The organism is Pseudomonas sp. LH1G9, from assembly GCF_002949975.1.
Classification (GTDB): domain Bacteria; phylum Pseudomonadota; class Gammaproteobacteria; order Pseudomonadales; family Pseudomonadaceae; genus Aquipseudomonas; species Aquipseudomonas veronii.
This window is the reverse complement of record NZ_CP026880.1, coordinates 5,210,001-5,266,319: the sequence shown is the minus strand read 5'-3', so window position 1 is coordinate 5,266,319 and position 56,319 is coordinate 5,210,001. Positions and strand designations below refer to the sequence as shown.

Here is a 56,319-nt window from a genome sequence, read left to right as displayed (position 1 = left end):
GGGCTTATAGGGGAGGGGCGATGAAATCCAGTATAGCCAGTGCCATCCAGCGCTTTCGCCCCGGTATCGCGCCGACGTTGGTGGTGCTCGTGTTGCTGCCGCTGATGGTGGGCCTGGGGTTCTGGCAACTGTCGCGCGGCCATGAAAAACAGCTGATGGTGGACAGCTACGCCGAGCGCCGCGCCGCTGAGCCGGTGGGCAGTGCGCAACTCGATAGCATGGCTGATCCGGCCTTCCGTCGCGTGCATCTGCGCGGTCAATTCGACGGCGAGCACAGTGTGTTGCTCGACAACCGCATGCGTAATGGCAAGGCCGGCGTCGAGCTGCTGCAACCGTTTCACGACCAGGCCAGCGGCCTGTGGCTGCTGCTCAATCGCGGCTGGTTGCCCTGGCCGGATCGGCGCGCGCCGCCCGTCTTCAGCACGCCGGAACAGCCGGTGAATCTTGACGCCTGGGTGTATGTCGCACCCGGCGAAACCTTCCAGCTGCATGCCGACCCGGCGACCGCGCACTGGCCGCGCCTGCTCACCGCGCTGCATCCTGCCACGTTGTGGGCCGAACTGGGGCGCAGCGGTTTTGCCTACGAACTGCGCGCCGAAGCCGGCCCCGGCACCTACGACACCACCTGGCCCATCGTTGCCATGGGCCCGGAAAAACACCTGGCCTATGCGGTGCAATGGTTCGCCATGACGTTGGCGCTGCTGAGCCTTTACCTCTACCTCGGATGGCACAACGCAAAGGAGAAGCACCATGGGAGCGGCCATGAATCCACTCAACATGTCTGATGCGCCAGCGACGCCCGACCGGCGCAAAGGCCGCTGGCAGCTGATCCTGATCCTGCTGATGGTGATCGGCCCGATGGCGCTCGCCACCTTTATGTACAAACTGCAGTTCTGGGTGCCGGACAGTCGCAGTTACCACGGCGAACTGATCGGCAACGGCCAGACCCGCGCCGATATCGGCGTGCAGGCGGACGAACAGCGCTGGCAGTTGCTCGTCACGGCGCCCAGCGCCTGCGCCGCCGAGTGTCGGCAACTGGTGTACCTGGCGCGGCAGCTGCAGATCGGCCTTGGTCGCGATGCGTCCCGGGCCAGTCATGCCCTGGCCAGTGCGCAGCCGGTCGGCGCCGATTACGAGGCCAGGCTCAGGGCCGAATACCCGCAATTGCAACGCTACCCGCTGGACTTGACGACCTTCGGCAAAGCCGCCGCCGCGCCGGGCGAGGCGCAACTGTGGATCGTCGATCCCCACGGCAACCTGGTGCTGCGCTACGACACGACGGTCAAGGGCAAGGACTTGCTAAACGACCTGCGCCACCTGCTGAAACTGTCGAACATCGGATAAGGGCATCGTCATGGCCAAACCTGGATTTCGCCTCGCGCTGTTTGCCACCTTGCTGGCGCTGATTGTCGTATTGCTCGGCGCCTATACGCGCCTGACCCACGCCGGCCTGGGTTGTCCGGATTGGCCAGGCTGCTACGGTTTTATCAGCGTGCCGCAAAGCGACGCCCAGTTGGCCCATGCCGAGTTGCATTTCCCGGACACGCCGGTGGAGGCCGACAAAGGCTGGAGCGAGATGGTCCATCGTTACTTTGCCGGCACCCTGGGCCTGCTGATCGTGCTGCTGGCGGCGCGCTCGTGGCGGCATCGGCGCGACCCCGGCCAGCCGGTGAAGTTGCCGCTGTTCCTGTTGGTGGTGGTGTTCGCCCAGGCGGCGTTCGGCATGTGGACGGTGACGCTCAAGCTCTGGCCGCAAGTGGTGACCGGGCATCTGTTGGGCGGCTTTGCGACCTTGAGCCTGTTGTTTCTGCTGACCCTGCGCCTGTCCGGCGTGCTGCCCGCGCTGATCGTGCCCAAGCGCCTGCAATATTGGGCCACCGCCGGCCTGGTGCTGGTGATCGGCCAGATCGCACTAGGCGGCTGGGTGAGTTCCAACTACGCGGCGGTGGCCTGTATCGATTTGCCCACCTGCCATGGCCAGTGGTGGCCGGCGGCGGACTTTGCCAATGGCTTCCACCTGACCCAGCACATCGGCCCCAATTACCTCGGCGGCCAGCTCGACAGCGACGCGCGCACGGCCATTCACCTGACCCACCGCATCGGCGCGCTGCTGGTCACCCTGGTATTGCTGGGCCTGGCCTGGCAGCTGCGCGCGGTGGGCATGACCCGGCTCGCGGGCCTGCTGCTGATCGCCCTGGCGGCACAGATCGGCCTGGGCCTGAGCAACGTGTATTTCCACCTGCCGCTGCCGGTGGCGGTCGGTCACAACGCCGGTGGCGCAGCCTTGTTGCTGACCCTGGTACTGGTCAATTACCACGCCCGTACCAGCCTGGTCCGGGTGCGCCGCCAGATGCCGTTCGGCTGGCGCTTCAGCCCGCGTAAACACGTATCGGGCCTTATCACCCTCAAAGGAGAGATGCCATGGCGACCTTGATCGGCGCGCGTCACGGCCAGGCGATCTGGCGTGACTACCTGGAGCTGACCAAGCCGAAAGTGGTGGTGCTGATGCTCATCACCTCGCTGGTGGGCATGTTCCTCGCCACCCGCGCCGGGGTGCCGTGGGCGGTGCTGATCTTCGGCAATCTGGGGATCGCCCTGTGTGCCGGTGGCGCGGCGGTGGTCAACCACGTCGTCGATCGGCGCATCGATACGCTGATGGCGCGCACGCAAAAGCGCCCGATCGCGCAGGGGCGTGTGTCGCCCGGGGCGGCGCTGGCCTTTGCTTTGTTTCTGGCTGTTGCCGGGTTGGCGCTGCTGCTGGCGTTCACCAACCCGCTGGCGGCCTGGCTGACGCTGGCTTCGTTGCTCGGTTATGCGGTGATCTACACCGGCTTTCTCAAGCGCGCGACGCCGCAGAACATCGTCATCGGTGGCCTGGCCGGCGCGGCACCGCCGCTGTTGGGCTGGGTTGCGGTCACCGGGCATGTCAGCGCCGAGCCGCTGCTGCTGGTGCTGATCATCTTCGCCTGGACCCCGCCGCACTTCTGGGCCCTGGCCATTCACCGCAAGGAGGAATACGCCAAGGCCGATATTCCGATGCTGCCGGTCACCCATGGCGAGCACTACACCAAGGTGCATATCCTGCTCTACACCTGCGTCCTGCTGGCGGTGAGCCTGATGCCCTACGTCATCCATATGAGCGGCCTGCTGTACCTCGGATCTGCGCTGGTGTTGGGCGCACGCTTTCTGCAATGGGCCTGGGTGCTGTACCGTGGCGCTCAGCCGCACGCGGCGATCAACACGTTCAAGTACTCTATCTGGTACCTGTTCCTCCTGTTTATCGCCCTGCTCGTAGACCACTACTTATTGTTGAACCTATGACCCGAACTCAAAAAACTGTCTTCATTCTGGTGGCCATTGTCGCGTTGATCATGGGCCTGACCGTCAACAAGGTGCTCTCGGGCAAGGGCCAGGGCGACCCGACCGCCTTGATCGATGCCGGCATCATCCTGCTGCCGCAAAGCCGCCAATTGCCGCCGGTGACCATGACCAACCAGGACGGCCAGCCGGTACTGGTCAACGAGTTGAAGGGCAAGTGGAGCCTGCTGTTCTTCGGCTACACCTTCTGCCCGGACATCTGCCCCACCACCCTCGCCCAACTGCGCCAGATCAAGAGCGAGTTGCCCAAAGAAGCTGTGGATAAGTTGCAGGTGATCCTGGTCAGCGTCGACCCGAACCGCGACACGCCGACTCAGCTCAAGCAATACCTGGGCTATTTCGACCCGCAATTCGAAGGCCTGACCGGCGCGAATGTGGACGATGTGCAGAAGGTGTCGAACGCGGTGAGCATCCCGTTCATTCCGGCGGACACGACCAAGCCGAACTACACGGTCGACCACAGCGGCAACCTCGCGCTGATCGGCCCGGATGGCACCCAGCGTGGGTTCATTCGTGCGCCGCTGAACAACCAGAAGCTGGTGGCGCAGTTGCCAGGGCTGTTGCAGCGCAAATAACAGGCAACACAAAACACAGGTGGGAGGGGGCTTGCTCCCGATGGCGGTGGGTCAGTCAACGTATGCATCGACTGAACTGCCGCTATCGGGGGCAAGCCCCCTCCCACATTGTTTGATCTGCGGTGTGTTGGGGAGCGAGTCGGATCAGAACGCTGGCTTGATCGCGCCTTTGTACTTCTCTTCGATGAACTTCTTCACTTCAGGCGTGTGCAGGGCTGCGACCAGCTTCTTCACGGCGTCCGAGTCTTTGTTGTCTTCGCGGGTCACCAGGATGTTCACGTAAGGCGAGTCGCTGCCTTCGATGACCAGGGCGTCCTTGGACGGGTCCAGTTTGGCTTCCAGCGCGTAGTTGGTGTTGATCAGCGCCAGGTCGACCTGGGTCAGCACGCGCGGCAACGTGGCGGCTTCCAGTTCGCGGAACTTGAGTTTTTTCGGGTTGGCGGTGATGTCCTTGATGGTCGACAGGATGTTGGTCGGGTCCTTCAGGGTGATCAGGTTGTGCTTGGCCAGCAGCAACAGCGCGCGGCCGCCGTTGGTGGCGTCGTTCGGGATCACGACGTTGGCGCCGTCAGGCAGGTCGGCCAGGGTCTTGTACTTGCTGGAGTAAGCGCCCAGAGGCTCGAGGTGGACCGCGCCGACGCTCACCAGGTGCGTGCCCTTGGCTTTGTTGAACTCATCCAGGTACGGCTGGTGCTGGAAGAAGTTGGCGTCCAGGCGCTTTTCGGCCACTTGTACGTTGGGCTGCACGTAGTCGGTGAAGACTTTGACCTGCAAGTCCACGCCCTCTTTGGCGAGTGCCGGCTTCACGAATTCGAGGATTTCCGCGTGGGGCACCGGCGAGGCGGCAACCGTGATGGTCTCGGCGTGGGCCGAAAACGCGGCGACGGCAGCGAAAGCAACCAGTAGTTTTTTCATCCAGCAAGCTCCTTGTTCGGGCATTTATCGGCGTGTAGCCGGCAATAGCCGTTATTTTCGAGAAAAATGCACCACCAGCTTGTCGCCGACGGTTTGCAGAATTTGCACCAGGATCAACAACAGCACCACCGTGACGACCATCACATCAGTCTGGAAGCGCTGGTAGCCGAAACGGATGGCCAGGTCGCCCAGGCCGCCGGCACCGACGACGCCGGCCATGGCGGTGTAGGACACCAGTGTAATCGCCGTCACCGTAATCGCCGCGAAAATGCCGGGGCGGGCCTCAGGCAATAAAGCATGGGTGATGATCTGGCGCGTGCTGGCGCCCATGGACTGGGTGGCTTCGATGATGCCGCGGTCTACTTCACGCAGCGCGGTTTCCACCAGGCGCGCAAAGAACGGCGTTGCGCCCACGACCAGCGGCGGAATCGCACCGGCCACACCCAGCGAAGTGCCGGTGATCAGCACGGTGAACGGGATCATCACGATCAACAGGATGATGAACGGCAGCGAGCGCAGGATGTTCACGCTCAGCGACAGCAACGCGTACAGGCCTTTTTGCTCGAACAACTGGCGCGGGCTGCACAGAAACAGCAGCACGCCCAAGGGCAAGCCGAGCAGCACGGTGAAGAACAGCGAACCGAACAGCATGGTCATGGTGTCGCCGGTGGCGAGCCAGATTTCGGACCAGTCGATATTGGCGAAGAAACTCATCAGGACTTCCATTAGCGCAGCACCTCCATGTGGACGTCGGCGGCGGTGAAGCGGGCAAAGGCCGCTTCCATGTCACCGCCGGTGATGGCGAGGGTCAGTTGCCCGTAGGGGATGTCTTTGATGCGGTCGATGCGCCCGGCGAGGATGCTGTAGTCCACACCCGTTTCGCGGGCGATGTTACCCAGCAGCGGTGCGTAGGTCGCTTCGCCCTGGAACGTCAGGCGCACGATGCGGCCCGGTACATGGGCGAAATCATCGCGCTGCTCGCTTTCGTCGACCTGATCGGCTTCCTGGACAAAGCGCTTGGTGGTCGGGTGCTTGGGGTGCAGGAACACGTCGGCCACCGAGCCTTGCTCGACGATCACGCCGGCATCCATCACGGCCACCTGGTCGCATACGCGGCGGATCACGTCCATTTCGTGGGTGATCAGTACGATGGTGAGCTTCAACTCGCGGTTGATCTCGGCCAGCAGTTGCAACACCGAGGCGGTGGTCTGCGGGTCAAGGGCGCTGGTGGCTTCGTCGCACAGCAGGATTTTCGGCTTGGTCGCCAGGGCGCGGGCAATGCCGACGCGCTGCTTCTGGCCGCCGGACAGTTGCGCCGGGAACTTCTTGGCGTGGTCCGACAGGCCGACGCGCGCCAGCAGTTCGGCGACGCGCTGGTCGATGGCCTTGCGCGACAATTCGCCCGCCAGTGTCAGCGGCAGCGCCACGTTGTCGGCGACGGTCTTGGAGGCCAGCAGGTTGAAGTGCTGGAAAATCATCCCGACCTGCTGACGGAAACGGCGCAGGCCGTTGGCATCCAGGGCCGTGACTTCTTCGCCATCGACGTTGATCTGGCCGCCGCTGGGTTGCTCGAGGCGATTGATCAGGCGCAACAAGGTACTTTTTCCCGCACCGGAGTGGCCAATCAGACCAAACACCTGGCCGTTCTCGACGCGCAGGTTGGTGGGGTGAAGCGCGGGGATTTCCTTACCGGCGACGCGGTAGGTTTTATGGACGTTATGAAACTCGATCACGTAGCGAACCTTGTGGGGCGCATGGAAAAGGGATCAGCGGTTAGCCGGGCGCGCATTTTAGCCTGTCCGTATAGCGGTTCTTAGCATTTATTTCGCATTCAACCAGCGATTTGGCAATAACGCGATCAAAGGTCATAAAAAAGGAACGGTGCAAATTCGTGTCAGTCACTACTTCAGCAACTCGATTTCCCGGGTGCCGTGCCTGGGGTTTTGCTCAAACGAGCCGGGGACCGCTCTGGCCACTTTGAATAAGGAGTTTTGTCTGATGAGTACCAACAAGCCAGCCATCCCGCCGAAGAGTGAACTGGCGGGCACCGATACCCTGGACCGTGGCAACACCAACGCCAAGCTGCAGGCCCTGGAGGCATTCCGTAGCGACGCGACCGGCCAGGCACTGCGTACCAACCAAGGCGTGAAGATTTCCGATAACCAGAACACCTTGAAAGTCGGTGCCCGCGGCCCCTCGCTGCTGGAAGACTTCATCATGCGTGAAAAAATCACGCATTTTGACCATGAACGTATCCCGGAGCGCATCGTGCATGCGCGCGGTACGGGCGCGCATGGCTATTTTCAGACCTATGAGAACCATTCGGCGCTGAGCAAGGCCGGTTTCCTGCGTAACCCCGAGCATAAAACCCCGGTATTCGTGCGTTTTTCCACCGTGCAGGGCCCACGTGGTTCGGGCGATACGGTGCGCGACGTGCGCGGTTTTGCCGTGAAGTTCTTCACCGAGGAAGGCAACTTCGACCTGGTGGGCAACAACATGCCGGTATTTTTCATTCAGGATGCGATCAAGTTTCCTGACTTTGTGCATGCGGTAAAGCCTGAGCCGCACAATGAAATGCCTACCGGTGGCTCGGCTCACGATACGTTCTGGGATTTTGTCTCGCTGCAGCCGGAATCGGCGCACATGGTGATCTGGGCCATGTCTGACCGGGCTATTCCGAAAAGCCTGCGTGCCATGCAGGGGTTCGGTATTCACACCTTTCGCTTGATCAATACCGAAGGTAAATCGAGCTTCGTGAAATTCCACTGGCATCCAACAGTCGGCACCTGCTCCCTGGTGTGGGACGAAGCGCAAAAGCTTGCCGGTAAAGATACCGATTACCACCGTCGCGACCTGCGGGAAGCGATTGAGGGCGGTGACTACCCTGAGTGGGAGTTGGGTGTACAGATCGTTGCGCAAGAAGACGAGCATAAGTTCGACTTCGACCTGCTCGATCCGACCAAGATCATCCCCGAAGAGTTGGTGCCGATTACGCCGCTGGGCAAGATGGTGCTTAACCGCAACCCCGACAACTTCTTTGCCGAAGTCGAGCAAGTCGCCTTTTGCCCTGGCCATATCGTGCCGGGTATCGACTTCACCAACGACCCGCTACTGCAAGGCCGCCTGTTTTCCTACACGGATACCCAGATCAGCCGACTCGGTGGGCCGAACTTTCATGAGCTGCCGATCAATCGGCCTGTAGTGCCTTTCCATAATGGTCAGCGGGATGCCCAGCATCGCACTGTGATCGATAAGGGCCGGGCTGCGTATGAGCCGAATTCGATCGATGGCGGTTGGCCGAAAGAAACGCCGCCCGCGGCTCAGGAGGGTGGTTTCGAAACCTATTACGAGCGCGTCGATGCCAACAAGGTGCGCGAGCGCAGTGAGTCGTTTGGCGATCACTTCTCCCAGGCCACGCTGTTTTTTAACAGCATGAGCCACCATGAGAAAGAGCACATCATTGCGGCCTACAGTTTTGAGTTGGGCAAGGTGGAGCGCGAGGTTATCCGTGCCCGTCAGGTCAATGAGATTCTGGCCAACATCGACCTGGAACTGGCCAGGCGCGTTGCACAGAACCTGGGCCTGCCCGCACCGACCAAAGGCACGGTGCCGCCGCGCAAGGCGTCGGTGAAAGCGTCGCCGGCGTTGAGCCAGGTGAACCTGCTGTCGGGCGATATCAAAACGCGCAAAGTGGCGATTCTGGCGGCCGATGGTGTCGACGGCGCGGCAATTGCCGCATTGAAGAAAGCGCTGCAAGCCGAAGGCGCACATGCCAAGTTGCTCGGGCCGACCTCGGCGCCGGTCACCACGGCCGATGGCAAGCATCTGGCGGTGGATGCGTCGATGGCAGGCCTGCCCTCGATTGCGTTTGATGCGGTGTTCGTGCCCGGCGGTAAGGCGTCGATCAAGGCGTTGAGTGGGGACGGCGTGGCGTTGCACTACCTGCTGGAGGCCTACAAGCACCTGAAGGCGATTGCCGTGGCCAGTGACGCGAAGCCCTTGCTCGACCTGCTCAAGCTCGAGGCGGATGCGGGGTTGATCGTGGGGGCGGATGCCAAGGCGTTCAAGGCGTTCTTTAAAGCGATTGCCCAGCATCGGGTCTGGGATCGTGAGCCGAAGGCCAAGGCGGTTCCGGCTTAAGTCATCTGTTGTTGGTTAGATCGCCATCGGGGGCAAGCCCCCTCCCACACGTTGAATGTATTCACCGTTCAAAATGTGGGAGGGGCGGTGCGACGATTCGACTTGCCCCCGATGGCTTTATTCCGCCTTGCGCGGAATCAGCACAACCTGCGCCGGAATAGTCTTCAGGATCTGCCGGTGAATCGTCAGGTCGTAGCCCGAATCAATGCGCTTGACCCGTTTGCTCAGCAAGGTCGCCAGCCACGGGTAATCCTGGGTGCGCGGTGCCTGGATGGTCACATCGCACTGGTAATTCACCACGTCGGTGGCGATGGCATCCAGCTGATGGCGCAGCTCTTCGATGTCTGTGAGGTTCAGCGCCACGGTGGTGCTCTGCGCGGCCGGGTCGATGACCTTGGCGGCGGGCTTGGTTTCGGCGGCCTTGAGGGCGGCCTCGGCTTTGTCCAGCTCGGCTTTGCGTGCATGGGTGATGGCGCTGTTGACGCCACCGGTCAGCGCCGGAGCCTTGGGCATCAATGCGCGGGCGCGGCTGAGGGCGGTAGCGGCGGCGTTGACGTCACCTTTTTGCAACACGATCTGACTGCGTTGCAGGTAGGCTTCGGCCAGTTGACGCTGGTAAGCCTCGAGCGCCGGATCGTTGGGCGACTGGGCTTGCAGCGCGGCCAGTTGGTCTTCGGCGGTGGCCAGCTCGCTGCTGGCCAGGTTTTGCTCCAGTTGCGCGATGGCGACAGCGCGTGCGTCCGGGGCCTCGGGGCGGCGGGCGGGGTACTTTGACAAGCGCCCAGCAGCAGGGAAAATGCGGCAAGGAGCAGATAACGGGAGGTGAACGGCTTCATTCCTGCGACTCTCTATTTGCGCAAAAAGCGAGCAAGTCTACACCCCTCGACGGGGCAGGACAAAACTCAGCAGAAACAGGGCGGCCGCCGTGACCACAATCGACGGCCCTGCCGGCGTGTCCTTGAACCAGGACAGCGCCAGGCCCCCACACACTGCCAGCATCCCCAGTACGCTGGCGCCGATCGCCATCTGTTCCGGCGAGCGGGCGTGGCGCTGGGCGGCGGCTGCGGGAATGATCAGCAGTGACGTGATCAACAATACGCCGACAATCTTCATCGCGACAGCGATCACCACGGCGATCAACAACATCAAGGTCATGCGCAGCGCGGGCACGGGCAAGCCTTCCACCGTGGCCAGTTCTTCATGCACGGTGATTGCCAGCAGCGGGCGCCACAGCGTCACCAGCAGCACCAGCACGGCTGCGCTGCCGCCGAGAATCCACGCAAGGTCCGTGGGGCTGATCGCCAGCAGGTCGCCGAACAGGTAAGCCATCAGGTCGATGCGTACTTCATGCATGAAGCTCAGCACCACCAGGCCCAGGGACAGGGTGCTGGGCGCCAGGATGCCCAGCAACGTGTCGGAGGCCAGCGGCTGGCGCTGTTGCAGGGTCACCAGCAGCACCGCCAGCAGCAGGCAGCCGACGGTCACGGCGATGGCCGGGCTCACATCCAGCAGAAAGCCCAGGGCCACGCCCAGCAATGCGGCGTGGGACAAGGTGTCGCCGAAATAGGCCATGCGCCGCCAGACCACGAACGAGCCCAGCGGGCCCGCCACCAGCGCCAGAGCCAAGCCTGCCAGCAGGGCGTAGAGCAGAAAATCAGCCATGCTTGCAGCTATCTCCATGAACGTGAGTGTGGGGTGTGGCGGGATCGTCGACCACGGCGCCATGCAGGTCATGGGCGTGGTCGTGATGGTGGTGATAAATCGCCAGGCTCTGCGCGTTCTTGCCGAACAGCTCGACGAACGCCGGATCGCCGCTGACTTGCTCCGGATGGCCGGAGCAGCACACGTGGCGGTTGAGGCACACCACTTGGTCGGTGGTGCTCATCACCAGGTGCAGGTCGTGGGAGACCATCAGCACGCCGCAGCCAAGGCGGTCGCGCAGGCGGGTGATTAAGCTGTACAACTCGGCCTGGCCGGCGACGTCGACGCCCTGCACCGGTTCGTCGAGCACCAGCAGCTCCGGCTCGCGCAACAGGGCGCGGGCCAGTAACACGCGCTGCATTTCACCGCCGGAGATGCTTTGCACCGGGCTGTCGATGACCTGTTCGGCACCGACCTCCTTGAGCGCGGCTTGCGCGCGGGCGCGGTCCACGCCCGGCACCAGGCGCAGGAAGCGCAGCACCGACAAGGGCAGCGTCGGGTCCACGAAGAGTTTTTGCGGCATATAACCGACACGCAGCTTGGGCTTGCGCCACACACTGCCGGTGTCGGGCTTGAGCAGGCCGAGTACGGCGCGCACCAGGGTGGTCTTGCCGGCGCCATTGGGGCCGATCAGCGTGACGATCTGCCCCGGTTCGACGCTCAGCGCGATGTTATCCAGCACGTTTTGCCCAGCGAACGTGACCCCGACCTGCTCCAGGCGGATTAACGCGTTGCTCATCAAGCCCCCTGGCAACCGGCGCAGAGCCCGACGACTTCGACGGTTTGCCCTTCCACCTTGAAGCCGACGTCGGCGGCGCTCTGGATGATGGCGTCGCTGATGCTGCTTTGCTCAAGCTCAATGGCGGCGTGGCACTTGCGACAGATCAGGAACTGACCCTGGTGCGCGTGTTCCGGGTGGTTGCAGCCGACGAAGGCGTTGAGTGACGCGATGCGGTGTACCAGGCCGTTGTCCAGCAGGAAATCCAGCGCGCGGTACACCGTGGGCGGCGCGGCGCGGCGACCGTCCTGCTCGCTGAGCACGCCGAGGATGTCGTAGGCGCCCAGCGGCTTGTGGCTCTGCCAGACCAGTTCCAGCACGCGCCGACGCAGGGCGGTCAGGCGCAGACCCTGCCGTGCGCAGAGGGTGTCGGCCTCCGACAGCGCGGTGTGCACGCAGTGAGAGTGGTCGTGGGGACGGCTGGCAAGCGGTGTTATAGGCATGAGCGGCGACAGATATTTGATAGAGACGTTATTATGTTACCCGTTCCTACGCCATTGAGTGGTCATCGTGTCCCGACTTTTTCCCGTTTTTGTCGTATTTGTCGCCAGTTTGCTCACCGCGGGTGCCGCTCAGGCGGAGGTCAAGGTGCTGACCAGCATCAAGCCGCTGCAGTTGATTGCCGCGGCTGTGCAGGACGGCGTGGCGGTTCCCGAGGTGTTGTTGCCGCCGGGGGCCTCGCCGCATAACTATGCGTTGCGCCCATCCGACGTGCGGCGCGTGCAGTCGGTGGACTTGCTGTATTGGATCGGCCCGGACATGGAAGGCTTCCTGCCCCGCGTCCTCAAGGGGCGCAGCCTGCCGACGGTGGCCGTGCAGGATCTTCCGGGCATGAAACTCCGTCGTTTCGCCGAAGATAGCCATTCCCACGCCGACGATGCCGACGAACATGACCACGATCATCGCCCAGGCACTTTGGACGCACATCTGTGGTTGTCGACGCTCAACGCCCGGGTGATTGCCGCACGCATGGGCGCCGACCTCAGCGCCGCGGACCCGGCCAATGCCGAGCGCTACCAGCTCAACGTGAAGGCGTTCGTGAGCCGACTGGATGCGTTGGACGCGCGCTTGAAAGCGCGGATGGCCGGCATCCACGACAAGCCTTACTTTGTGTTCCACGAAGCCTTTGATTATTTCGAAGAGGCCTACGGCCTCAAGCACGCCGGTGTGTTCAGCGTGGCCGCCGAAGTGCAGCCCGGTGCCCAGCATGTGGCGGCGATGCGTACACGTTTGCAGGAAGTCGGCAAGACCTGCGTGTTCAGTGAGCCGCCGCTGCGTCCGCGCCTGGCGGAAACGCTGGTGGCCGGTTTGCCGGTGAAATTGGCGGAGCTGGATGCGTTGGGCGGGTACACCCCGGCTTCCGCTCAAGGTTACGAACAGGTGCTGGACAAGCTGGGCAATGACTTGGCGGGCTGCCTGGAGTCGCTCTGAAAGCCCAGGCATAACGTCTGTAGGAGGGAGCAAGAAGCTCCCTCCCGCATTTTAGAGCGCGAACGGCAGCTGGATCGCGACCTGCTGGCGCTGCGCCAGCCGATGCTCGAACTCCGCCGGGTCATGAATCAACACATCCTGCCCGGCAAACGACTCCGCCGCGATCAGGCGTGACAACCAGAACCGCACGCACGCCACGCGCAACATCGTCGGCCACAACTCGGCTTCTTTCGCGGTAAACGGGCGCAACCCCGCATAAGCCCCGAGCAGTGCGCGGGCGCGCTGGCCGTCGAGTACGCCGTCGGCGTCCGAGCACCAGTCATTCAGGGCGATCGCCACGTCGTACAGCATCGGGCCCGAGCAGGCGTTGTAAAAGTCGATCAAGCCCGTCAGGTGCGTGCCTTCGAACATCGCGTTGTCGCGAAACAGATCCGCATGAATATTCGCGCGCGGCAGGGCGAGGATCTGCGCCTTGTGGGCCTCGATCTCATCCAGTGCGTCGCGCAGCAGGCGTTGCGGCGCTGCGTCCAGGTGCGAAATCAACTGCGCGCCTTCGCTGAGCATCCAGTCCAGCCCGCGATCGGTCTTGCGCTCCAGTACCTTGTCGCCCTGGGTCGCCAGGTGCAGATGGCCAAGCAGGTCGCCGACCTGGGCGCAGTGCTGGGCATTGGCGTCCTTGATGTGCTTGCCGGCCAGGCGCGGTTGCAGCAGCGCCGGTTTGCCGGCCAATTCGCGCAGGGCCACGCCGTCGGTGGTGCGCAGGGCGTAAGGCACCGGCAAGTCGGCGTCGTGGAGCACGTCGAGCAGTTCGATGAAGAACGGCATTTCCTGCACCGGGCCGCGCTCGACCAGGGTCAGGACGAACTCACCCTGTTCCAGGCTGATGAAGAAATTGGTGTTTTCGCTACCCGCGGCGATCCCCTGGAAATCAAGCAGGCGGCCGAGCCCGTAAGGGGCAAGAAAGGTTTCCAGCTCGGTCCGAGCCAGGGGGGTGAACACAGACATGGTTAAAACTGCCAGTACGGGCGCCGCGGTGTGCGGCGCCAATTGAAGTTAAGAAATCATTTCCATTCGAAGATCTTCCATGACGGGATCAGCATATCCGGTTGGTCAGAGCGGATGAAATTCGCATCGGTTCCGTCCGCGCGCACCAGGAAATACGGTGGGAAGCCTTTCTTCGTTATCTTGATTGCATACAGGAAACCGTTTTGACGGTACTCCTGAATGGTTCTGTCGCCCTCTGTGCGAATGGTAACTTCCGGATCACCCGAAGGCGCACTGTCGGCCGCCATGGCAACCATCGGAGCGAATGCAAACAAGCCGGTCAACAGCAGGCGATTGAATGAGCGCATGATAACCTTGTCCCTTTGTTGTCTGTGGTCCGGCTATTCTAGCGCCTGACCCGCCGAAAAGGTTGATCCTGCTCATGAGCCAAGCCCCCCTCGTCCTGGTGGACGGTTCTTCATATCTGTACCGCGCCTTCCACGCGCTGCCACCGCTGACCACTTCCAAAGGCCTGCCGACCGGTGCGGTCAAGGGCGTGTTGAACATGCTCAAGAGCCTGCGCAAGCAGTACCCGGACAGCCCGTTCGCGGTCGTGTTCGACGCCAAGGGTGGGACCTTTCGCGACGAAATGTACGCCGAATACAAGGCCAACCGCCCAAGCATGCCCGACGACATGCGCCTGCAGATCGAGCCCCTGCACCAGAGCGTGATCGCCCTGGGTTTCCCGCTGTTGTGCGTCGAAGGCGTCGAAGCCGATGACGTGATCGGCACCCTGGCCCGCAGCAGCGCAGCCGCGGACCGCCCGGTGGTGATCTCGACCGGCGACAAAGACATGGCGCAGTTGGTGGACGGGCACATTACCCTGGTCAACACCATGACCGGTAGCGCCATGGATGTGGAGGGCGTAAAGGAGAAATTTGGCGTCGCTCCGGAGCAGATTATCGACTATCTGGCGTTGATGGGCGATTCGTCCGACAACATTCCTGGCGTTCCGGGCATTGGTCCGAAGACCGCTTCCGGCTTGCTGGTGGGCGTCAATGGCGGCCTGAAAGAGCTGTATGAAAATCTGGATATTGTGCCGAGCCTGCCTATCCGTGGGGCCAAGACCCTGCCGGCCAAGCTGCAAGAGCATAAGGACATGGCCTTCCTTTCCTATCAGCTGGCGACGATCAAGATCGACGTGCCGCTGGACGTGGGCCTGGATGATCTGCACCTGATCGAGCCGGATCGCGAAAAACTCCTGGAGCTGTACACCCTCCTGGAGTTCAAAAGCTGGTTCGAGGAAGTGCAGCGCGACGCCAAGCGCACCGGCTTGGAGGTGGCGGCTCCGGTCGCCGAGAATGCGCCGGTCGTCAACACCGAGCTCAAGTACGAGACCATCCTCGATCAGGCGCGTTTCGATGTGTGGCTGAAGAAGCTCGGCGAGGCCAAGCTGTTCGCCTTCGATACCGAGACCACCGGCATCGATGCACAGCAAGCGCAGCTGGTTGGGTTGTCGTTCGCGGTGCAGCCCTACGAAGCGGCCTACATCCCGCTGACCCATTCCTACATGGGCGTGCCGGAGCAGCTGGACCGCGACACGGTGCTGCGCGCGCTCAAGCCGATCCTCGAAGACCCGAGCAAGCTCAAGGTGGGCCAGCACGCCAAGTTCGATATGAATATCCTCGCCAACTGTGCCATCGGTGGCGATCAGAATTGTGGCATCACGGTGCAGGGCATTGCCTACGACACCATGCTCGAATCCTACGTCCTCGACTCCACCGCCACGCGGCATGACATGGACAGCCTGGCTCAGAAATACCTGGGGCACACCACGGTTAGCTTCCAGGATATTGCGGGTAAAGGCGCCAAACAGCTGACCTTTGACCAGATCTCCCTCGAACAGGCCGGCCCTTACGCGGCTGAAGATGCCGACGTCACCCTGCGTCTGCACCAGACCTTGTTCGAAAAACTCCAGGCGATCCCCAGCCTGGTCAGCGTGCTGACCGATATCGAGATGCCGCTGGTGCCGGTACTGGCGCGTATCGAGCGCCAGGGCGCGCTGGTGGATGCCAAGTTGCTCGGCGTGCAGAGTGTTGAGCTCGGCGAGAAGATGGTCGAGCTGGAGCGTGAGGCATTTGCCATCGCCGGTGAGGAATTCAACCTCGGCTCGCCCAAGCAATTGGGCGCGATCCTGTACGAAAAACTCGGCCACCCGGTTCTCAGCAAGACCGCCAAGGGCCAGGCGTCGACCGCCGAAGCGGTGCTTGCCGAACTGGCCGAGCAGGATTTCCCGCTGCCCAAGGTGCTGATGCAGTACCGCTCCATGAGCAAGCTGAAAAGCACCTACACCGACCGCTTGCCTGAGCAGATCAACCCGCGCACCGGGCGCATCCATACCTCGTACCACCAGGCGGTGGCGGCCACCGGGCGTTTGTCGTCGAGTGATCCGAACCTGCAGAACATTCCGATCCGCACCGCTGAAGGCCGGCGGATTCGTCAGGCGTTCGTCGCGCCAAAAGGCTACAAGCTGCTGGCGGCGGACTACTCGCAGATCGAGCTGCGGATCATGGCGCACCTGGCCAAGGACGAAGGCTTGCTGCACGCCTTCCGCAATGACCTGGACGTACACAAGGCCACCGCCGCCGAAGTATTTGGCGTGGAGCTGGGCGCGGTCACCACCGACCAGCGTCGCAGCGCCAAGGCGATCAACTTCGGCCTGATCTACGGCATGAGCGCGTTTGGCCTGGCCAAGCAGATCGGTGTCGATCGTAAACAGTCCCAGGCCTATATCGACCGTTATTTCGCCCGCTACCCGGGCGTGCTGGCCTATATGGAGCGCACCCGCGCCCAGGCGGCCGAGCAGGGTTATGTCGAGACGATCTTCGGTCGCCGCCTGTACCTGCCGGACATCAACGCGAAGAACCCGGCGCTGCGCAAAGGCGCCGAGCGCACGGCGATCAACGCGCCGATGCAGGGCACGGCGGCGGATATCATCAAGAAAGCCATGGTGGCGGTGGATAACTGGCTGACCGCGTCGGGCCTGGATGCCAAAGTCATCCTGCAGGTACACGATGAGCTGGTGCTGGAGGTTCGCGAGGATCTGGTCGATCAAGTGCGTGAAGAGATCCGCCAGCACATGAGCCACGCGGCGACGCTGGATGTGCCGCTGCTGGTGGAAGTGGGCGTGGGTGATAACTGGGACGAAGCGCACTGATAGCGCGGTTCTGCCACCGCCGAGGGTGGTGGCAGAACGCTTTAGACCCGAAAATGCCGTCGCTTATTGCAAATAGTTTTTTGTACGTGCCGGAACTTAACTCATGAAATGCCACTCAGAGTTACTGAATGGGCGGTGAAGCCCTTCAATGCTCCTATGTTGTGTTAAGTGTTGGCAGATATCTGGACCCCGCCCTAGCGGTCCGGAGCTTGAACCCCGAACTTCCCCTCCCCATACGAAGTCCGGGGTTTTTTTTGCCTGCGCAAAAGTCACTCCGCGGTTTCTGCGCCCTTGTCGGCCAATTCCATCCAGTCGGCCAGCACGGTGTAGGCTTCTTCCAGGCCCAGGCGCTTTGGCGCCGAGAACAGCTGGATGGTGATGGTGTCACCCCAACCTTTGCGGATTTCCGCCTGCACCTTCAACAGCGTGTTCTTGGCGGCGCCATAGGTCAGTTTGTCGGCTTTGGTCAGCAGGATATGCATCGGCATGCCGCTGGCGACTGCCCAGTCGAGCATCAGCAGGTCGAAGTCGGTCATTGGATGACGGATGTCCATCATCAGGATCAAACCCTTCAAACTCTCCCGGCCACCCAGGTAAGCCTCGAGGTGACGCTGCCAGTGCAGCTTCAGCGGGATAGGTACTTTTGCATAACCGTAGCCCGGAAGGTCGACCAGACGCCGATCATCGTCTAGCTTGAAGAAGTTGAGCAACTGCGTGCGGCCCGGGGTTTTCGAGGTGCGCGCCAGGCTGGCATGGGTCAAGGTGTTCAGGGCGCTGGATTTGCCCGCGTTGGAACGGCCGGCAAAGGCGACTTCAAAGCCCTCGTCATCGGGGCATTGGTCCACTTTGGCGGCGCTGAGCATGAACGTGGACTGTTGGCACAGGCCGAGGATGGGGTTCTTGAGTTGCATGAGATTTCCGATGTGGGCGGTGCCGAAAAAGGGTGCGGCAAGCGGTGTCGTTTCCGTTTCAGTAGCGCCAGTATATAATGCCGCAGATTTTGTGTGTGCTTTGTCCCAGCGAAGGATGAAGTTCACGGGAGCGATAGACCTTTATTGCGCATTAGAACGCAAAACGCTCCCAAACCCTGAAAAGGTCGATGTATGACCAGATGGTTGCTTGCTGTCGGTGTCTTGATGCCGCTTTACGGCGCTCAGGCTACACAGGAACCGGAAGCGGTGTACAACCGAGTTTGCGTGGCTTGCCATGCCGGCCAACTGCCGAACGCCCCGAAGCGGGGTGACCAGGCAGCCTGGGCGCCCAGACTGGCGCAAGGCATGGACACGCTGGTGCAACACGTGACCCAGGGTTTCAAGGCAATGCCGCCGCGTGGTTTGTGCATGGACTGCAGTACCGAGGATTACCAGGCCATCATTGAGTGGATGGTGAGTAAACCCGGTTAGATAACTCTTAAACCCTTAGCCGTAGTTGGATTAGCTGATGAACAAACTGATCGTGAGTCTGCTGTTGACCTTGGGCATCACCGGTGTTGCCCATGCTGCAGGCGACGCTGCTGCGGGTCAGGCGAAAGCCGCCGTGTGTGGTGCTTGCCATGGACCGGATGGTAATAGCCCGGCGCCGAACTTCCCTAAACTGGCCGGCCAGGGTGAGCGTTACCTGACCAAGCAGATGCACGACATCAAGGACGGCAAGCGCACGGTCCTGGAAATGACCGGCTTGCTGACCAACCTCAGCGATCAGGACCTGGCCGATATCGCGGCCTATTTTTCCAGCCAGAAAGGCAGTGTGGGAGCTGCTGATCCGAAGCAAGTGGCCCGTGGCGAAGAACTGTTCCGTGGCGGCAACCTCGACAAAGGCATGCCTTCCTGCATCGGTTGCCACTCGCCTAACGGCGTGGGCAACGCCGCTGCGGGCTTCCCGCATGTGGGTGGCCAGCATGCGCAGTACGTCGCCAAGCAACTGACGGACTTCCGTGAAGGCAATCGCACCAACGACGGCGATACCAAAATCATGCAGAGCATTGCCGCCAAGCTGAGCAACAAGGACATCGAAGCGGTTTCCCAATACATTCAGGGGCTGCACTGATCGAGGGCTGCGTTAACGCTCGATTAATCCGTTGATGCAAGCATAAAAAGGGTGGCCTAGGCCGCCCTTTTTTGTGGCCGGTGCCGTTACACTAACGAACTCATGCCCGCGCAGACCTGTCACAACAAAGGTCGCGTGAGGCGACTTTATTTGTCCAGGAGTAAAGCATGCGTAATCTGATCCTCAGCGCCGCTCTCGTCACCGCCAGCCTCTTCGGCATGACCGCACAAGCCGCCGACGTGCCGCTTGAAGCCGGTAAAACCTACGTGGAATTGGCCAACCCTGTGCCGGTTTCGGTGCCGGGCAAGATCGAAGTGGTGGAGCTGTTCTGGTACGGCTGCCCGCATTGCTACGCCTTCGAGCCAACCATCAACCCATGGGTTGAGAAGCTGCCCAAGGACGTGAACTTCAAACGCATCCCTGCCATGTTCGGCGGCCCATGGGATGCCCACGGCCAACTGTTCCTGACCCTGGAAGCCATGGGTGTCGAGCACAAGGTTCACAACGCTGTCTTCGAGGCGATCCAGAAACAAGGCAAGCGCCTGACCAAGCCTGAGGACATGGCTGACTTCGTCGCGACCCAAGGTGTCGACAAGGACAAGTTCCTGGCCACCTTCAATTCCTTCGCCATCAAGGGCCAGATCGAAACCGCCAAGAAACTCGCCGTGGCTTATGGCGTGCAAGGCGTTCCGACCATGATCGTCAACGGCAAGTACCGTTTCGACCTGGGCACCACCGGCGGTCCTGAAGCGACCCTCAATGTGGCCGACCAGTTGATCGCCAAAGAACGCGCCGCCAAGTAAGGGGCCTGCCATGCGTCGCTGGGGTACCGAACGCGTTGTCGGTCTGCATGACCCGCAGGTCAACGAAGCTCACCTGGAATCCACGGGCCTGCCGGCGGACAGCCGCCTGCGGCTGCTCAGCTTCAATATCCAGGTGGGTATCAGTACCGAGAAGTACCGGCACTACCTCACCCGTGGCTGGCAGCACTTGCTGCCCCACAACGGGCGGGCCGGCAACCTGCAGAAGATCGGCGACCTGTTGGGCGACTTCGACCTGGTCGCCCTGCAGGAAGCCGACGGCGGCAGCATTCGCTCCGGCTACATCAACCAGGTGGAACACCTGGCCCAGTTGGGTGCATTTCCCTACTGGTATCAGCAACTCAATCGCAACCTCGGGCGTCTGGCGCAGCACAGCAACGGCGTGCTCAGCCGCCTGAAGCCATCGGCCATCGAAGATCACCCATTGCCGGGCCCCAAGGGTCGTGGCGCGATCCTCGTGCGTTTTGGCGAAGGTTCGGAAGCCCTGGTGGTGGTGATGATGCACCTGGCGCTCGGGGGGCGGACCCGCAACCTGCAGTTGGCCTACGTGCGTGAGTTGATTGGCGGCTACAAGCATCAGGTGTTGATGGGGGACATGAACACCCATGCCACCGACCTGCTGCAGAATTCCCCGTTGCGTGACCTTGGGTTGCTGGCGCCGCAAGTCGAAGCCACGTTCCCCAGCTGGCGCCCGCAACGCTGTCTTGACCACATCCTGCTCAGTCCGACCCTCACGCTTGAAAGTGTGCAGGTGCTGGCGCAGCCCATCTCCGATCACCTGCCGGTCGCGGTAGAGATTCGTCTGCCGGGTTCGCTCACGGTGGATGCATTGCCCGCGTTGAGCCCCGGCCCTCGCGGACCCCTTGCATGAGCGACGAAGCCCAGCGCTGGAAAGAGAAATACCTTAAAAGCATCGATCAACAAGACAAACTCGAACGCCGCTGGGCCGCCCGCCTCGACCTGCTGCGCCGAGGCTTGGTGCGCAGTACGTTGGCCGCTGAAGGCACCGACCGTGCGGTCGATCAATGCATGAAGGAAATGCGCGACGTGGTGCGCAGCGACGACATGGATGCCGCCCTCGCCGCATTGCTGCCGCGCCTGGAAAAAGCCGTACTGGATTCGGAGCAGCGTCGCGAAACCCGGATTGACCAGATGAGCAGCGCGCTCACGGCCCTGGTTGCGCAGTTGCAGAAACTGCCGCTGCCCCGCGAGGTGGCCCGCCCGTTGAAAACCTTCGCCAAGCAGCTGGATAGCCGCGTGGGCCAGGCGCGCGAGATCCCGCTGTTGCTCAGTGAGTTGAGCAACCTGCAAGGGCAGGCGTTGAATAACCTGGAACCGGACGGCGAAACCCCACGCCCCGGTCCCGGCCTGCTGCAACGTCTGTTTGGCGCCAAGGAAGTTGTGAGTGAGGCGCCGACCGGCGACCCCGCGCCGCCGCCTTCTGCGCCTTCTGCGCCCGCCGCCGCCAGGCCGGTGCCCGAACCCGTCGCCGAGGCGGCACCGCCACCCCAGTCCGACGAGTTGGCCCAGGCCCTGCGGGCGTTCGCGCCGTTGCCGCAAGGCTCGGCCCCGCCGCCGCCGGAACCGCCGGAACCGGTGGCAGCGGCCAAGGCGGCCACGGCGGCCGAGGTCGTGAGCCCGGTCGTCGCCCCCGAAGCCGCGCCCCAGCCCACGCCGATCGCCCGGCCCGTCGAAGTGGCGACACCCGCGGCGCTTCCAGCAGCGGCGCCAGAACCTGGCGCCGAAAGCGCACTCGCCGCGCTTATCGAACCACCGCCGGTTCAGGTCGATGCACCGCAACAAACCGTCATCGGCAGCCTGTCACTGCCGCCGGTGCTGGACGCGCCGGACCCGGACGAGCTGCTGGCGGACGCAATCTACGCCCTGCCCGATTCGCCGGAGCCGTCCTACAGCTCCGTGGCCAAACACATTGAAGACACCTTGCTTGGCCTGCTGGAAGACCTGTCCCTGCCCGAGCGCCACCGGCCCCAGGCCGAAGCCATGCGCGAGCGCCTGGCCCATGGTTTGAACTGGTACGAACTGCTGCCGATCCTCGATGACCTGGCCACGCTGATGCTGGCGATCACCGACAGCGGCCAGCATGAGTTCGAGGCCTACCTCAAGCAGCTCAACGAACGCCTCGAAGCGTTCCAGGGCCATCTGCAGACGGCCAGCGAAGGCTATGCCGACAGTCGCTCGGCCGCCCGTGAGCTGGACACGCAAATCCGCGAACAGGTCGACGGCCTGCAAAGCAGTGTGCAGGGCGCCGCCGACCTGGACAGCCTCAAGCAGGTATTGGAAAGCCACCTTGAAGGCCTGCTCGGCACCATGGACCAGCACCAGCAGCAGCGTGACCTGCGCGAGCAGGAAGTGGCGGAGCGCTTGAAAGGGCTCGCCGAACGCGTCGCCAATATGGAGCAGGAGGCCCAGGGTTATCGCGATCACCTCGAAGTACAGCGCCAGAAAGCGCTGGTCGATCCGCTTACCGGCTTGCCCAACCGTGCCGCGTGGAGCGAGCGCCTGGACCATGAGGTCAACCTCTGGCATCAGCGCGGCAACAGCCTGTCGCTGGCGATGCTGGACCTCGATCACTTCAAGCGTATCAACGACGGTTACGGGCACCTGGCCGGGGACAAAGTGCTGAAAATCATCGCCAGTGTGCTGCGCAAGCGCCTGCGCCCCGGCGACTTCATTGCGCGCTTCGGCGGCGAAGAGTTTGTGTTGCTGATGCCCGACTCACCCCTGGCGAATGCCCTCGCCGCCGGCGAAGCGCTGCGCGCGGCGATTGAAGTCTGCCCGTTCCACTTCAAGGGCGAGCCGGTGACGATCACGGTGTCGATGGGCGTGGCGCAGTTCCAGCCCGGCGAGCGCAGCGACCTGGCGCTCAAGCGCGCCGACGAGGCGTTGTACCGGGCCAAGGCAGCGGGACGTAACCGGGTGCAGGCGGCCTAAAAGATGTTCCATTTTGTAATTTGACGTTCGGGCCACAAACGGTACGTTACACTGTTGCATTATCGTCTTCAGCGTAACGTTATCCGCCATGAAATCCGTGTACTTCGCCTTTGTGTTCCTCCTGCTCAGCGGCTGCGCCAGCGGCCCGCGCCTGGATACCAGCCACCCTTCGGTCAACCATGACAACCGCGTGCAGTTCGTGGTCGTCCATTACACCTCGACCAACCTCGAACGCTCTCTGGCGCTGCTGACCCATGGTCAGGTCAGCAGCCATTACCTGATCGGCGACGACGCTTCGGGCACCATCTACAAGCTGGTGGATGAAAGCCAGCGCGCCTGGCATGCCGGGGAAAGCGAGTGGATGGGCCGCACCTGGCTGAACTCCAGCTCCATCGGGATCGAGATCGTCAACCCGGGGTTCCGCGACACGCCGACGGGCCGCGTGTGGTACCCGTATTCCGAAGCGCAGGTGAAATCCCTGGAGGTGTTGCTCAAGGACATCAGCACGCGCAACGGCATTGATCCCCGAAATATCATCGGTCACAGCGATATCGCGCCGCTGCGCAAGCTGGACCCGGGGCCGTTGTTCCCATGGAAGCGCCTGGCCGAGAAAGGCTTGGGCGTCTGGCCCGACGCGCAGGCAGTGGCACGCTTCCAGGCGCAGTACGCCACGGACCTGCCGAGCATCACTTGGTTCCAGGAAGCGTTGGCGCACCTGGGCTACCAGACGCCGCAGACCGGTGAGCTGGACGTCGCCACGCGCCATGTGCTCGCCGCGTTCCAGATGCACTTCCGCCCTGCGCTGTTCGATGGCACGCCGGATGCCGAGAGTGCCGCGATCCTGCGTGCCCTCGACCGGCGTTAATTGCTACAGCGGCAACGCCATGTAGAACTGCGTGCCCTGCCCCGGCCGCGAATACACGCCCATGCGGCCGCCGTGCAGTTGCACGATCTCCTTGCACAGCGCCAGCCCCAGGCCGGCGCCGCCTTTCTTGCGGCCCACCTGCACGAAGGGTTCGAAGATGCGCCCTTGTTGACCATAGGCGATACCTTCGCCGTTGTCCTCGACGCTGATGATCACCCGCTCGCCATGGCGTCGTGCCTGCAGACGGATCTGCCCGCCCTCGGCGGTATGGCGCAGGGCGTTGCCCAACAGGTTGTCGAGCACGCGTTCCAGTTGCGCCTGGTCGGCATACAGCCGAGGCAGGTCGGGCTGGGCTTCTACCAGCAGTTCGATGTGTTGTGCATTCGCCGGCTCGGCAAAGCGCGCCCGTGCATGCTCCAGCAGGTCGGTGACATCGCACGGGGCCAGGGTGAGTTTTTGCATGCCGTTCTGGTAGCGCGAAAAGTTGAGCAGGTCATTGATCAACTGCATCAGGCGCTGCATTTCTTCATTGACCGTATCCAGCAGGTCCGCTTCACGGGACTCCGCGGGAAACTTCGCGCGTTCGCGGAACAAGCCGAAGGCCATGTGCATGCCGGTCACCGGCGTGCGCAATTCGTGGGAGGCGCGCAACACGAACTCGCTGCGTACCCGTTCAAAGGCGCGCTGTTCGGTGACGTCATGCAGCACCATCACGGCACCGAGGATATGCCCCTGGGTGTGGCTCACCGGCGTCAGGCTGTAGGTCAGCAGGCGCAGTTCGCCCTCGACTTCCACTTCCAGGTCGTCCGGCGCGCGCTCCAGGCTGCCGCCGCGCAACACCAGTTGCAGCTGATCGTCCATTTCCGGGCGACCCAGCGCCTCGCCCAGGCCCTGGCCGAGACGTTCCTCGTCCCAGCCCAACTGGCGCTGTGCCACTGGGTTGAGGTGTTCCAGGCGGCCTTGCCGGTCAATCATCAACAGGCCATCGTCGATACTGTCGAGTACCGCCTGCAGGCGCTGCTGGCCGGCGAGCAACTCATCGATATTGGTTGCCTGATGCTGGCGCAAGGCTTCGGCCATGATGCCGAAGCGTCGGGTCAGTTGGTTCATTTCCGCTGCCGAAGAAATGGGCAGGGTCACTTCGAAATCGCCTTGCCCGATCTTGTCGGCGGCCTTGGCCAGTGCTTCGATCGGCCCGCCAAACCGTCGGGCGATGCCATGGGCGGTAACAAAACCGATGATCAACACCGCGAGGCCAACTAACCCCAGCAGCCCGGCGATCAACAAGGCGCGCTCGCGGGATTTATGTTCGCTGGCGCTGATGTTTTCCAAGGCCTGCTTGTGCTCGGCGATCAGGCCGTTGCGCAGGACATTGAAGGTTTCGGTGATTTTCTCTTTGCTGCCGGGCGGTGGGGACGCTTGTTGAGACTCGTCAAAAGCCGCCAGGAAGCGCTGATAGTCGGCCCGGGCCCGGCTGAAACCGCTGCTGTGCCCGTCGCGCTGTTCATGCGCAATGCCTTGGTCGAGCAGCTCGAAGTAACGCTGTTCGGACGCTTGCAGCGCCTCGGGATTGGGGCGCTGTTCGAGCATCATCATCAACTGATCGCCCAGGCTCTGGCGCAGTTTGAGTCCCAGGTCGAGGGTGATGAAGTTGCTGCGGATCGACGACTCCTGGGTCTTGGCCATCTGCATCACGCTGACCAGGCCCAGGATCAACCCCAGCAGGGCGACGGTGATCAGCGCTGAGATACTCAGGAATAACCGAGTGCGCAATGTCATCGCTAACTTCATAGGGTGCCGCTCACAGGTTGTACTGTTTGCGTTTGCGGTACAGCGTCGACGCGTCGATGCCCAGGGTGCGGGCCGCCTGATCCAGGGTGTCGCTGGTGGCAAGTACCGCGCCGATATGCGCTTTTTCCAGCTCGTCCAGGCTCAACGCTGCACCGATACGGGGGGCATTGTTGGTCGGCTGTTCGGCCATCCCGAGGTGGCTGATTTCGACTTTTTCCTGCGGGCAGATAATGCTCGCGCGCTCCACCACGTTGCGCAGCTCGCGGATATTGCCCGGCCAGCGGTAGTTGAGCAGCGCTTCGCGTGCCTCATCGCTGAAGCCCCGCGCCGGTCGCGCGTATTCCTTGACGAAGCGGGCGAGGAAGCGGTCGGCCAAGGCCAGGATGTCTTCGCTGCGTTCGCGCAACGGCGGCAGGTGCAAGGTGATGACGTTGAGGCGGTACAGCAAGTCTTCGCGGAAGCGGCCGTCGCGCACCATGTCTTCGAGATTCAGGTTGGTGGCCGCGAGGATGCGTACATCGGCGCGCCGGGTGACCGGGTCGCCCACGCGCTCGTATTCCTTGTCCTGGATAAAACGCAGCAACTTGGGTTGCAGAGTGAGGGGAAAATCGCCGATCTCGTCGAGAAACAGCGTGCCGCCATCCGCCTGGTTGACCCGGCCCAAGGTGCTTTCGCTGGCGCCGGTAAAGGCACCGCGGCTATGGCCGAACAGTTCGCTTTCCATCAGCTCCGCCGTCAGCGACGGGCAGTTGATGGTGACGCAGGATTTCTTCGAGCGCTTGCTCCAGCCATGAATGGCCCGCGCCAGCTCGCCTTTACCGGTGCCGGACTCGCCGAGGATGAGGATGTTGGCGTCAGTCCCGGCCACTTGGCGCGCAGTTTCCAGCACCGCCATCATCGCCGGGCTGTGGGAGTCGAGACCGTCTTTCGGTTGGCGCACTTCGCCTTCCAGTGCTTCCAGGCGCGCGGAGAGCTGGCGCACTTCCAGCTGTTTGGCGGTGGCCAGGCGCAGTTGGTCGGGGCTGCACGGTTTGACCAGATAATCAGCCGCGCCGGCCTGGATGGCATCCACGGCGGTGTCGACGGCGGAATGCGCGGTCACAATCACCACGCGCATCCACGGCGCCTGGATACGCATCTGCGCCAACACATCCAGGCCGTTGTCCTCGCCCAGGCGCAGGTCGAGGAAGCACAGGTCGAACACCTGGCGTTGCATCAAGGCATCGGCCTGGGCGGCGCTGTTGGCGGTGGCTACGGTGTAGCCCTCATCTTCCAGGCAATAACGGAAGGTACGAAGGATTGCGGATTCGTCGTCCACCAAAAGAATGCGGCCTTGAAGTTCCTTGGCTGATTCCATCTGTCCCGCGCTCCTTAATATGAATGATGGTGTTTAGTCCCGGAATAATCGGGCAAGTTGCATGGTTCATTCTGATCGATAAAGCGCAACGTCGTGCAGCTATCTGCCTGCATTCCTACAAAGCCTGCGCCCAATGGCGTTTTCATGCCTTCTTGCCACTTCGGCAACGCGCGATGGGTTTTCTATCCGTCGATCCGACCGCTGGCGATCGTGCATTTCGCACGGCGCCCAGGCGGCCATCGTGCAGGATGCTGGGCTTTGCTCCGGTCGCATATATCTAACTGATTGATTTAGTTGAATATTATTTTGTAAAAAAACTGGCATGCGCTCTGCAATAGCTCTCCTAACGAATAATCAAAATGCGGGAGAAAGCAGCATGACTCGCCCAAGCCTCAGCTCACTGCATGTATCGCCACTGCGCTTGCAACAAGGCCTGTTCGCCAGCCTGGCCTTGATGGTCACGTTGATTGGCGGCCAGCAGCTGCAGCATTGGCAGCAGAGTCAGCAGCAAACCCCGCATTTCGAACGTCCGGCGATGACCCAGACCCACTTTCGTTCCATTGATAGCCGTTCCGTTGGCAGCGTTTCTGCCGATGTAACCGTTCCCCAACTGCGGATGGTTGACCAGGCGTCTGCCCTGAATGAACTGCCATCCCAGGAACGTTGGGTGTTCTAGGCAATAAAAGGTCGCTTGAGTTGAGCGATTGCACGGCAGTACCGCTGTCACCCCCTATAAAAGCGTAAGGAGAATCACCATGTTGAGTTGGGCAATCACATTTCTGATCATCGCCATTGTGGCTGCAGTCCTGGGCTTCGGTGGTATCGCGGGCACCGCCACGGGTATCGCCAAGATCCTGTTTGTGGTCTTCCTGGTGATGTTCATCGCTTCGTTCTTCTTTGGTCGTCGCGGCCGAGGCTGAATATGACCCGTTTGTCCCTCAAAACCATGGCTGCCGTCCTGCTCCTGGGCGGCAGCGGCTTGGCGATGGCCGCTCACGACGGCCAGAGCCGCGCCAACGAATTGCTCGGCGCGGACCCGCAGTACCGTGAAACCTGGCAAAGCGTGGTGAAGAAAGAAGAGCGCCTGCCGGAATGGGTCATGAACCTGTCCGGCGCCGCCGAGCAAATGAATGCCGTCGAAGAAGGTGGCGACAAGTACTTGGTCGGGCCGCTCTGCGAAACCGCAGACACCTGCCGAAACAAGCGCCTGATCGTCGCCTTCAGTTACGACAAGGAAGATGCCTACGCCATGTTGGTGGAAGTCCCGGCCGGCCTGCCGGCGGACAAATCCCCGACCCGGCACGCCGATTACCGGTTTATCGGTAAGCCGGACGCAGGCATGCAAAAGCTGCTGATGGAGCAGCTTAAGAAAGATCCGAATTGGTACTAGGTTCCGTCTGATGCATTTGTCGTCTACGGGACCGGCGTCCATAGAAAGAAGCCTGTGCGCTTCTTTCTGTTTGCATCGCTCGCCAAGGGTGATGCATGACCAGGGGGCCGGGTTGCTCTGATCCTTCGCGATCGGCGCGACCTACGGGGACAGGGAGTGCCTGCGCAAGGGCCGGGTCAGGTGAAAAGCTGCGCCGCAAGTCCACACGCTCTCGAGCTTGCTGGACTTGCGGCGCGCTTATGACGTTCATCCCCGCCTCTTATGCCGCTCATAGCCGAGAGTCTTCTTTTCGCCCGAGCCCAATCATTACTGGGTATGTCGGGGCGACCATCTATCGAGAAAATTTTGCCCGCGCCATAGGACATTTCAGTCAATGTACCGCTGAAAGCACGGGCATTTTTGCCAACGCTCCCAGGTTGTCCTGAATCTCTGAGCGAGCCTGATTTGACCGGTTCACGGCATATTCACCGGGCAAAATGTCGCATTTGAACTGACCGTTCGGACAGTTATTCTTAAAAAAAGCCATGCCGATTCGGCATAGGGTAGGCGTTTACGGCATTAGACGTCGCCTCCTTGCATGGGAATAGTTGCGCCTTTTTTCGCCTGCCAGTAAGCCATTTCGGCCATGCGGCGGTGACCTTCTACGGAGGCAGATGCACACACTTTTTCGCTTCCGGGCGTTGCAGCTGGCGCATTTGCCTTAAGTTCACTTGAAGTAAGGGTAATGACATGAAGAAGGCAAAGCTAAGCCTCGCCTGGCAGATCCTCATCGGTTTGGTGCTGGGTATCGCAATCGGTGCCGTGCTCAACCATTTCAGTGCTGAAAAGGCCTGGTGGATCAGTAATGTGCTGCAGCCAGCGGGCGATATCTTTATCCGCCTGATCAAGATGATCGTGATCCCGATTGTGATTTCTTCGCTGATCGTCGGCATTGCCGGTGTCGGTGACGCGAAAAAGCTCGGGCGCATCGGTGTCAAAACCATCCTTTACTTCGAAATCGTCACCACCATCGCCATCGTGGTCGGCCTGTTGCTGGCCAACGTGTTCCACCCCGGTGCGGGCATCGACATGAGTACGCTGGGTACCGTGGACATCTCCAAGTACCAGGCGACTGCGGCGGAAGTGCAGCATGAGCATGCGTTCGTCCAGACCATCCTCAACCTGATCCCGTCGAACATCTTTGCCGCCGTCGCGCGTGGCGAGATGCTGCCGATCATCTTCTTCTCCGTGCTGTTCGGCCTGGGCCTGTCGAGCCTCAAGCCTGAGCTGCGCGAACCGTTGGTGACGATGTTCCAGGGCGTGTCCGAGAGCATGTTCAAAGTCACCCACATGATCATGAAGTACGCGCCTATCGGTGTGTTCGCGCTGATCGCGGTGACCGTCGCCAACTTCGGCTTCGCTTCCCTGCTGCCACTGGCCAAGCTGGTGATTCTGGTTTACGTCGCCATCCTGTTCTTCGCCTTTGTGGTCCTGGGCCTGATCGCACGCCTGTTCGGCTTCTCGGTGATCAAGCTGATGCGTATCTTCAAGGATGAGCTGGTGCTGGCCTACTCCACCGCCAGTTCGGAAACCGTGCTGCCGCGTGTGATCGAGAAGATGGAAGCCTACGGCGCGCCGAAGGCGATCTGCAGCTTCGTGGTGCCGACCGGTTATTCGTTCAACCTCGATGGTTCGACCCTGTACCAGAGCATCGCGGCGATCTTTATCGCGCAGCTGTATGGCATTGATTTGTCGGTCGGCCAGCAACTGATGCTGGTGTTGACGCTGATGGTCACCTCCAAGGGCATCGCCGGTGTGCCGGGTGTGTCCTTCGTGGTGTTGCTGGCGACGCTGGGCAGCGTGGGCATTCCGTTGGAAGGCCTGGCGTTCATTGCCGGTGTCGACCGCGTCATGGACATGGCGCGTACCGCGCTCAACGTGATCGGCAACGCCCTGGCGGTACTGGTCATCTCTCGTTGGGAAGGCATGTACGACGATGCCAAGGGCGAGCGCTACTGGAACTCCCTGCCGCACTGGCGCACCAAGCAAGTGCTGCCGGTCGGCGAGACCAGCCGCGGCTGAGGCCAGCCTGATGCGAACAAACCCCGGGAAATCCGGGGTTTGTCGTTTCTGCCAGCCCCGCTATCATTCGCCCCATCTTTCGGGGGATTCAACTGATGCTCAATGGCCTGTGGCTTGGCTTCTTTGTCGTGGCAATGGTGTCAGCACTGGCGCAATGGCTGGTGGGCGGTAACGCCGGGATTTTTGCGGCGATGGTGGAAAGCATTTTCGCCATGGCCAAATTGTCGGTGGAGGTCATGGTGTTGCTGTTCGGCACCCTGACGTTATGGCTGGGTTTTTTGCGCATCGCCGAAAAAGCCGGGATCGTCAATTGGTTGGCCAAGGCCCTGGGCCCCCTGTTCCGCCGGCTGATGCCGGAAGTGCCGGCCGGCCACCCGGCCATCGGCTTGATCACCCTTAACTTCGCCGCCAACGGCCTGGGCCTGGACAACGCCGCCACGCCCATCGGCCTGAAAGCCATGAAGGCGTTGCAGGAACTCAACCCGATCCCCAATACCGCGAGTAACGCGCAGATTCTGTTCCTGGTGCTCAACGCGTCCTCGCTGACGCTGTTGCCGGTGACCATCTTCATGTACCGCGCCCAGCAAGGCGCGGCCGACCCGACGCTGGTGTTCCTGCCGATCCTGCTGGCCACCAGCGCGTCGACCCTGACGGGCTTGCTCTCGGTGGCGGTGATGCAGCGCCTGCGGCTGTGGGACCCGGTGGTGCTGGCCTATTTGATCCCGGGCGCACTGTTGCTGGGCGGCTTCATGGCATTGCTGGCGACCTTGTCCGCCACGGCGCTGGCCGGGCTGTCGTCGATCCTCGGCAACCTGACGCTGTTTGGCCTGATCATGCTGTTCCTGCTGGTCGGCGCGTTGCGCAAGGTGAAGGTGTACGAGGCGTTTGTCGACGGGGCCAAAGAGGGCTTCGACGTCGCCAAGAACCTGCTGCCATACCTGGTGGCGATGCTTTGCGCGGTGGGCGTGTTGCGTGCGTCCGGCGCGCTGGACTTTGGCCTGGAAGGCATTCGTCATGTGGTGGCCTGGACTGGCCTGGACACGCGCTTCGTCGACGCGCTGCCGACCGCGATGGTCAAGCCGTTCTCCGGCAGTGCCGCACGGGCGATGTTGATCGAGACCATGCAGACCCAGGGCGTCGACAGCTTCCCGGCGTTGGTGGCGGCGACGCTTCAGGGCAGTACCGAGACCACCTTCTATGTGTTGGCGGTGTATTTCGGCTCGGTGGGCATCCAGCGGGCAAGGCATGCGGTGGGTTGTGCATTGCTGGCGGAGTTTGCCGGTGTGGTGGCGGCGATTGCGGTGTGCTACTGGTTTTTCGGTTAAGGCTTGGATAGCTATCGGGAGCAAGCTCCCTCCCACATTCAACCGTATTCATCCTGACGAAACGCGGTCAACTGTGGGAGGGAGCTTGCTCCCGATAAGGCCCTCAGCGCTTCGGTGCAGTGTTGCCCTGCGCCACCACCCAATCCACCACCTGCTTGTTCAACTGATCCCCCGCCAGCCCAAACCCGGCCACCACCGCCGGCACTTTGTTGTCGCTGACCGGCTGGCGCACTTCAAACCGGCGGCTGGCAATGATCCGCTGATCGCTGCCGCGCACCAGCCGCGCATCCAGGCGGATCACCACTTCCACCGCGTTGCCGCGGTATTCGCTCTGGAACGCCTGCAATTGCCCGCCCAACTCGTAGTCGGCCTGCAGGTTGGTCTCGTCGCTGCTCAGCAGTGTCACCCGGCCATCGCGCTGGAAGCCATCCATGAAGCGGTTACGCAGCAGTACCGGCGCCGGGTCGCTCCAGCGTGAGTTGGCGTAGCTGCTGATCAGATCACCCTGGGGCACCACGGCAATGCGCGGGCTGTCGAGGAACTCGCTGGTCTGCGGCTTGGTCACGCGCAGCGACCAGGCTACCGGCGCCGCTTGGGTGGTCGCCGGGGCCGAGGCCAGGCGATAGACGTCGGACGGATCGGGCTTGGGCAGGATCGAGCACGCGCTGACCAGCGCCAGGGCCACGGGGGCGATCAGTTGGTAAGCACGCTTCATGGCGTGAACTCCTTGTTCTTGTCGCTGCCCAGCAGGTAACCGCTGGGGTTGGCTTCCAGGCGGCGGGAGATGGCGCGCAGCGAACCGAGGGTTTCGCGCAGTTCGCGCACGGCCGGCGCCAGTTCGTTGAGGCCCTGCATGCCGCTGTTCACCGAGTCCTTGTTATCGGTCAGCAAGGTATTGATGGTCGCGGTGCTTTGCTCAAGGGATTTCATCGCTTGTTCGGCGCTGCCGAAGACCTGCTTGCCTTGATCGTTGAGCAGGCCGTTGGCATTGCGCATCAGCGCAGTGGTCTGCTCCAGGGCGGCACCGGCCTGCTTGCTGACCTGCATCAGTTGCTGCATCACCACCTTGATATCACCGCGCTGCTCGGCAATCGCGCCGGTGGTTTGTTCCAGGTGGTCCAGGGTGTTGCTGATGCGCTCGACATTCTGCGCGGAGAACATTTCGTTGGCGTTGTGCAGCAGCAGGTTGATGCTGGTCATCAGGTCGTTGCTGTTGGTCAGCAACCGCGCGATTGGCGATGGCGAGGCAATGATCTCCGGCAGGTTGCCGTCCTTGCCCTTGAGTTTCGGGCTTTGCGGTGTGCCACCGCTGAGCTGGATGATCGATGTGCCGGTGATGCCGGTCAGCGCCAGTTTGGCCTGGGTGTCTTCCTTGATCGGCGTCTGCCCGGAGAGGCGGATGCGCGCGAGCACGCGGCGCGGGTCTTTGGGGTCCAGGCGCAGGCTGATGACATCGCCCACCTTGATCCCGCTGTACTGCACCGAGCTGCCCTGGGACAGGCCGCTGACCGCCTCGTTGAAAATCACTTCGTAATCCTGGAACGCGGTGTCGACGCTGGACTTGGCCAGCCACAGGCCGAACAGCATCGCGCCGACCACCACAATCACGCTGAACAGACCGATCATCACATGATGGGCTCGGGTTTCCATGTCATACCTCGTTGAGCGGTTGAGCGGCATCCAATGCCGCGCGGCCCCGGGGGCCGTGGAAATATTCGTGAATCCAGGCGTCGTCGGTTTCCGAGACGACATCGATGGCATCGGCCACCAGCACTTTCTTCTGCGCCAGCACCGCCACGCGGTCGGTGATGGTGTACAGCGTGTCCAGGTCATGGGTGACCAGGAACACACTCAGGCCCAGCGCATCGCGCAGGGTCAGGATCAGTTGGTCGAATTGCGCGGCGCCGATCGGGTCGAGCCCGGCGGTGGGTTCGTCGAGGAACAGGATGTCCGGGTCCAGCGCCAGGGCGCGGGCCAGGGCTGCACGCTTGATCATGCCGCCGGACAGCGACGCCGGGTATTTGTCGGCCGCCGACAACGGCAACCCGGCCAGGGCCAGTTTGACCGCAGCCAGGTGCTCGGCGTCGGCGCGGCTCAGGCCGGCGTGTTCGATCAGCGGCAGCGCGACGTTCTCGGTCACCGTCAGCGAGGAAAACAGCGCGCCCTTCTGGAACAGTACGCCAAAGCGTCGTTCCACCAGGGAGCGCTCATGCTCCGGCAGGTTCGACAAGTCCTTGCCGAATACCCGTACCTCGCCTGCGCTGGGCCGGCGCAGGCCGACGATGCTGCGCAACAGCACCGACTTGCCGCTGCCGGAACCGCCGACCACGGCGAGGATTTCGCCCTTGTACAGATCCAGGTCGAGGTTTTCATGCACGCTCTGGCTGCCAAAGCGATTGCACAGCCCACGGACTTCGATCACCGCCTCGCTGGGCGCTCGGGGTCGGCGACTCACCAGCTCATCTCCATGAAGAACAGCGCGGCGACCGCATCCAGCACGATCACCACAAAAATCGATTGCACCACGCTGGAGGTGGTATGGGCGCCGACCGACTCGGCGCTGCCGCTGACCTTGAAGCCTTCCAGGCAACCGATGGCGGCGATCAGGAAGGCGAAGAACGGCGCTTTCACCATGCCCACCAGGAAATGCTTCACGCCAATGTCCGACTGCAGCAGCGAGAGGAACATCGCCGGCGAAATATCCAGGGTCAGCGCACACACCACCCCGCCGCCGACAATCCCCGAGAGCATCGCCAGGAACGTCAGCATCGGCAGCGACACCAGCAGTGCCAGTACCCGGGGCAATACCAGCAACTCCATCGGGTCCAGGCCCAGGGTGCGGATCGCGTCGATTTCTTCGTTGGCCTTCATCGAGCCGATCTGTGCGGTAAAGGCACTGGCGGTGCGGCCGGCGATCAGGATCGCGGTGAGCAAGACGCCGAATTCCCGTAGGAAGGAGAACGCCACCAGGTCCACGGTGAAAATCGTCGCGCCAAAGCTCTTGAGTACCGTGGCGCCAAGGAATGCCACCACGGCGCCCACCAGAAACGTCAGCAAGGCGACGATGGGCGCGGCGTCGAGGCCGGTCTGTTCGATATGCGCAACCATCGGCGTCACGCGCCAGCGCTTGGGCCGGAAAATGCTGCGGGCGAAGGTTTCCAGGATCAGGCCGATAAAGCCCAGCAGTTGCTTGCTGTCCAGCCACACTGTGTCCACCGCGGCACCGATGCGCGCCAGCAACTGGATGCCGGCGGATTCTTCCGGCGCTTTTTCCGGTACGCAAAAATCGTTCAGGGAGCGGTAGACAGTCTTGAGCAGCGCGCGGTCGGCGGCGGACAGGCTGCAATCGGTCTGCTCGGCGGATTGCTCGATGCGGTCCGGGCCCAGCAGCTCCACCAGCAGTGAGGCGCCGGCTGTGTCGAGGGCACCGAGGCCATTGAGGTCGATGCGGGCGCCGGCGTCGTATTGGCCGTCGAGTTTGTCCGACAGTTTCTTCAGGTTTGTGTAGTGGGCAAGCGTCCAGTCCCCCGTAATCCTGAGTAACGGGGGGGCGGTGGACGTATCGAGGTGGGCTGTGCCGGCCGAGGTACGAGTGGTCATAAGCTCCGAGCTTGTCTGGCTATCCACAATGCCTACGTAATAACACGATACAGCTTACTTTGGGTTGTCCGTTTGTGCTGTGTCAGTCACTTTGAAGCGCAGCACACCGATCACCTGCCCGTCCTCGGTCAGCACCCGGACTTGCCAGCGCCCCACGGAGTCGGCCGGGAAGTTCTGCTTGTGGGTCCAGGCGCGGTAGCCTTCCTTGCGCCCGCCGTGGATATCCAGGGCGATGCGGTCGACTTCCTGGCCGTTGAATTTCCACACATGGTAGATCCGCTCATCCAGCCCGCGCGGGGCATTGATCGCGGTATAGGCATACAGCCCGCCGCTGCGCAGTTGGTCGGCGCTGACCTCTTTGAGATCGTCGCCGGGTGTGCGGTCTTGCAACTGGGTGCTGATCGCCACTTCGGTCATCCACAAGGTGGCCGGTGGAACCCAACTGCGTAGGAACCATCCGGCGCAGCCAATCGCGGCCGTGACCCCGAGCAACATCGCCCAGCCTTTGACGCTGCGCAGCGGCAGGCTTACGGCCAGGCTCGGGATCGACAGGACCATGGCCACGCCGAGGGCCAGCTTGTAACTCTCGGCGGTGGTCAGGTGCAGGATGATCGGCAGCGCGGTGAGCAGCGCGGCGAACAGGGTCAAGGTGTGCAAGGCGAGGAACAGCGAGCGTTTGGGCGCCAGCCACTTGTAGTACAGCGGGTCGGTGATCGACACCAGCGCCGCCGCGCCGAGCAGCCCGGTGAAGATCGATTGGCCGCTGTTCCAGGTGGTGGTGATGAAAAAGAACGGCAGCACGAAAAACAGACTTTCCTGGTGGATCATCTGGGTGGCGTAGCGCAGCAGCGGTTCGGGGATCTCGCGCTTGAAGAGTTTGGTGAACAGCTGGGTAAAGCTGTTTTCCAGCATCAGCCACAGCCAGCTCACCAGCATGATCACCGCGATCCAGCTGGCCATGCCCTGCTGGCGGTCCACCAGGATGAAGCTGCTCACCCCCGAGATGAAACCGCCGAGTGCAATCACCCCTGGGTAGCGCTTCATCAGTTCGAGGATGCGCTGGATGTAGTGGTTCAGGTTCGGCATTCGGCGGTCACAGTCTTTGTAGGAAAAATCCCAGACAGAATAACGTCTTAGCCCTGGGTGCGGTGCCTCATTACGCGATCCGTTTGCGATAACTGCGCACGCCGATCACTCCAATCGCGATCAGCCCGAGCACACCGGCGCCGATCCAGTTCAGCATGTCGTAGCTCAGCAGCGGTTTCTCGATGCGCCAGTAGCCCGGCTGCTTGAAGAGTTGGCGCATGGCCTGGTTGGTCTGCGCCAGGCTCACGGCCTTGATGCGTTTGACCGGGTCGCTGAAGTGGCCGTTGTCGTAGTCGCCCGAGGCGCTCCAGTAATAGTCGGCCAGCGCGCTGTTGCCCTGCACGGCCCAGGCCTGGCGCGCGATGGCGGCGTTTTGCAGGCGGGCGAATGCCGCCGGGTCGAGGCCGTCCTTGAGCAGTTGGGCCGTGAGGTCTTGCAACACCTGTTCGGCTTCGGCGAGGTTTTCCCGTTCGAGGTCGGCATTCAGGCTGAGGAAACCGACGCCGCCGAGCACTTCGCGTTCGCTCCACGGGCCGTAGGACAAACCGTGCTTGAGGCGCAGTTGGCGATACAGCGCCCAGTCGAGGTAGTCCTTGAGCAGGTTGTAGGTTTCGTCATGCTGGTCGTCGAGTACCGGCTCGGGGAACAACCAGTGCAGTTTGGCGCCGTTGCCGACCCAGCCATGGATCAGGTCGCGGCGGTTGGCGGCGGCGTGCTGGATTTCCGGCAGGGCCAGATGCTCGGTGGGCTCGACCGGGACAAGTTGGCCATAAGTGCGTTCCAGATAGGCCGGCAGCAGTTTGTCGAGGTCGCCGACGATGATCAGCGTCATGTTGTTGGGGGCGTACCAGTTTTTGCGCAGTTGCTCCAACTGGTCGCGGGTCAACTGGCCGGCCTCGGCGCGTTCGGCACACTTGAGGCCCAGTTCGACCGCCAATTGGTTGCTGGCGGTGTGGCCCAGGTCCTGGCGGTCCAGCAGGCGTTGCAGGTGCGAGTAATGGCCGCCGTCTTCGCGCTCGACCACCTGCTTGGCGGCATTGATATGGGCGTCGGTCAGTTCGGTGCGGGTGAGGATCGCCCGCAGCAGGTCCAGGACCTTACGCTGGTTTTGCGCGGGCGCCTCGATCACGAAGGTGGTGTCGGCGTTGCTGGTGTAGGCGTTCCACTCGCCGCCCAGGGCTTGCATGCGTTCTTCGAGGTCGCCTTCGCCGCCGCCGTCGATACCGCTGAACAACAAGTGTTCGAGCAGGTGCGGCAGTTCCTTGTCTTCGCAGCGGAAGTCATCCAGGCCCACGCCGACCACCAGGCGAATCGCCACATGCCCGCGTTCGGTGCCCGGTTTGAGCAGCAGCTGCAGGCCGTTGGGCAAGGTGTAACCCTCGACGTGCAGGCGGTCAAAGGCAAAGGCATGTGCAGAGCCCATGAGCAGGCAGGCGAGTAACAGGCGACGCATAACTGGCTTCCTGGCGAGTGAGGTCAGTGTTAACTGACTTCAGCGGCCGTCTTACGTTCAGGGCGAATGTGTGATGTCGGCAATATCTTCGGCGGACAGCGCGCCGGTGTCGGACGTTTCCAAGACTACATAAGCACTGCTGCAAAACAATGAGTTCAAGCGTTTCATGTCGGCAATCAGTTCCAAATGCAGGGAACTGGTCTCCAGGCTCTGTACGATCTTGCGTTGCAGGCGGCTGACGTGGGCATGGGCCAGGCGCCGCTCCTGGGCGCGGAAGCGGCGTTTCTCGCGCAGCAATTGGCGTGCGCTTTCCGGGTCGGCACTGAGGAATACCGACAGGCCCAGGCGCAGGTTGGCAATCAGTTGGCTGTGCAGGCCGGTGAGTTCTTCCAGGCCCACTTCGGAGAACTGGCGACGTTGGGACGTTTTCTGCTGCTGGACTTTGCGCAGCATGCGTTCGATCAGGTCGCCGGCCAGTTTCAGGTTGATCGACAGCTCGATGATCTCGGCCCAGCGGCGGTTGTCCTGTTCGCTGAGGTCTTCGCGGGGCATTTGCGCCAGGTAGAGTTTGATCGCGCTGTAGAGCGCCTCGACGTCGTCGCTGAGGCTGCGCATTTCCTGGGTGATGGCCGTCTGTTTGCCGCGCAGCACTTCGAGCATCGCGGTGAGCATGTTGTCGATCAGGTCGCCCAGGCGCAGGGTTTCCCGCACCGCGTTGGCCAGCGCCAGGCTTGGCGTGGTCAGGGCGGCGAGGTCCAGGTGGCGCGGCGTGGCCTTGCCGTTGGCCTCTTCCCGTTCGGGCAGCAACCACGCGCAGACCCGGGCCATCGGGCCGATGCTCGGTAGCAGGATCAGGCAGCGACTGACGTTGTAGAGCAGGTGGAAGCTGATGACCATGCCTTGGGCGCTGTAATCCAGGCCGTCCATCCACAACACGAGCGGGTCGAGCACCGGGATGATCAGCAACAGGCCGATCAATTTGTACAACAGGCTGCCCAGGGCCACCTGGCGTCCGGCGGCGTTCTGCATGTTGGTGCTGAGGAAGGCGAGCACGCCGCTGCCGATGTTGGCGCCGATCACCAGGCCGATGGCCACGTGCAAGCCGATCAGTCCGGCGCCGGCCAGGGTGGCGGTCAGCAGTACGGCGGCGAGGCTGGAGTAGGAAATCATCGCGAACAACGCGCCGACCAGCGCATCGAGCAGGATGTCGCCGGTCAGTGAGGCGAACAGCACCTTCACGCCCTGCGCGTGGGTAATCGGCCCGGCGGCTTCGACGATCAATTGCAGGGCGAGGATGATCAGCCCGAGGCCGATCCCGACCCGACCCAATTGCCCGGCCCGTGTCTGCTTGCGCGAGAGGAAGAAGATCACCCCGAGAAAGATCAGCAGCGGCGACAGCCAGGACAGGTCCAGGGTGAGCACCCGGGCCATCAGCGCCGTCCCGACGTCGGCGCCGAGCATGGTCGCCAGGGCAGGCATCAGCCCCATCAGGCCCTGGCCGACAAACGATGTGACCAGCATGGCGGTGGCGTTGCTGCTCTGCACCATGGCCGTCACCAGGATACCGGCGACGAACGCCAGCCAGCGCTTGGACATGTTTTGCCCGATGACGTGGCGCAGGTTGGAACCGTAGACCCGCAGGATGCCGGTACGGACGATATGCGTGCCCCAGATCAGCAGGGTCACGGCGGAAAGCAGATTGAGCAAGGTCAGCATGCTCGGCCCCCCGTGTGGGTGGGCTCCAACAGGAGCCAATGAGAATTGCCGCGTGCCGTTCTACGTCTTGTACTTAAGCTGTAGTTGGCGAAAGGGCTGTGCGCCAGCATCGCATAGCTAAAGTCGGGTTTGAAACAAAACTGTCATGAAGTCAGTTTTGTACAGATGAAAAAATGGGGCGCGAACGCCCCATTTCAGCAGCCGATCAAGATTATTGACCCGGAATGTCCTTGCGCAGTTTCACAGGGTCCTGCTGTTTCTTCTTTTTCGCGATGGCGGTACGCATCTTGATGTTCACCGCTTCCACCGCCAGCGAGAACGCCATGGCGAAGTAGACGTAGCCTTTAGGCACATGCACGTCGAAGGATTCGGCGATCAGCACGGTACCCACCACTACCAGGAACGACAGCGCCAGCATCTTCAGCGACGGGTGCTTGTCGATGAAGTCACTGATGGTGCCGGCCGCTGCCATCATCACCAGCACCGCGACCACGATCGCCGCGATCATCACCGGCACATGGGACACCATGCCGACGGCAGTGATCACCGAGTCCAGGGAGAACACGATGTCGATGATCGCGATCTGGATGATGGTGTAGATGAACTTGCCACCGGCGCCTTTGGGCTCTTCGTGGGTTTCGTCTTCACCTTCCAGGGCGTGGTACATCTCCTGGGAGCTTTTCCACAGCAGGAACAAACCACCGAAGAACAGGATCAGGTCGCGCCCGGAAATGCCCTGGCCGAAGACCACGAACAGGTCGTCGGTCAGGCGCATGACCCAAGTGATGGACAGCAGCAACAGGATTCGCGTGACCATGGCCAGGGCCAGGCCGAAGATCCGGGTACGCGCCTGCATATGCTTGGGCATGCGGCTGACCAGGATCGAAATCATGATGATGTTATCGATGCCCAGAACGATCTCGAGGGCCGTCAGGGTGAAGAAGGCAATCCAGATTTCCGGATTGGTCAGCCATTCCATGTGTATTCCTTTAAGCGAGTGTTAAACCGCGCCAGCTGCAGCGCCGCGCGGTGAGTCGGTACGATTATAGAGTGCTGAACAGCGGAAAAATCCCCATCAGCAACGCCGCGAACATTATGCACAGGCACACCAGCACTGCCCACTTCAGGGTGAAGCGCTGGTGATCGCCGAATTCGATACCGGCCAGGGCCACCAGCAGGTAAGTCGATGGCACCAACGGGCTGAGCAAGTGTACGGGTTGGCCGACGATGGAGGCACGGGCCATTTCCACGGCGGTGATGCCATAGTGACTGGCGGCTTCGGCCAGCACCGGCAGTACGCCATAGTAGAACGCATCGTTGGACATGAAGAAGGTGAACGGCATGCTCACCAGCGCGGTGATCACCGCCAGGTAAGGGCCCAGGGCTTCTGGAATGACCGCCAGCAGGCTCTTGGACATGGCGTCGACCATGCCGGTGCCCGACAGGATGCCGGTGAAAATCCCTGCAGCGAAGATCAACCCCACCACGGCCAGTACGCTGCCGGCATGGGCGGCGACGCGGTCTTTCTGCTGTTGCAGGCACGGGTAGTTGACGATCATTGCGATACTGAACGCCACCATGAACAGCACCGGCAGTGGCAACAGGCCGGCGATCAACGTACACATCAGCGCCAGGGTCAGCACGCCGTTGAACCAGATCAGCTTTGGACGGCGGGCATCCGGGTATTGCGACACGCTGATTTCGCTGTGGTCGATCTCGTCGCCCTGCAGGTGCAGTTCACCCAGGCGCGCACGTTCGCGCTTGCCGTACATGTAAGCGATCACCAGGATCGCGACCACGCCGGCGGCCATGGCCGGGATCATCGGGACGAAGATGTCTGACGGGTCCACGTGCAGCGCACTCGCGGCGCGAGCGGTCGGGCCGCCCCAGGGCGTCATGTTCATCACGCCACCGGCGAGGATGATCAGGCCGGCCATGATCCGTGGGCTCATGCCGATGCGCTGGTACAGCGGCAGCATCGCGGCCACGCAGATCATGTAGGTGGTGGCGCCGTCACCGTCGAGGGACACCACCAAGGCCAGCACGGCGGTGCCGACCGAGACTTTCAGCGGGTCGCCCTTGACCATCTTGAGGATCTTGCGCACGGCCGGGTCGAACAGGCCGGAGTCGATCATCAGGGCAAAGTAGAGGATGGCGAACATCAGCATCACGCCGGTCGGCGCGAGCTTGGTGATGCCTTCGAGCATCATCGGGCCGATCTTCGGCGCAAAACCGCCGAACAGCGCGAACAGAATCGGCACGATGATCAGGGCGATCAGCGCGGACAGGCGCTTGGTCATGATCAGGAACATGAACGTGATGACCATGGCAAAGCCAAGGAAAGTCAGCATAGGAATACTCCAGGCGTAGCGCGGCTAAGGAATGGCGAACCGGGTGGGGTCAGCGCAGAACGAGAGGCACGAGGCTTACGGGTGGAGTGGGGGCGAACAGGCGGGAACGGGCGGACATCGGGAATCACCATTGTTGTTGTTAACAGCCGGTCTGTTGCCGGCAGTGGGGGCGATCCTAGACGCGTAAGCTTTCAGCCAGCTTTCGTTGATCAAACAGGTGAGGTGGAAATGACACACGGTCTCCAGGCCTGCGCAGATCAACATGTGGGAGGGGGCTTGCTCCCACATTCAGCTGGTGTATGCGCAAATTTTCAGGGCAGTTCGAGGCCGCCCGCTGCTTTGTGCAGTTTGCGCAGATGTTCGCCAATCTGCTTGAGGTTGGCTTCGCACGCGGCAATCTCGGCGGCGCGGGACGGGTCCAGCAGCGCCCTCACCTCTTTATCCAGTTCGCCGGTCAGGGATTGCAGCTGTTTCTGGCGCTCGGCACTTTCCGATTCCAGCCGCTTGGACTCCGAAGGTTGCGGCAAGCCGTAGCCACCGCTGCCCAGCAGTTCTGCCGGGCGGCTGAGGAAGCCGCTGTTGGCGAGGATTTGTTGCAAGGTGGCGTTGGCTTTCTCCATGCCGCCGTTCTTCAGCTCGCGGGCGCCGAGGTAGCGTTGTTTGACTTCGTCCTGGGCCAGCATCAATTGTTTGCGAAAGCTTGCCTGTTCCAGCAGCAGTAATGCGGCGCTGGTGCGCAGGTCGGCCTGCTCGAACCAGTGGCGGCGCTCTTGCGCGCTCAGGGACAGCCAGTCTTCGACCTGGGTCTGCTGGATCGGCAGGCGCTTGCGCAGCACATCGAACATCGCTTGGTAGCGCTCGCGGAACGAGTCGAAGTGATAGCCCAGGCGCAGCGCCTCGCGCTTGTCGTTCAACACGCTGGTATCGGCCAGGCCGCGCGCCTGCAGGACCTCCAGCAGCCCGTTGGGCGTGATGTTGTCCAGACCGGTCAGTTTCGGGTTGGCGCTGCCGCTGCGTAACAGTTTCAGGCCTTCGACCGCGCAGTTGTTGGACAGGAAGAAGTAGTTGCCGTCGTAGCTCCAGTGCATTTCGGCCGCGTGTTCGACGGTGTCCTCGATCTCCCGGCGCGTCAGCTTCAGCGGCACCGAGGCGAGGCCGCGCAATTCGGTCTTGGTGTACTCGTCGATGACCTGGGCCAGCGGCAACACGAACAGCCGTGACGGGTACTTGCCCACCAGGCCATCCCAGCTCGACAGTTGTACGTCACCGACAAAGGCGCGGTAGGACAACACCAGATGCTGATCCAGATCCAGCCGACAGTCCGGGCCGCGAGGGCGCCCCGGCGCGCAGATCACCAGGCGCAACATGCTGTGGCCCCAGCGACTGACGAGGTTCTGGTTGGCTTCGGCGAGTAGGTAATCGATTTCGTAGACCCGTTCCGGGTCGACATGGCCCAGGGGCGTCTTGGCGAAATCGTTGCCGGCGTTGAGGAAGGCGTAGGTCTTGGCGCAGGTGTCTTGCGCGGGCGGCGCCCAGCCAAAGTGTTCCTTGTAATAGCGGAACAGCGCGGGGCGGCGGCAGGCGTAGCTCGGGTCGAGGAGGAAATATTCCATGTTGACCGCGACGAACTCTAGTGGGCTGCTGGTTTCGTAGAGGTCCGGGCTGCGCGCGACCTGGCGGTTGTGCTGCTCGCGCTCACCGCGGCGGCCGACGTATTGCGGCCAGCCGGCGAGGTCGAGCAGGCGCGGGTCGTCACTGAGGGTGAAGCGGCGGTCGTTCTGGCCACGGCATTGATCGGGCAGGCCGACCAGGCCGGTGATGCTGTTCTGGCGGCTGCAGCGGCGGATCAACGCGCGCTCGTCGCTGGGCCACAGGCGCGCACGGTCGTAGATGTGGGTCAGTTCATGCAGCACGGTGGCGAGCATTTCCCGGCGCACGGTGCCGTGGGGGCGGTTGGTCTTGCGGGTGGCGGCGCTGCCGTCGGTCAGGCTGGCGAGCAGGTTGCGGTTGAGGTCCAGCTCGGACACCAGGGAGGCCTGGCCGTAAGCGTTGGCGGGCATCTTGTCGGTCCAGCCGACATCGATGCGCCGGTCCAACTGTTCGATGAAGCGCGGCGGCAGTGAGCGCAGCGCTTCATCGAGCAACGCCTGGCTGGCCTGCTGTTCGGCTGGGCTCAAACCTTCGGTAATGAGCCGCAGTTGCAGGCTTGCCTGGGCTGCGCCGGCACACAACAGCACAGCCCCGGCCAGGAGCCAGGCGATGAGACGCCTCACAGCGCGAGAATGGCTTCGGCGAGGGTCTGGTCGCTGGCATCACGGGCTTCCGGCACGCGGGTGCGCAGGGTGTCGAAGGCGGCTTCGAGTTGTGCGCCACGGATCTCGCCGTTGCTGGCGACGAAGCTGGCGGCGTCATCGTGGGCTTCGCGCACGATTTTGGAGTCGCGGATGGAGGTGGTGGTGTCCGAGGTAAAATCAATGGTGCGCGCGGAGGCGCGGACGATGATGTTACTGGTGGCCTTCAAGGTCTGCGCGTGGGCGACATCGGTCAACAACAGCAGGCCGAGAGCGGCGGCGATCAGCGGGCTACGCATGGAATGACTCCGAAATACAAAGATGATTATTGGACGAGAATTGCTTGCGCCAGTTCAAGGTCGCTGGCGTTAAGTTTTGGTTGGCTGCGGCGCAGACGATCCAGCGCTGATTCCAGCCGAGCCCCCCGCCATCGGCCGTCAGTGGCAATGAATGCGGCAGCGTCATCCTGGGCGGCCAGCACCCACTTTCGGTCAAACGGCGCGGAGGTCACTTTGCTGGTGGCATAAGCGCTCACCACAGTGCTCTGGGTGGACAGATCAAAGGCCGAAGCCAATGGCGACCAGCCAGCAGCAAACATCACGGGAACCAGCAATAGGCGGTATGAAAAAGCCATGGGACTCGACAACTGAAAGCGAGCGCCAAGGCTAGCGCAATGCCCGGGCGAGAGCCAGCGTCGAGGCATCCGGGAGCGGCTGGCGCGCCCTTGTTCCGACGGGTTTTCAGATGGCCAGAATGGCCTGGGCCAGTTGTGCGTCTGTCGCAGCGCCCAGTTGCGGCGCTTGCTGGCGGATCTGCGCCAGGGCGCTTTCCAGTTTGACCCCACGAATGGCGCCTTGGCTGGCGACGAAGCTGGCGGCGTCGTCACGGGCGGCGCGCACGACCTTGTTGTCACGCAGGGAGGAGGTGGCATCGGAGCTGGCATCGGAGGTGGCTTTCAATGCGCCGACGATCGAGTCGGTCGTCACGATGAGGCTGGACGCATGGGCGTTGGCGGCGAGGGCCAACAGGGCGGCGGCACTCAGCAGGCGAAGACGGGACATGGGGTTACTCCTGTAGATGAACAAATAAGGTCGCGCGCAGCGGCCACTGTGAAACGGATGTGGATGCCATTGAGCATCAGACGCCCGTTCTACACGGTTCGCCACGTGGTGACCGGATATTAAGCCGCGGCCTGTCCATTCGAAAAGCGCCTTGACTGTCTAGTCACGCCAGAACGGCTTGGACAGCTCGACATGGCGCTCGCCGGGGCTGATACCCGCGTCGGACAGCTCTCGCGGGTCGAGCTGGGCCAGTTGGTGTCGTTCTCGGGCCTGTTGCCGCCACCTGGCGAGCGTGGCGACGGTGCGGCGTAACAACGTGGTGCGCGGGGTTGGTGGGTGCATGGGGAGCGCCTTACAGGGTCTTTTTTTTGGAAGACCATGTTGAGCGGATCGTTTCGACCGATACAGATACACCGGCGTTCAATTGTACTGCTAGATTGTTATAATAATCGAACTGTACTGGTTGGTTTGCAAGCTATCTGTTCGGGGCCGAAAACACCCGGGCCCAGACACAACAAAGCCCGCCTCCGGTGACCCGGGGCGGGCTTTGTTTAACGAATCAGGTTGCTGGCTGTGGACCCGGTGGGTCAGGGCCAGCGGGCGCTCATTAGCGCCAGAACGGCTTGCTCAGCTCTTCGTAGCGTTGTGCTTCGCTGATACCGGCGTCAGCCAGCAGACGCGAATCCAGACGAGCCAGTTGATGGCGGCTGGAGATGCGGCGCTGCCACAGCATCAGGTTGGCGATAACGCGCAGAGGCAGGGAAGCCTGGGTGCTTACAGCTTTTTCTTCGAAGAACAGATCGGAACTGAGTGTACGTTCCATGATGACATCCTTCCGCTTGTGGCGGGATTAGGTAGTGGTTTAACTGATGCCAATGATCCTCCTCCCGCGCAAGACTCTCTAGATACAGTTCACCTGTATTGTGAGGGGCCAGTTAACTGTTTATAGCGGCTGTACTGTACGGAAATGGGGCAACTGTACCTGTCCGCACTGAAACAGTGCAAAAATGGCATTTTAGAAGAGATGTGTGGGATATTTCGGTAGGAAAAGACCGGTACAGCAGTACAGTTTTTTCCAGAAAGGGGGGTGATGCAACCGAGCTGATGAAACTGTGTGCATCAGCTCGGTTGTGTATCGATCAATCCTTGAGCATGTGCCCGGTTTCTTCCAGGTTAATGTGCCAGCTCAGGGCTTCGCGCAGGACGTGTGGGGTGTGGCCACCAATCGCGCAAGCGGCGTTGAAGTATTTGTTCAACGCATCGCGATAGTCCGGATGCACGCAGTTGTCGATGATCACCCGTGCGCGCTCCCGTGGCGCCAGGCCACGCAAGTCGGCGAGGCCCACTTCGGTCACCAGGATGTCGACGTCATGCTCGGTGTGGTCGACGTGGCTGACCATCGGCACCACGCTGGAAATCGCCCCGGCCTTGGCAATCGACTTGGTCACGAAGATTGCCAGGTGCGCGTTACGCGCGAAGTCGCCCGAGCCGCCGATCCCGTTCATCATCCGCGTCCCGCACACGTGCGTGGAGTTGACGTTGCCGTAGATGTCGAACTCCAGCGCGGTGTTGATCGCGATGATGCCCAGGCGACGAACCACTTCAGGGTGGTTGGAAATTTCTTGCGGGCGCAGCACCAGTTTGTCCTTGTAGTGCTCCAGGTTGCCGAACACGTTGCTGTTGCGCCGCTCCGACAAGGTGATCGAACTGCCGGAGGCGAAGCTCAGCTTGCCGGCGTCAATCAGGTCGAACGTCGAGTCCTGCAGCACTTCCGAATACATGGTCAGGTCTTCGAACGGCGAATCGATCAAGCCACACATCACGGCGTTGGCGATGTTGCCGATCCCGGCCTGCAGCGGGCCGAGCTTGTTGGTCATGCGGCCGGCGTCCACTTCCTGCTTGAGGAAGTTGATCAGGTGGCTGGCGATGCCTTGGGTGTCGGCGTCCGGCGGCGTCACTGTGGAAGGCGAGTCAGCCTTGTTGGTGATCACGATGGCGACGATCTTCTCCGGCGGAATCGGGATCGCGGTGCTGCCAATGCGGTCGTCGACTTTTACCAGCGGGATCGGCGTGCGCGTCGGCCGATAGGTCGGGATGTAGATGTCGTGCAGGCCTTCCAGGTTCGGGTTGTGCGCCATGTTGATCTCGACGATCACTTGCTTGGCGAAAATCGCGAAACTGGCCGAGTTGCCCACGGAAGTGGTTGGCACGATATGGCCTTGTTCGGTGATCGCAACGGCTTCGATCACGGCAATGTCAGGCAGCTTGAGCTGGTTGTTGCGCAGTTGTTCGACGGTTTCCGACAAATGCTGGTCGATGAACATCACCTCGCCGGCATTGATCGCCTTGCGCAGGGTGCTGTCGACCTGGAACGGCATGCGTCGCGACAGCACGCCGGCTTCGGTCAGTTGCTTGTCGAGATCGTTGCCCAGGCTGGCGCCGGTCATCAGGGTGATTTTCAGCGGCGACGTCTTGGCACGTTCGGCCAGAGCTTGAGGGACGGCTTTGGCTTCACCCGCACGGGTAAAGCCGCTCATCCCGACGGTCATGCCGTCCTCGATCAGTGCGGCGGCATCAGCCGCGCTCATGACCTTGTTCAACAGCGAAGGCAAGCGGATACGATCACGGTACATGGATTGTTATCTCGAGATACGGAGGCAAGGTGCGCAGTTTAGTGATTTCAAAAGTTTTCGGCCCGCTACCATGGTCGAATGCCGGGCAGTGATTTAGGGCCTTTGGTCGGTTTTCATGCTGCAATAAAAAACCCTAGCCTACTGCAGGCCAGGGTTTCGGGTATTGCGCTGGCGCAGTGTTACTCGACAGCCTTGACCATGTCTTCGATAACCTTCTTGGCGTCGCCGAAGACCATCATGGTTTTGTCCAGGTAGAACAGCTCGTTGTCCAGGCCGGCATAGCCGCTGGCCATCGAGCGCTTGTTGACGATGATGGTCTTGGCCTTGAACGCTTCGAGGATCGGCATGCCGGCAATCGGCGAGTTCGGATCGTTCTTGGCGGCCGGGTTGACCACGTCGTTCGCGCCGAGCACCAGTACTACGTCAGCCTGGCCGAATTCGGAGTTGATGTCTTCCATCTCGAACACCTGGTCGTAAGGCACTTCGGCCTCGGCCAGCAATACGTTCATGTGTCCGGGCATGCGGCCGGCCACCGGGTGGATCGCGTACTTCACGGTCACGCCACGGTGGGTCAGCTTCTCGGTCAGTTCCTTCAGCGCATGCTGTGCCCGTGCCACTGCCAGGCCATAGCCCGGCACGATGATCACGGTATCGGCGTTGGTCAGCAGGAACGTGGCGTCATCGGCCGAGCCGGACTTCACCGGGCGCGCTTCTTTCGAGCCGGCCGCCGCACCGGCATCCGGCGCATTGCCGAAACCGCCGAGCAGCACGTTGAAGAAGGAGCGGTTCATCGCCTTGCACATGATGTAGGACAGGATCGCACCGCTGGAGCCCACCAGCGAGCCGGCGATGATCAGCATCGAGTTGTTCAGCGAGAAGCCGATCCCTGCCGCAGCCCAGCCGGAGTAGCTGTTGAGCATCGACACCACTACCGGCATGTCGGCGCCGCCGATTGGGATGATGATCAGCACGCCCAGCACGAACGCCAGGGCCAGCATCAGCGCGAAGGCAGAGAGGTTGCCGGTGAACATGAAGGTCAGGCCGAGCCCCAATGTAGTCAGGCCGAGCACCAGGTTCAGTTTGTGCTGGCCGCCGAACTGTACCGGTGCGCCTTGGAACAGGCGGAACTTGTACTTGCCCGACAGCTTGCCGAAGGCGATCACCGAACCGGAGAAGGTGATGGCGCCGATGGCGGCACCGAGGAACAGTTCCAGGCGGTTACCGGCCGGGATCGCATCGCCCAGGTGTTTGACGATGCCCAGGGATTGCGGTTCGACCACGGCGGCAATGGCGATAAACACCGCGGCCAGGCCGATCATGCTGTGCATGAAGGCGACCAGTTCCGGCATCTTGGTCATTTCCACGCGCTTGGCCATGATCGAGCCGGCGGTGCCGCCGATCAGCAGGCCCACGATCACGTAGCCGATGCCGGCAGTGGCAAGCTCAGCGCCCAGCTTATAGATGAGGCCCACGGTGGTGAGCACCGCCAGCGCCATGCCGAGCATGCCGAACAGGTTGCCGCGCCGCGAAGTGGTCGGATGCGACAGGCCTTTGAGGGCCTGGATGAAACAGATCGACGCGATCAGATAGAGCGTCGTGACAAGATTCATGCTCATTACTTCGGCGCCTCTTCTTTTACTTTCGGGGCTTTCTTCTTGAACATCTCAAGCATCCTGCGAGTCACCAGGAAGCCGCCGAACACGTTGACGGCCGCCAGGGCCACAGCCAGCGTGCCCATGGTCTTGCCCAGCGGAGTCACGGTCAGCGCAGCGGCCAGCATGGCGCCGACGATCACGATCGCCGAGATTGCGTTGGTCACCGCCATCAACGGCGTGTGCAGTGCGGGGGTAACGTTCCAGACCACGTGGTAACCGACATAAATCGCCAGCACGAAGATGATCAGGTTGTAGATACCGGGGGAGATAAGCTCTTCCATCGTCTGAATCCCTGCTTAGGCGTTTTTGCGGATGACTTGGCCGTCGCGGCACATCAGGCACGCGGCGACGATGTCGTCTTCGAGATTGATTTCAAACTGCCCTTCCTTGTTGAAGACCAGCTTCAGGAAGTCCAGCAGGTTGCGCGCATACAGGGCCGATGCGTCGGCGGCGACGGCACCCGCCAGGTTGGTCGGGCCGCAAATGATCACGCCGTTTTCCACCACCACCTGGTCGGCGACGGTCAGCGGGCAGTTGCCGCCCTGGGCTGCGGCAAGGTCGATCACCACTGAGCCCGGCTTCATCTGGGCAACCGTGTCGGCGCTGAGCAGGGTCGGAGCCTTGCGGCCCGGGATCAGGGCGGTGGTGATGACGATGTCGGCCTGCTTGGCGCGTTCGTGGACCGCCAGGGCCTGGCGTTGCATCCAGCTGGTCGGCATCGGCCGTGCGTAACCGCCGACGCCGACGGCGCATTCACGCTCTTCGTCGGTCTCATAAGGCACGTCGACGAACTTGGCGCCGAGGGATTCGATCTGCTCCTTCACGGCCGGGCGCACGTCAGACGCTTCGATCACTGCACCCAGGCGTTTCGCCGTGGCGATGGCCTGCAGCCCCGCGACGCCAGCGCCGAGGATCAACACGCGCGCGGCTTTTACCGTACCGGCGGCAGTCATCAGCATCGGCATGAAGCGTGGGTAATGATGGGCGGCGAGCAACACGGCCTTGTAACCGGCGATGTTGGCCTGGGACGACAGCACGTCCAGGCTCTGGGCCCGCGAAGTACGCGGCGCGGCTTCGAGCGCGAAGGCCGTGATGCCCTGCTCGGCCAGCTTGGCGATGGTTTCGTTGCTGAACGGATTGAGCATGCCCACCAGCACGGTGCCGCTTTTGATCAGCGTCAGTTCGCTGTCGCTGGGGGCTACCACTTTGAGGATCAGCTCCGCGCCAAATGCATCGCTGGCGCTGCCAATGGTTGCACCTGCCGTTTCATAGGCACTGTCGACGATGCTGGCTTTAATGCCCGCCCCGCTTTGTACAGTGACCTTATGGCCCTGGCCGATCAGCTTCTTGATGGTTTCCGGGGTGGCAGCCACCCGCGTTTCACCGGTCTGGGTTTCGAGAGGAACACCAATGTGCACGTGAAATCTCCTGCATGATCTTTTTGCTTTTGATCTTATTGTAAAAAGGCCAGCGCACCGTGAGTGGCGCATCTGGGGCGGCCGATCAGCACGATCCCGCTGAAATGACAGCGGGGCGCGGCATTTTGCAGGCGAACTTTACGACCTTACAAGGGATTATGACGGGTGACGAAAAATTAACTACAAGTCACCCTGTGACTGATTGTCGCAACGCTTTGAGAAAAAACCTTTAAATACAAGTGGTTAATGGTTTGTTTTGGTTTTTCGGTAGTTTTGCAATCGCCGTTGTGAATAGCCGGGCATTGGTCGGTAATAGTCGCTACAAGCCATGAGAATCATGGCTTGTAGCCTCATTCTCGCCGAACAGGTACAGTTTGCTTAAATGCGACATATATATATATCTGTAGGATATTATTTTAGCTGACTACATGGTCAATAAATGGCACTTCGTCTTTAGATTACAGGGCTGTAGCGCTGGGACTGGTCGATCAGCCAGTCCCTGAAGGCGTGCAGGGATGCCGATTCGACTTTCCTGTCAGGAATCATCAAGTAATACGCCTTCGAACTGCTCAGTGCTTCAGGGCTCGCGATCACCAGTTGGTGCTCGTTCAGTTCGCGCTGGATGAGGAACGGTGGAATCAGCGCAATGCCCATGTCATGCATGGCGGCCTGGGACAACATCGAGAATAGCTCGTAGCGGGGGCCTGTCATGTCGCGAGGTATGTTCAGTTGTTGCGCGTTGAACCACTGGCGCCAGGCATAGGGCCGCGTGGTCTGCTGCAGCAGCGGCAGTTCTGCGATTTCCTGGGGGCTGAAGTGTGTGCGGCTGCCGAGTAAGCGCGGGCTGCACACCGGGACCGGGTTTTCTCCCATCAGCCGGTGGGATTCGGTACCGGACCAGTCGGCATCGCCGAAATAGATCGCGGCGTCGAATTCGGTGTCGGCAAACAGGAAGGGGCGCGTGCGGTTGGTGAGGTTGACCGTGACTTCCGGGTGCTGGCGCTGAAAGTCCTTGAGACGAGGGATCAGCCATTGGGTGCCAAAGGTCGGCACCACCGCCAGCTCGATGACGTTCGCGCCCTGCTGTCCCATGACGGACAAGGTGTCGCGTTCCACCGCGTCCAATTGCGTGGCGACCCGACGGCTATACGACAGGCCTGCTTCCGTCAGCTTGACCCCACGCCGCGAGCGTCGAAACAGCTCGACACTTAAAAACTCCTCGAGGCTGGCGATCTGTCGGCAAATGGCGCCCTGAGTGATGGAAAGCTCCTGCGCCGCCTTGGTAAAGCTCTCGTGGCGGGCTGCAGCTTCAAAGCTGACAAGGGCGGTGGTGCTGGGGATTTTTCTGCGCATGTACCTTGTTCTCACTTATAAGGCGCGTTTGCGCCCTTCTCGGCCGTTACGGAGTGAGAAATTAGCACAAGCCTATGCAAAAACCTCGTTTGCCCTCTGCGCTTGCCGAGCCTAGTCTGCATCCACGACTTCTGATTTCTTTGCGAGGACTTATTCATGGCTGGCAAGGCAAGCTTCAACTGGATCGATCCACTGCTGCTGGATCAACAGCTCACCGAAGAAGAGCGCATGGTGCGCGACAGTGCTGAGCAATTCGCCCAGGACAAGTTGGCGCCAAGGGTGCTCGAAGCCTTCCGCCATGAAAAGACCGACCCTGCGATCTTCCGTGAGATGGGCGAAACCGGCCTGTTGGGCGCGATGATTCCCGAGCAGTACGGCGGCAGTGGCCTGAATTACGTCAGCTACGGGTTGATTGCGCGTGAGGTCGAGCGAGTCGACTCCGGCTATCGCTCGATGATGAGTGTGCAGTCGTCGCTGGTCATGGTGCCGATCAATGAGTTCGGCACCGAAGCGCAAAAACAGAAATACCTGCCGAAGCTGGCGTCGGGTGAATGGATCGGTTGCTTCGGTCTGACCGAGCCTAACCACGGTTCCGACCCGGGCGCGATGATTACCCGGGCACGCAAGGTGGATGGCGGCTACAGCCTGACCGGCGCCAAGATGTGGATCACCAACAGCCCGATCGCCGATGTGTTCGTGGTGTGGGCCAAGGACGATGCCGGCGATATCCGCGGTTTTGTCCTGGAGAAAGGCTGGAAAGGTCTGAGCGCTCCGGCGATTCACGGCAAGGTCGGCCTGCGGGCTTCCATTACCGGCGAGATCGTCATGGACAACGTGTTCGTGCCCGACGAGAACATCTTCCCGGATGTGCGTGGTTTGAAAGGCCCCTTCACCTGCCTTAACTCCGCTCGTTACGGGATCTCCTGGGGCGCGCTGGGTGCTGCCGAGTTCTGCTGGCACACTGCTCGCCAGTACACCCTTGATCGTCATCAGTTCGGTCGGCCATTGGCGGCGACCCAGCTTATCCAGAAGAAGCTCGCGGACATGCAGACCGAGATCACTCTGGCCTTGCAAGGCTGCCTGCGCCTGGGGCGGATGAAGGATGAAGGCACTGCGGCGGTGGAAATTACTTCGATCATGAAGCGCAATTCCTGCGGCAAGTCGCTGGATATCGCACGCATGGCGCGGGATATGCTGGGCGGTAACGGTATCTCCGACGAGTTCGGGGTGGCGCGTCACCTGGTCAACCTGGAAGTGGTGAACACCTATGAAGGTACCCACGATGTACACGCCTTGATTCTGGGGCGCGCGCAAACCGGTCTTCAGGCGTTCTATTAATAGGAGCACGGGCATGGGCGCGCTTTCGCATCTGCGGGTACTGGATTTGTCGCGAGTACTGGCGGGCCCTTGGGCCGGGCAGATCCTCGCGGACCTTGGGGCCGAAGTGATCAAGGTCGAGCGGCCGGGCAATGGTGACGACACGCGTGCCTGGGGGCCTCCCTTCCTCAAGGACGCGTATGGCGAGAACACCAGTGAAGCGGCGTATTACTTGTCGGCCAACCGCAACAAAGAGTCGGTGACCATCGACTTCACGCAGCCGGAGGGGCAGAAGCTGGTGCGTGACCTGGCGGCCAAGTCCGACATCCTGATCGAGAACTTCAAGGTGGGCGGCCTGGCGGCGTATGGGTTGGACTATGCCTCGCTGAAGGCGGTCAACCCGGCGTTGATCTATTGCTCGATCACGGGGTTTGGCCAGACGGGGCCTTATGCGGCGCGTGCGGGCTACGACTTCATGATCCAGGGGCTGGGCGGACTCATGAGCCTGACGGGGCGGCCGGAGGGTGATGAGGGGGCGGGCCCGGTGAAAGTGGGGGTGGCGTTGACTGACATCCTTACGGGGCTCTATTCGACGGTGGCGATCCTGGCGGCGCTGGCTCATCGCGAGCGTGACGGCGGCGGGCAACATATTGATATGGCGCTGCTGGACGTGCAGGTGGCTTGTCTGGCCAACCAGGCGATGAACTACCTGACGACAGGCGTGCCGCCAAAGCGCTTGGGCAATGCACATCCGAATATCGTGCCTTATCAGGATTTTCCCACGGCCGATGGCGACTTCATCTTGACGGTGGGGAATGACGGGCAGTTCCGTAAGTTTGCGCAGGTGGCAGGTCAACCGCAGTGGGCGGATGATCCGCGTTTCGCGACCAACAAGGTGCGGGTGGCCAATCGCGCGGAACTGATTCCCTTGATTCGCCAGGCGACGGTGTTCAAGACGACGGCTGAATGGGTGTCGCAACTGGAGCGAGTCGGCGTGCCGTGCGGGCCGATCAATGATCTGGCGCAGGTATTCGCGGATGCCCAGGTCAAGGCGCGCGGGCTGGCGATTGAGTTGCCTCATGCACTGGCGGGGATGGTGCCTCAGGTTGCCAGTCCCATACGGCTATCCAAGACGCCTGTGGAATACCGCAGCGCGCCTCCTTTATTGGGTGAGCATACGGTCAGGGTGTTGCAGGAAGTGCTGGGGTTGATGCCGGCGAATGTGGCTGCTTTAAAAGAAGCTGGGGTTATCTGAGTCCTCTCTTCTATATAGAGCGTCATTAAGGGCTCTATATAGAAGAAAGTTGGTTGTTTTTTAGCCAATCCTAACTATTGGATAGATAAGCGAAATTAAAGGTTGACGGCAAATCCTGGACGTCTATAATTCGCCCCACTTCCGGCGCAGTCGAAACGGAAAACTCCTTGGTAAACAAAGAGTTACGCAAGATTCGACAGCGACCTGCTTCAGTTCATCGAGGCCTGGAAGGAGTTGGTAGAGCAGGGTTGTTTGGCTCTATTAACGTTTCGATCTTCTCGGTCGAAAGCGGAGAAAAAGAGGTGTTGACAGCAGCGTGTAACGCTGTAGAATTCGCCTCCCGCTAACGAGAGATCGGAAGCGCAAGTGGTTGAAGTTACAAAGGAAACTTTGAAAACTTCTGAAAATAATCACTTGACAGCAAATGAGGCTGCTGTAGAATGCGCGCCTCGGTTGAGACGAAAGATCTTAACCAACCGCTCTTTAACAACTGAATCAAGCAATTCGTGTGGGTGCTTGTGGAGTCAGACTGATAGTCAACAAGATTATCAGCATCGCAAGTTACTCCGCGAGAAATCAAAGATGTAACCAACGATTGCTGAGCCAAGTTTAGGGTTTCTTAAAAACCCAAAGATGTTTGAACTGAAGAGTTTGATCATGGCTCAGATTGAACGCTGGCGGCAGGCCTAACACATGCAAGTCGAGCGGTAGAGAGAAGCTTGCTTCTCTTGAGAGCGGCGGACGGGTGAGTAATGCCTAGGAATCTGCCTGGTAGTGGGGGATAACGTTCGGAAACGGACGCTAATACCGCATACGTCCTACGGGAGAAAGCAGGGGACCTTCGGGCCTTGCGCTATCAGATGAGCCTAGGTCGGATTAGCTAGTTGGTGAGGTAATGGCTCACCAAGGCGACGATCCGTAACTGGTCTGAGAGGATGATCAGTCACACTGGAACTGAGACACGGTCCAGACTCCTACGGGAGGCAGCAGTGGGGAATATTGGACAATGGGCGAAAGCCTGATCCAGCCATGCCGCGTGTGTGAAGAAGGTCTTCGGATTGTAAAGCACTTTAAGTTGGGAGGAAGGGCAGTTACCTAATACGTGATTGTTTTGACGTTACCGACAGAATAAGCACCGGCTAACTCTGTGCCAGCAGCCGCGGTAATACAGAGGGTGCAAGCGTTAATCGGAATTACTGGGCGTAAAGCGCGCGTAGGTGGTTAGTTAAGTTGGATGTGAAATCCCCGGGCTCAACCTGGGAACTGCATTCAAAACTGACTGACTAGAGTATGGTAGAGGGTGGTGGAATTTCCTGTGTAGCGGTGAAATGCGTAGATATAGGAAGGAACACCAGTGGCGAAGGCGACCACCTGGACTGATACTGACACTGAGGTGCGAAAGC

Annotated in this window: 52 protein-coding genes, 1 rRNA gene and 1 pseudogene (1 of these 54 cut by a window edge); 22 read left to right on the top strand and 32 right to left on the bottom strand. The window is 61.5% G+C overall.

What is annotated here, in order from left to right; translation table 11 throughout:
- The first annotated feature begins 20 nt into the window (after positions 1-20).
- From C5F70_RS24225 to C5F70_RS24205, 5 genes are read left to right on the top strand one after another with little or no spacing between them, the layout of a single operon-like run.
- Positions 21-785 (top strand): SURF1 family protein, encoded by a 765-nt coding sequence (locus tag C5F70_RS24225; protein WP_104904187.1) that lies wholly within the window; start codon positions 21-23, stop codon positions 783-785.
- The gene (locus C5F70_RS24220; RefSeq protein ID WP_104904186.1) at positions 751-1,344 is read left to right on the top strand and encodes a hypothetical protein; all 594 of its coding nucleotides are present in this window, start codon (positions 751-753) and stop codon (positions 1,342-1,344) included. Before C5F70_RS24225 ends, C5F70_RS24220 begins: the two co-directional genes overlap by 35 nt.
- 10 nt (positions 1,345-1,354) lie before the next feature.
- Positions 1,355-2,434: a heme A synthase gene (locus C5F70_RS24215; RefSeq protein WP_104904185.1), complete on the top strand. Its 1,080-nt coding sequence runs from the start codon at positions 1,355-1,357 to the stop codon at positions 2,432-2,434.
- Positions 2,422-3,321, top strand: coding sequence for a heme o synthase (gene cyoE / locus C5F70_RS24210; protein WP_046381540.1), 900 nt, complete (start codon positions 2,422-2,424; stop codon positions 3,319-3,321). Before C5F70_RS24215 ends, cyoE begins: the two co-directional genes overlap by 13 nt.
- Positions 3,318-3,953, top strand: a complete 636-nt coding sequence (locus C5F70_RS24205; protein WP_017849014.1) for an SCO family protein — start codon at positions 3,318-3,320, stop codon at positions 3,951-3,953. Before cyoE ends, C5F70_RS24205 begins: the two co-directional genes overlap by 4 nt.
- Before the next feature lie 144 nt (positions 3,954-4,097).
- Here the strand turns inward: C5F70_RS24205 and C5F70_RS24200 are convergent, their stop codons facing one another.
- From C5F70_RS24200 to C5F70_RS24190, 3 genes are read right to left on the bottom strand one after another with little or no spacing between them, the layout of a single operon-like run.
- Positions 4,098-4,868: a MetQ/NlpA family ABC transporter substrate-binding protein gene (locus C5F70_RS24200; protein ID WP_017849015.1), complete on the bottom strand. Its 771-nt coding sequence runs from the start codon at positions 4,866-4,868 to the stop codon at positions 4,098-4,100.
- Positions 4,869-4,919: 51 nt separating this feature from the next.
- On the bottom strand, positions 4,920-5,594 hold the full coding sequence (locus tag C5F70_RS24195) for a methionine ABC transporter permease (RefSeq protein ID WP_017849016.1): 675 nt from the start codon (positions 5,592-5,594) through the stop codon (positions 4,920-4,922).
- On the bottom strand, positions 5,594-6,601 hold the full coding sequence (locus C5F70_RS24190) for a methionine ABC transporter ATP-binding protein (RefSeq protein ID WP_104904184.1): 1,008 nt from the start codon (positions 6,599-6,601) through the stop codon (positions 5,594-5,596). The genes C5F70_RS24195 and C5F70_RS24190 overlap by 1 nt, the downstream gene beginning before the upstream one ends.
- A 265-nt stretch (positions 6,602-6,866) precedes the next feature.
- Here C5F70_RS24190 and katE point away from each other — a divergent pair, with 265 nt between their 5' ends.
- The gene (katE, locus tag C5F70_RS24185; protein ID WP_104904183.1) at positions 6,867-9,008 is read left to right on the top strand and encodes a catalase HPII; all 2,142 of its coding nucleotides are present in this window, start codon (positions 6,867-6,869) and stop codon (positions 9,006-9,008) included.
- 117 nt (positions 9,009-9,125) lie between these two features.
- Here the strand turns inward: katE and C5F70_RS24180 are convergent.
- From C5F70_RS24180 to zur, 4 genes and pseudogenes are all read right to left on the bottom strand, one after another.
- A pseudogene (locus tag C5F70_RS24180) lies at positions 9,126-9,844 on the bottom strand (PA5502 family lipoprotein).
- Positions 9,845-9,881: 37 nt separating this feature from the next.
- On the bottom strand, positions 9,882-10,670 hold the full coding sequence (gene znuB / locus C5F70_RS24175; RefSeq protein ID WP_017849020.1) for a zinc ABC transporter permease subunit ZnuB: 789 nt from the start codon (positions 10,668-10,670) through the stop codon (positions 9,882-9,884).
- Positions 10,663-11,448, bottom strand: coding sequence for a zinc ABC transporter ATP-binding protein ZnuC (gene znuC / locus C5F70_RS24170; RefSeq protein WP_017849021.1), 786 nt, complete (start codon positions 11,446-11,448; stop codon positions 10,663-10,665). Before znuC ends, znuB begins: the two co-directional genes overlap by 8 nt.
- On the bottom strand, positions 11,448-11,930 hold the full coding sequence (gene zur, locus C5F70_RS24165; protein WP_026140288.1) for a zinc uptake transcriptional repressor Zur: 483 nt from the start codon (positions 11,928-11,930) through the stop codon (positions 11,448-11,450). Before zur ends, znuC begins: the two co-directional genes overlap by 1 nt.
- Positions 11,931-11,988: 58 nt before the next feature.
- On the opposite strand from zur, the gene C5F70_RS24160 reads away from it, so the two are divergent.
- Positions 11,989-12,918: a zinc ABC transporter substrate-binding protein gene (locus C5F70_RS24160; RefSeq protein ID WP_017849023.1), complete on the top strand. Its 930-nt coding sequence runs from the start codon at positions 11,989-11,991 to the stop codon at positions 12,916-12,918.
- Between the two features lie 51 nt (positions 12,919-12,969).
- Here the strand turns inward: C5F70_RS24160 and C5F70_RS24155 are convergent, their stop codons facing one another.
- A complete protein-coding gene (locus C5F70_RS24155; protein ID WP_046484367.1) occupies positions 12,970-13,923 on the bottom strand; it encodes a homoserine kinase in 954 nt (317 codons plus the stop codon).
- A gap of 56 nt (positions 13,924-13,979) precedes the next feature.
- Complete coding sequence (locus tag C5F70_RS24150) at positions 13,980-14,270, bottom strand: DUF2782 domain-containing protein (protein ID WP_017849025.1); 291 nt, start codon at positions 14,268-14,270, stop codon at positions 13,980-13,982.
- A 74-nt stretch (positions 14,271-14,344) separates the two neighbouring features.
- Between C5F70_RS24150 and polA the strand changes: the two genes are divergently transcribed.
- Positions 14,345-17,119 carry a DNA polymerase I gene (gene polA, locus C5F70_RS24145; protein WP_104904182.1) on the top strand — a complete coding sequence of 925 codons (2,775 nt, stop codon included), beginning with the start codon at positions 14,345-14,347 and terminating at the stop codon, positions 17,117-17,119.
- A gap of 269 nt (positions 17,120-17,388) precedes the next feature.
- Here polA and yihA read toward each other — a convergent pair whose 3' ends face one another.
- Positions 17,389-18,030, bottom strand: a complete 642-nt coding sequence (yihA, locus tag C5F70_RS24140; RefSeq protein WP_017849027.1) for a ribosome biogenesis GTP-binding protein YihA/YsxC — start codon at positions 18,028-18,030, stop codon at positions 17,389-17,391.
- A gap of 192 nt (positions 18,031-18,222) precedes the next feature.
- On the opposite strand from yihA, the gene C5F70_RS24135 reads away from it, so the two are divergent.
- From C5F70_RS24135 to C5F70_RS24110, 6 genes are all read left to right on the top strand, one after another.
- Positions 18,223-18,522 carry a cytochrome c5 family protein gene (locus tag C5F70_RS24135; protein WP_017849028.1) on the top strand — a complete coding sequence of 100 codons (300 nt, stop codon included), beginning with the start codon at positions 18,223-18,225 and terminating at the stop codon, positions 18,520-18,522.
- Positions 18,523-18,559: 37 nt separating this feature from the next.
- Entirely contained in the window at positions 18,560-19,165 is a 606-nt protein-coding gene (locus C5F70_RS24130) for a cytochrome c (RefSeq protein ID WP_017849029.1), read from the top strand.
- A 167-nt stretch (positions 19,166-19,332) separates the two neighbouring features.
- Complete coding sequence (gene dsbA, locus C5F70_RS24125; protein WP_104904181.1) at positions 19,333-19,968, top strand: thiol:disulfide interchange protein DsbA; 636 nt, start codon at positions 19,333-19,335, stop codon at positions 19,966-19,968.
- A 10-nt stretch (positions 19,969-19,978) separates the two neighbouring features.
- The gene (locus C5F70_RS24120; protein WP_104904180.1) at positions 19,979-20,857 is read left to right on the top strand and encodes an endonuclease/exonuclease/phosphatase family protein; all 879 of its coding nucleotides are present in this window, start codon (positions 19,979-19,981) and stop codon (positions 20,855-20,857) included.
- Positions 20,854-22,938 (top strand): GGDEF domain-containing protein, encoded by a 2,085-nt coding sequence (locus C5F70_RS24115; RefSeq protein WP_104904179.1) that lies wholly within the window; start codon positions 20,854-20,856, stop codon positions 22,936-22,938. Before C5F70_RS24120 ends, C5F70_RS24115 begins: the two co-directional genes overlap by 4 nt.
- 88 nt (positions 22,939-23,026) lie before the next feature.
- On the top strand, positions 23,027-23,803 hold the full coding sequence (locus tag C5F70_RS24110) for an N-acetylmuramoyl-L-alanine amidase (protein ID WP_017849033.1): 777 nt from the start codon (positions 23,027-23,029) through the stop codon (positions 23,801-23,803).
- 3 nt (positions 23,804-23,806) lie between these two features.
- On the opposite strand, the gene C5F70_RS24105 is transcribed toward C5F70_RS24110, so the two are convergent.
- Positions 23,807-25,594: a KinB sensor domain-containing domain gene (locus C5F70_RS24105; protein ID WP_104904178.1), complete on the bottom strand. Its 1,788-nt coding sequence runs from the start codon at positions 25,592-25,594 to the stop codon at positions 23,807-23,809.
- A gap of 10 nt (positions 25,595-25,604) precedes the next feature.
- Complete coding sequence (algB, locus tag C5F70_RS24100) at positions 25,605-26,951, bottom strand: sigma-54-dependent response regulator transcription factor AlgB (protein ID WP_017849035.1); 1,347 nt, start codon at positions 26,949-26,951, stop codon at positions 25,605-25,607.
- 376 nt (positions 26,952-27,327) lie between these two features.
- Here algB and C5F70_RS24095 point away from each other — a divergent pair, with 376 nt between their 5' ends.
- The 5 genes from C5F70_RS24095 to C5F70_RS24075 all read left to right on the top strand — a co-directional run bounded on the left by C5F70_RS24095 (position 27,328) and on the right by C5F70_RS24075 (position 31,727).
- On the top strand, positions 27,328-27,627 hold the full coding sequence (locus C5F70_RS24095) for a hypothetical protein (RefSeq protein WP_017849036.1): 300 nt from the start codon (positions 27,328-27,330) through the stop codon (positions 27,625-27,627).
- Between the two features lie 79 nt (positions 27,628-27,706).
- Entirely contained in the window at positions 27,707-27,871 is a 165-nt protein-coding gene (locus C5F70_RS24090) for a DUF1328 domain-containing protein (RefSeq protein WP_003170804.1), read from the top strand.
- Between the two features lie 2 nt (positions 27,872-27,873).
- Positions 27,874-28,341 carry an inhibitor of vertebrate lysozyme family protein gene (locus tag C5F70_RS24085; protein WP_046381532.1) on the top strand — a complete coding sequence of 156 codons (468 nt, stop codon included), beginning with the start codon at positions 27,874-27,876 and terminating at the stop codon, positions 28,339-28,341.
- Positions 28,342-29,070: 729 nt separating this feature from the next.
- Entirely contained in the window at positions 29,071-30,402 is a 1,332-nt protein-coding gene (gene gltP / locus C5F70_RS24080) for a glutamate/aspartate:proton symporter GltP (RefSeq protein ID WP_017849038.1), read from the top strand.
- Positions 30,403-30,497: 95 nt separating this feature from the next.
- A complete protein-coding gene (locus C5F70_RS24075) occupies positions 30,498-31,727 on the top strand; it encodes a nucleoside recognition domain-containing protein (RefSeq protein WP_104904177.1) in 1,230 nt (409 codons plus the stop codon).
- Between the two features lie 103 nt (positions 31,728-31,830).
- Here the strand turns inward: C5F70_RS24075 and C5F70_RS24070 are convergent, their stop codons facing one another.
- The 20 genes from C5F70_RS24070 to C5F70_RS23975 all read right to left on the bottom strand — a co-directional run bounded on the left by C5F70_RS24070 (position 31,831) and on the right by C5F70_RS23975 (position 52,344).
- A complete protein-coding gene (locus C5F70_RS24070; RefSeq protein WP_104904176.1) occupies positions 31,831-32,442 on the bottom strand; it encodes an ABC-type transport auxiliary lipoprotein family protein in 612 nt (203 codons plus the stop codon).
- Positions 32,439-33,377, bottom strand: coding sequence for an MlaD family protein (locus C5F70_RS24065; RefSeq protein WP_046381529.1), 939 nt, complete (start codon positions 33,375-33,377; stop codon positions 32,439-32,441). Before C5F70_RS24065 ends, C5F70_RS24070 begins: the two co-directional genes overlap by 4 nt.
- Position 33,378: 1 nt before the next feature.
- Positions 33,379-34,182, bottom strand: a complete 804-nt coding sequence (locus C5F70_RS24060) for an ABC transporter ATP-binding protein (RefSeq protein ID WP_017849042.1) — start codon at positions 34,180-34,182, stop codon at positions 33,379-33,381.
- Positions 34,179-35,327: an ABC transporter permease gene (locus C5F70_RS24055; RefSeq protein WP_104904175.1), complete on the bottom strand. Its 1,149-nt coding sequence runs from the start codon at positions 35,325-35,327 to the stop codon at positions 34,179-34,181. The genes C5F70_RS24060 and C5F70_RS24055 overlap by 4 nt, the downstream gene beginning before the upstream one ends.
- A gap of 54 nt (positions 35,328-35,381) precedes the next feature.
- Positions 35,382-36,413 (bottom strand): DUF5924 family protein, encoded by a 1,032-nt coding sequence (locus C5F70_RS24050; protein WP_046381526.1) that lies wholly within the window; start codon positions 36,411-36,413, stop codon positions 35,382-35,384.
- 70 nt (positions 36,414-36,483) lie between these two features.
- The gene (locus C5F70_RS24045) at positions 36,484-37,866 is read right to left on the bottom strand and encodes a pitrilysin family protein (protein ID WP_046484541.1); all 1,383 of its coding nucleotides are present in this window, start codon (positions 37,864-37,866) and stop codon (positions 36,484-36,486) included.
- Positions 37,867-37,923: 57 nt separating this feature from the next.
- A complete protein-coding gene (locus tag C5F70_RS24040; protein ID WP_104904174.1) occupies positions 37,924-39,582 on the bottom strand; it encodes a Na/Pi cotransporter family protein in 1,659 nt (552 codons plus the stop codon).
- A 211-nt stretch (positions 39,583-39,793) separates the two neighbouring features.
- The gene (locus C5F70_RS24035) at positions 39,794-40,561 is read right to left on the bottom strand and encodes a TerC family protein (RefSeq protein ID WP_017849047.1); all 768 of its coding nucleotides are present in this window, start codon (positions 40,559-40,561) and stop codon (positions 39,794-39,796) included.
- A 64-nt stretch (positions 40,562-40,625) separates the two neighbouring features.
- Positions 40,626-41,933: a CitMHS family transporter gene (locus C5F70_RS24030; protein WP_017849048.1), complete on the bottom strand. Its 1,308-nt coding sequence runs from the start codon at positions 41,931-41,933 to the stop codon at positions 40,626-40,628.
- Between the two features lie 311 nt (positions 41,934-42,244).
- A complete protein-coding gene (locus C5F70_RS24025; protein ID WP_026140291.1) occupies positions 42,245-44,206 on the bottom strand; it encodes a DUF4105 domain-containing protein in 1,962 nt (653 codons plus the stop codon).
- Complete coding sequence (locus C5F70_RS24020; RefSeq protein WP_017849050.1) at positions 44,203-44,523, bottom strand: DUF2388 domain-containing protein; 321 nt, start codon at positions 44,521-44,523, stop codon at positions 44,203-44,205. The genes C5F70_RS24025 and C5F70_RS24020 overlap by 4 nt, the downstream gene beginning before the upstream one ends.
- A gap of 26 nt (positions 44,524-44,549) precedes the next feature.
- On the bottom strand, positions 44,550-44,858 hold the full coding sequence (locus tag C5F70_RS24015; protein ID WP_026140292.1) for a DUF2388 domain-containing protein: 309 nt from the start codon (positions 44,856-44,858) through the stop codon (positions 44,550-44,552).
- Positions 44,859-44,964: 106 nt separating this feature from the next.
- Entirely contained in the window at positions 44,965-45,285 is a 321-nt protein-coding gene (locus C5F70_RS24010; RefSeq protein ID WP_104904173.1) for a DUF2388 domain-containing protein, read from the bottom strand.
- A 159-nt stretch (positions 45,286-45,444) separates the two neighbouring features.
- Positions 45,445-45,627 (bottom strand): DUF1127 domain-containing protein, encoded by a 183-nt coding sequence (locus C5F70_RS24005; protein WP_104904172.1) that lies wholly within the window; start codon positions 45,625-45,627, stop codon positions 45,445-45,447.
- A 265-nt stretch (positions 45,628-45,892) separates the two neighbouring features.
- Positions 45,893-46,108: a DUF1127 domain-containing protein gene (locus C5F70_RS24000; protein ID WP_017849054.1), complete on the bottom strand. Its 216-nt coding sequence runs from the start codon at positions 46,106-46,108 to the stop codon at positions 45,893-45,895.
- 316 nt (positions 46,109-46,424) lie between these two features.
- Positions 46,425-47,918 carry an acetyl-CoA hydrolase/transferase family protein gene (locus tag C5F70_RS23995; protein WP_017849055.1) on the bottom strand — a complete coding sequence of 498 codons (1,494 nt, stop codon included), beginning with the start codon at positions 47,916-47,918 and terminating at the stop codon, positions 46,425-46,427.
- Between the two features lie 179 nt (positions 47,919-48,097).
- Complete coding sequence (locus C5F70_RS23990) at positions 48,098-49,534, bottom strand: NAD(P)(+) transhydrogenase (Re/Si-specific) subunit beta (protein ID WP_017849056.1); 1,437 nt, start codon at positions 49,532-49,534, stop codon at positions 48,098-48,100.
- Positions 49,534-49,854: an NAD(P) transhydrogenase subunit alpha gene (locus C5F70_RS23985; RefSeq protein WP_003187417.1), complete on the bottom strand. Its 321-nt coding sequence runs from the start codon at positions 49,852-49,854 to the stop codon at positions 49,534-49,536. The genes C5F70_RS23990 and C5F70_RS23985 overlap by 1 nt, the downstream gene beginning before the upstream one ends.
- A gap of 15 nt (positions 49,855-49,869) precedes the next feature.
- Positions 49,870-50,991: a Re/Si-specific NAD(P)(+) transhydrogenase subunit alpha gene (locus tag C5F70_RS23980; protein ID WP_046381520.1), complete on the bottom strand. Its 1,122-nt coding sequence runs from the start codon at positions 50,989-50,991 to the stop codon at positions 49,870-49,872.
- Positions 50,992-51,444: 453 nt separating this feature from the next.
- Positions 51,445-52,344: a LysR family transcriptional regulator gene (locus tag C5F70_RS23975; protein WP_104904171.1), complete on the bottom strand. Its 900-nt coding sequence runs from the start codon at positions 52,342-52,344 to the stop codon at positions 51,445-51,447.
- Between the two features lie 156 nt (positions 52,345-52,500).
- On the opposite strand from C5F70_RS23975, the gene C5F70_RS23970 reads away from it, so the two are divergent.
- The 3 genes from C5F70_RS23970 to C5F70_RS23955 form a co-directional block, all read left to right on the top strand.
- Positions 52,501-53,682: an acyl-CoA dehydrogenase gene (locus tag C5F70_RS23970; protein WP_017849059.1), complete on the top strand. Its 1,182-nt coding sequence runs from the start codon at positions 52,501-52,503 to the stop codon at positions 53,680-53,682.
- Positions 53,683-53,695: 13 nt separating this feature from the next.
- The gene (locus tag C5F70_RS23965) at positions 53,696-54,916 is read left to right on the top strand and encodes a CaiB/BaiF CoA-transferase family protein (RefSeq protein WP_104904170.1); all 1,221 of its coding nucleotides are present in this window, start codon (positions 53,696-53,698) and stop codon (positions 54,914-54,916) included.
- Between the two features lie 639 nt (positions 54,917-55,555).
- Positions 55,556-56,319 (top strand): 16S ribosomal RNA (locus C5F70_RS23955); it runs 773 nt beyond the window's last position.

Bases quoted from the DNA above. Each gene is read 5' to 3' on its own strand.
- C5F70_RS24070 (WP_104904176.1), bottom strand. From the start codon at position 32,442: ATGAAGCGTGCTTACCAACTGATCGCCCCCGTGGCCCTGGCGCTGGTC.
- C5F70_RS24195 (WP_017849016.1), bottom strand. From the start codon at position 5,594: ATGGAAGTCCTGATGAGTTTCTTCGCCAATATCGACTGGTCCGAAATC.
- C5F70_RS23985 (WP_003187417.1), bottom strand. From the start codon at position 49,854: ATGGAAGAGCTTATCTCCCCCGGTATCTACAACCTGATCATCTTCGTG.
- C5F70_RS24055 (WP_104904175.1), bottom strand. From the start codon at position 35,327: ATGACCACTCGTACCTCGGCCGGCACAGCCCACCTCGATACGTCCACC.
- C5F70_RS24120 (WP_104904180.1), top strand. From the start codon at position 19,979: ATGCGTCGCTGGGGTACCGAACGCGTTGTCGGTCTGCATGACCCGCAG.
- katE (WP_104904183.1), top strand. From the start codon at position 6,867: ATGAGTACCAACAAGCCAGCCATCCCGCCGAAGAGTGAACTGGCGGGC.
- C5F70_RS24110 (WP_017849033.1), top strand. From the start codon at position 23,027: ATGAAATCCGTGTACTTCGCCTTTGTGTTCCTCCTGCTCAGCGGCTGC.
- dsbA (WP_104904181.1), top strand. From the start codon at position 19,333: ATGCGTAATCTGATCCTCAGCGCCGCTCTCGTCACCGCCAGCCTCTTC.
- C5F70_RS24035 (WP_017849047.1), bottom strand. From the start codon at position 40,561: ATGGAATGGCTGACCAATCCGGAAATCTGGATTGCCTTCTTCACCCTG.
- C5F70_RS24130 (WP_017849029.1), top strand. From the start codon at position 18,560: ATGAACAAACTGATCGTGAGTCTGCTGTTGACCTTGGGCATCACCGGT.
- C5F70_RS23990 (WP_017849056.1), bottom strand. From the start codon at position 49,534: ATGAGCATGAATCTTGTCACGACGCTCTATCTGATCGCGTCGATCTGT.
- C5F70_RS23975 (WP_104904171.1), bottom strand. From the start codon at position 52,344: ATGCGCAGAAAAATCCCCAGCACCACCGCCCTTGTCAGCTTTGAAGCT.
- C5F70_RS24020 (WP_017849050.1), bottom strand. From the start codon at position 44,523: ATGCGTAGCCCGCTGATCGCCGCCGCTCTCGGCCTGCTGTTGTTGACC.
- C5F70_RS24220 (WP_104904186.1), top strand. From the start codon at position 751: ATGGGAGCGGCCATGAATCCACTCAACATGTCTGATGCGCCAGCGACG.
- C5F70_RS24205 (WP_017849014.1), top strand. From the start codon at position 3,318: ATGACCCGAACTCAAAAAACTGTCTTCATTCTGGTGGCCATTGTCGCG.
- C5F70_RS24045 (WP_046484541.1), bottom strand. From the start codon at position 37,866: ATGCGTCGCCTGTTACTCGCCTGCCTGCTCATGGGCTCTGCACATGCC.
- znuB (WP_017849020.1), bottom strand. From the start codon at position 10,670: ATGGCTGATTTTCTGCTCTACGCCCTGCTGGCAGGCTTGGCTCTGGCG.
- C5F70_RS24155 (WP_046484367.1), bottom strand. From the start codon at position 13,923: ATGTCTGTGTTCACCCCCCTGGCTCGGACCGAGCTGGAAACCTTTCTT.
- zur (WP_026140288.1), bottom strand. From the start codon at position 11,930: ATGCCTATAACACCGCTTGCCAGCCGTCCCCACGACCACTCTCACTGC.
- C5F70_RS24075 (WP_104904177.1), top strand. From the start codon at position 30,498: ATGCTCAATGGCCTGTGGCTTGGCTTCTTTGTCGTGGCAATGGTGTCA.
- C5F70_RS24010 (WP_104904173.1), bottom strand. From the start codon at position 45,285: ATGTCCCGTCTTCGCCTGCTGAGTGCCGCCGCCCTGTTGGCCCTCGCC.
- C5F70_RS24065 (WP_046381529.1), bottom strand. From the start codon at position 33,377: ATGGAAACCCGAGCCCATCATGTGATGATCGGTCTGTTCAGCGTGATT.
- C5F70_RS24050 (WP_046381526.1), bottom strand. From the start codon at position 36,413: ATGCCGAACCTGAACCACTACATCCAGCGCATCCTCGAACTGATGAAG.
- cyoE (WP_046381540.1), top strand. From the start codon at position 2,422: ATGGCGACCTTGATCGGCGCGCGTCACGGCCAGGCGATCTGGCGTGAC.
- C5F70_RS24135 (WP_017849028.1), top strand. From the start codon at position 18,223: ATGACCAGATGGTTGCTTGCTGTCGGTGTCTTGATGCCGCTTTACGGC.
- C5F70_RS24215 (WP_104904185.1), top strand. From the start codon at position 1,355: ATGGCCAAACCTGGATTTCGCCTCGCGCTGTTTGCCACCTTGCTGGCG.
- C5F70_RS24030 (WP_017849048.1), bottom strand. From the start codon at position 41,933: ATGCTGACTTTCCTTGGCTTTGCCATGGTCATCACGTTCATGTTCCTG.
- C5F70_RS24095 (WP_017849036.1), top strand. From the start codon at position 27,328: ATGACTCGCCCAAGCCTCAGCTCACTGCATGTATCGCCACTGCGCTTG.
- C5F70_RS23970 (WP_017849059.1), top strand. From the start codon at position 52,501: ATGGCTGGCAAGGCAAGCTTCAACTGGATCGATCCACTGCTGCTGGAT.
- C5F70_RS24200 (WP_017849015.1), bottom strand. From the start codon at position 4,868: ATGAAAAAACTACTGGTTGCTTTCGCTGCCGTCGCCGCGTTTTCGGCC.
- C5F70_RS24015 (WP_026140292.1), bottom strand. From the start codon at position 44,858: ATGGCTTTTTCATACCGCCTATTGCTGGTTCCCGTGATGTTTGCTGCT.
- C5F70_RS23995 (WP_017849055.1), bottom strand. From the start codon at position 47,918: ATGTACCGTGATCGTATCCGCTTGCCTTCGCTGTTGAACAAGGTCATG.
- algB (WP_017849035.1), bottom strand. From the start codon at position 26,951: ATGGAATCAGCCAAGGAACTTCAAGGCCGCATTCTTTTGGTGGACGAC.
- polA (WP_104904182.1), top strand. From the start codon at position 14,345: ATGAGCCAAGCCCCCCTCGTCCTGGTGGACGGTTCTTCATATCTGTAC.
- znuC (WP_017849021.1), bottom strand. From the start codon at position 11,448: ATGAGCAACGCGTTAATCCGCCTGGAGCAGGTCGGGGTCACGTTCGCT.
- C5F70_RS24090 (WP_003170804.1), top strand. From the start codon at position 27,707: ATGTTGAGTTGGGCAATCACATTTCTGATCATCGCCATTGTGGCTGCA.
- C5F70_RS24105 (WP_104904178.1), bottom strand. From the start codon at position 25,594: ATGAAGTTAGCGATGACATTGCGCACTCGGTTATTCCTGAGTATCTCA.
- yihA (WP_017849027.1), bottom strand. From the start codon at position 18,030: ATGCAACTCAAGAACCCCATCCTCGGCCTGTGCCAACAGTCCACGTTC.
- C5F70_RS24040 (WP_104904174.1), bottom strand. From the start codon at position 39,582: ATGCTGACCTTGCTCAATCTGCTTTCCGCCGTGACCCTGCTGATCTGG.
- C5F70_RS24085 (WP_046381532.1), top strand. From the start codon at position 27,874: ATGACCCGTTTGTCCCTCAAAACCATGGCTGCCGTCCTGCTCCTGGGC.
- C5F70_RS24000 (WP_017849054.1), bottom strand. From the start codon at position 46,108: ATGGAACGTACACTCAGTTCCGATCTGTTCTTCGAAGAAAAAGCTGTA.
- C5F70_RS24150 (WP_017849025.1), bottom strand. From the start codon at position 14,270: ATGCGCTCATTCAATCGCCTGCTGTTGACCGGCTTGTTTGCATTCGCT.
- C5F70_RS23965 (WP_104904170.1), top strand. From the start codon at position 53,696: ATGGGCGCGCTTTCGCATCTGCGGGTACTGGATTTGTCGCGAGTACTG.
- C5F70_RS24005 (WP_104904172.1), bottom strand. From the start codon at position 45,627: ATGCACCCACCAACCCCGCGCACCACGTTGTTACGCCGCACCGTCGCC.
- C5F70_RS24225 (WP_104904187.1), top strand. From the start codon at position 21: ATGAAATCCAGTATAGCCAGTGCCATCCAGCGCTTTCGCCCCGGTATC.
- C5F70_RS24115 (WP_104904179.1), top strand. From the start codon at position 20,854: ATGAGCGACGAAGCCCAGCGCTGGAAAGAGAAATACCTTAAAAGCATC.
- gltP (WP_017849038.1), top strand. From the start codon at position 29,071: ATGAAGAAGGCAAAGCTAAGCCTCGCCTGGCAGATCCTCATCGGTTTG.